The organism is Micromonospora sp. NPDC007230 (assembly GCF_042869115.1).
Lineage (GTDB): Bacteria > Actinomycetota > Actinomycetes > Mycobacteriales > Micromonosporaceae > Micromonospora.
In genome coordinates this window covers 1-57,469 of the sequence record NZ_JBIAFE010000032.1, presented here as the reverse complement: position 1 = coordinate 57,469, position 57,469 = coordinate 1, and the positions used below count along the sequence as shown (strand labels likewise).

The window sequence follows — 57,469 nt, the reverse complement described above, 5'->3', positions numbered from 1 at the left end:
CGGACGTCCTCCTCGTCGAGGTGGGCGCCGGCCGGGGCCGGCTGACCGTGCCGCTGGCCGCCCGGTGCGGGCGGCTGGTCGCGTACGAGATCGACCCGGTGGCCGCCGCGGACCTGGCGGCGGCCTGCGCCGGCCTGCCCGGGGTGACGCTGCGCCGGGCCGACTTCCTCGCCGCCGCGCCGCCCGCCGAGCCCTTCGACCTGGTCGGCAACATCCCGTGGTCGCTGACCGCCGCGGTGGTCCGCTGGTGTCTGGCCGCCGACCGGCTCCGCGCGGCCACCTTGCTCACCCAGCGGGAGTACGCCCGCCGGCGCACCGGCCACGGCGGCCGGTGGACCCGGCTGACCATCCTGACCTGGCCCGAGTACGCCTGGCGGTCGGTCGGCACGGTGCCCCGGACGGCGTTCCGCCCGGTGCCGCGGGTCGACGCCGGCATCCTGCGGATCGAGCGGCGACCGGAGCCGCTGCTGTCCCCCGCCGAACTGCCGGCCTATCGGCGGCTGGTGGAGGTCGGTTTCGGCGGGGTGGGCGGCTCGCTGGCCGCCTCGCTGCGCCGGCACCACCCCCGGGTGGACGGCGCGCTGCGTGCCCTCCGGCTGCCGCCCGAGACGCTGGTCGGGGCGGTCTGGCCGGAGCAGTGGCTCACCCTGTTCCGGCTGCTGCGGGTCTGACCCGGCTCAGGTGAGCGTTTTCAGCGCGTCGGCCAGCTCGGCGGGGGAGTCGAACTCCTCCGCCGGCAGGGCCTTGATCAGCTGCAACGTCTCGGTGCTGGCGCCGTTCTCCTGGCACCAGCGGACCAGGTCCTCCCGGGAAACCGGGTAGTCGAGCCCGGCCAGGAACTCCTGCAACTGCACCCCGGTCACGGTCATGCCCGCGGCTACCCGCTCCGCCGGCAGGCATGCCGGTTTGCCCGACCGGGTCCCCGGGTAGCCGCGGGCATGCTGGTACAGCGACTCGGCGCGCCGAGCGACTTCGACCCGCTGGTGGACAGCGTCCGGGACGCCCGGATCGTCATGATCGGGGAGGCGACGCACGGCAGCTACGACTACTACCGGCTGCGTGAGCAACTGACCCGGCGGCTCATCGCCGAGCAGGGCTTCGACTTCGTCGCGGTGGAGGGGGACTGGCCCGACTGCGACCGGGTGCACCGCTCGGTGGTGGCCGCCCCGGGCGGGCTGGCCGATCCGCAGACCGCGCTGGAGCGCTTCGAACGCTGGCCCACCTGGATGTGGGCCAATGCCGAGGTGGCCCGCTTCTGCCGGTGGCTGCGGGCCTGGAACCTGGAGCGCGCCGAGGGGGACCGGGCCGGCTTCCACGGGCTGGACGTCTACAGCCTGTGGGAGTCGATGCAGGCGATCTTCGACTACCTGGGCGAGGAGGAACCGACCTCGCTGGAGGCGGCGCAGGAGGCGTACCGCTGCTTCGAGCCGTACGGCAAGCGGGTCGAGGAGTACGGCACGGCCAGCCGGTTCGTCTCCGCCCGCTGCGAGGAGGAGGTCGTCCGGCTGCTGGCGCGTACCCGGGAACACGCCGCCTCGGACGGCGCGGACCGCTTCTCGGCCTGGCAGAACGCGGAGGTGGTGGCCGGCGCGGAGCGTTACTACCGGGCGATGGTCGGCGGCGGCCCGGAGTCGTGGAACGTCCGCGACATCCACATGGCCGACACCCTCGACCGGCTGCTCGACCACTACGGCCCGGGCTCCCGGGGCATCGTCTGGGCGCACAACACCCACATCGGCGACGCTCGGGCCACCGACATGGCGACGGACGGGATGGTCAACATCGGCCAGCTCGCCCGCGAGCGGCACGGCGGGGACGCGGTGACGCTGGTCGGCTGCGGCAGCTACCGGGGCACGGTGATCGCCGCGCCGCGCTGGGGTTCACCGGCGGAGGCGATGGTGGTGCCGCCGGCCCGGGAGGGCTCGGTGGAGCGGCGGCTGCACGAGCTGATGCCGGAGCGGGCGGTGCTGGTCTTCGGCGGCCCCGACCAGCCGGAATGGGTGACCGGGACGGCCGACCACCGGGCCATCGGGGTGGTCTACGACCCGAGCTTCGAGTCCTGGGGCAACTACGTGCCCACCCGGCTCGGCGAGCGCTACGACGCGTTCATCTGGTGCGACGAGGCCACCGCCCTGCACCCGCTGCCGGCGCTGAGCGCACCGGGCGAGATGGAGACCTACCCGGCCGGGGTCTGACCGGCCGGGTAGGTAGGAGGGGCCCCTCGTTGTCGCCGGGGCGACAACGGCCCGTTCCTCACACGCCGGCGGGCTCGCGCTCGGCGAGGTGGGCGCGCAGGCCCTCGCCCTCGACGTCCACGTTCGGCAGGATCCGGTCCAGCCAGCGGGGGATCCACCAGGCGGCGGTGTCGAGCAACGACATCACCGCCGGGACGACGGCCATCCGGACCACGAACGCGTCGATCGCGACCCCGATCGCGAGCGCGAAGCCCATCGACTTGATCACGGGGTCGTCGAGGAAGACGAAGCCGCCGAACACCGAGATCATGATCAGCGCGGCGGCGGTGACCACCCGCGCGCCGTGACCCATCCCGTTGATGGTCGCCTGCCGGGCGCTGTCTCCGTGCACGAAGTCCTCCCGCATCCGGGAGACCAGGAAGACCTCGTAGTCCATGGCCAGGCCGAACAGGATGCCGATGAGCAGGATCGGCAGGAAGCTGACCAGCGGACCGGGGGTGTCCAGCCCGAGCAGGCCGGCCAGGTGGCCCTGCTGGAACACCGCGACCGTGATGCCGAAGGTGGCCGCCACGGTGAGCAGGAAGCCGAGCGCCGCCTTCACCGGCACCAGGACCGAGCGGAACACCAGCATCAGCAGCAGCACCGACAGCCCGACGACCAGCAGCAGATAGACCGGGAGCGCGGCGGAGAGCTTCTCGGACACGTCGATGCCGATCGCGGTCGCGCCGGTCAGCAGCACGTCCGCGTTCCGGATGCCGCTGACCTGGTCGCGGATGTCGTGCACCAGGGTCTCGGTGGCCTCGTCGGTCGGGCCGGTCTTCGGGATGACGCCGAGCAACGCGGTCCGGCCGGTCGGGTCGAGCTGCGGCGGGGCCACGGCCAGGACACCGCGCGTCTTCTGGACCAGCGCGGTGACCTGCGGTACGGCGGCCTGGGTGGCCTGCGGCGAGTCGGCGGTGACGACCACCGCGAGGCGCCCGGTGAAGCCGGGGCCGAAGCCCTCCTGGATCAGGTCGTTGTTGACCCGGGCCGGGGTGCCCTCGGCCGCGGTGGCGGCGTCCGGCAGGGACAGGCGCATGTGCTGGGCGGGGAGCGCGAGCAGGCCGAGGCCGATCAGGCCGACCAGGATGACCGGGAACCGCAGCTTCGTCACCCAACGCGCCCAGCGGAACCCGAAGCCCGAGCGGTTCTCGCCGGCGCTTGAGGCGACCACCTCGCGGTTGCGCAGCTTACGCGGCAGCACCTTGCGGCCGGCGAAGCCGAGCAGCGCCGGGGCCAGGGTGATCGCGACCAGGACGGCCACCGTGACCGTGCCGGCGGCGGCCAGACCCATCACGGTGAGGAACGGGATGTTCACCACCGCCAGGCCGGCGAGCGCGATGACGACGGTGGCGCCTGCGAAGACCACGGCGGAGCCGGCGGTGCCGACGGCCCGACCGACCGCCTCCTCGGGGGAGAGCCCGTCGAGCAGGTTCTGCCGGTGTCGGGAGGTGATGAACAGTGAGTAGTCGATGCCGACCGCGAGGCCGAGCATCAGCGCCAGGATAGGCGCGGTGCTGGTCAGCTCGACCGCGCCGCTGAGCGCGTACAGGCCGGCCATGCCGACGCCGACGCCGATCAGCGCGTTCAGCATGGTCATGCCGGCCGCCACCAGCGAGCCGAAGGTGACGATCAGGACGATTGCCGCGACCAGCACACCGAGCGCCTCGGTCGAGCCGACCTCCGGCTCGGCGTTGAGCACCTCACCGCCCGGGGCGATCTGCCACCCTTGCGCCTCGGCCTGCGCGCCGACCTGCTCGTACGCGGTGCGCTGGGTGTCGGTCACCTCGTCCGCCCGGCCCTCGAACTGCACCTGGATCAGCGCGTGCCGGCCGTCCGGGCTCAGTGCCTGCACCTGGTACGGGTCGACCGCGCCGACCACGCCGGGCAGGGCGGCCGCCTCCTCGGTGACCTGCTTGACCACGGCCTGCCCGTCGGGCGTGCCGAGTTGGCCGGCCTGGGGTGCCTTGACGGCGATGGTGCCGGTGGCCCCGCTGGCCGCCGGGAACCGCTCGGCGAGCAGGTCGATCGCGCGCTGCGACTCGGTGCCCGGCATGCTGAAGTTGCTCGCCGTCGAGCCCTTGAGGGTCAGCGCGGCGGCACCGAGGCCGACGAGCACGACGAGCCAGACGACGGCGACGAGTCGCCGGCGGCGCAAGGATGCCCGGCCGAGCCGGTAGAGCAGGGTCGCCATGAGGTTTCCTTGTCCTCGGGGTCGTGAACTGGGATCAGGTGGCGGGCTCGAGGGCCCGCCGGACGACGGCCAGCAGCGCGGGCCGCAGCTCCTCGTCGGGGATGGCGATGAACTCGGCGCACGTCTCCGCGATCCCGGCGAGCACGACCAGCGCGGCGATCCGCGCGGACGGGCGGTCGGACCGGCCGGCGAACGCGTCGATCAGCCGTTCGGAGATCTGCTGGACGTGCGCGAAGGCGGGCTGCTGGAGCAGGTCGGGAAACTCGCCGCGAAGCAGCGCGATCTCCCGCCGGAAGCGGACCGCGAGGTCGACGAAGCCCTCGCCGGCGACCCGCTGGGCGTCCGCGCCGGTGTGTGCGGCGATCCGCGCGTCGAGCGCCTCCAGCACCGCGATGGCGGGTGCCATCAGCTCGCTGAGCAGGGCTTCCTTGTTGGCGAAGTGGTAGAGCACGGTGGCCTTGGAACAGCCCACCTCGCGGGCGATGTCCTGCAGCGAGGTGCCCTTGTAGCCGGTGACGGCGAAGCGTCGCGCCGCCGCGGCGAGGATCTCGTCGTGGGTCTCCGGTACCGCCCGTGCCATGTCCTCCAGGATGCCTGACCGATCGGTCAGCACCTGACCGATCGGTCAGACGGATTGCGTGGTCTTCGCCACAGCCTCAGCCGACCGGAGCGCCGTGCTCCTGGTCGTACGCCGCCCGGGCCGTCGTGATCGCGGTCCGGTGCCGCTCCGCCCACGCGGTCAACGCGACCAGTGATTCGTAGAGCTCCAGGGCCATCGGGGTGGCGCTGTACTCCACCTTCGGCGGGACGGTCGGGAAGACGTGCCGGTGCAGCAGGCCGTCCCGCTCCAGGTTGCGCAGGGTCAGCGTGAGCATCCGCCGGCTGATGCCCTCGACCTGCCGCTCCAACTCGGTGAACCGGATCGGCCCCTGTGACGCGGCGATCAGGATGCCGATGCTCCACTTGCCGCCGACCCGATCCAGCGCCTCCCGGACGGTGCAGGCCCGTGCCTGCTGGGCGGTCACGGACACACAGCTGTTCCCCTGGGACACGAAAGTGCCTCCTTCCGCTCGGTCTGATGGTCACAGACGATGGCCTCGGTAACAAACCATGCACCAAGGAGGTCGTACCCGATGACGGGGACCAACCGCTGGCCGGCGCTGCTCGTGCTCTGCGCCGGCAGCCTGATCATCATCCTGGACGGCAGCATCGTCGCCGTGGCGCTCCCGGCCATCCAGGCCGACCTGGGCTTCCACGGCGCCGGGCTGGCCTGGGTGGTGAACGCCTACCTGGTCGCGTTCGGCGGCCTGCTCCTGCTGGCCGGGCGGCTCGGCGACCTGCTCGGCCGGCGCCAGGTCTTCCTGGCGGGGGTGGCCCTGTTCACCCTCGCCTCGCTGCTCTGCGCCGTGGCCGCCGGCCCGGCGATCCTGGTCGCCGCCCGCTTCGCGCAGGGCGTCGGGGGCGCGCTCACCACCGCGGTCAGCCTCGGCATGATCGTCCGGCTCTTCCCCGAGCCGGCCGAGCGGGCCCGGGCGATCGCCGTGTTCAGCTTCACCGGCGCGGCCGGCGCCTCGATCGGCCTGCTGGTCGGGGGAGTGCTCACCGACCTGGCGGGCTGGCGGTCGATCTTCCTGATCAACCTGCCGATCGGCGCGCTGATCCTGACCGCCGCCGTACGGCTGATCGCGCCGGACCCCGGCGTCGGCCTGCGGGCCGGTCTGGACCTGCTCGGCGCGGTGCTGGCCACCGCCGGCCTGATGGGCGCCGTGCTGGCCATCGTCGGTGCCGGCGAACACGGCTGGACCTCGGCGCGCACCCTCACCACCGCCGGGCTGGCCATCGCGCTCCTGGCCGGCTTCGCGGCCCGGCAGCGGATCGCCCCGACCCCGCTGCTGCCACCCCGGGTGCTGCGGGCGCCCGGCCTGGTCGCCGCCAACGCCGTGCAGTCCCTCATGGTGGCCGCGTACTTCGGCTTCCAGTTCCTGCTCGCGCTGCACCTGCAACTCGTCCTCGGGCTGGACCCGGCGACCACCGGCTTCGCCTTCCTGCCCACCCCGCTGGTGATCGCGGCGGTCTCGCTGGGCCTGGCCGGCCGGCTGGTGGCCCGGTACGGCGCCCGGACGGTGCTGGTCGGCGGGCTGGCGCTCGCCGTGGCGGGCTTCCTGCTGCTGGCCCGCCTCCCGGTGGACGCCGGTTACGCGCGGGACCTGCTCCCGGCCATGCTGGTCTTCGGCGTCGCGGGCGGGCTGACCCTGCCGGCGGTCACCACCCTCGCCATGGCCGGTGCCGCGCCCGACGACGCCGGGCTCGCCTCCGGGCTGGCCAACACCACCCAGCAGGTGGGCGGGGCGCTCGGGCTGGCCACCCTCGCCACCCTGGCCGCGGCCCGCACCGACGCGGCGCGCGCTGCCGGCGCGGACCAGGTGGCCGCCCTTGCCGCCGGCTACCGGTACGCCTTCGCCGTGGCCGCCGCGCTGGTCGCCACCGCCCTGCTGGTCGCCCTCCGCACCGCCCGGCGGCCCCGTCGCCAGGAAGCCCTCCCGACGGCCCCGGCAGGCCGGCGCTCGGCGACCTGCCCGGTCCGCCGAGCCCGGACCCTGGTGACCGAGGTGGACGCCCCGGTCAACGTGCTGGCCCGCCCCGGCGCCCCGGCCGTGGCCGAGCTGGCCGGGTTCGGCGTGGCCCGGGTCAGCTTCGGTGAGGGGCTGTACGCGACCGCCCGCGCCCGTACCGTCGAGATGCTCGCCGCGATCCGGGCGGGCGACGAGGTGTTCCCGATCGGAGAGGAGGCACGGTGACCTACCCACCGCCGCGTTACTCAGGAGACTTGGGCGAGCCGACCGCCACCTACCGCCCGGCCGACCAGCCGCCCGAGCTCGTCTACCCCAGCGGCGGCACGGCGCACTACCTGGCCAGGGGCGCGTCGACCAACGGGCAGTTCGGGCTCTACCGCTGGGAGATGGGCCCGCAGCCGAGCGGCCCGGATCCGCACTTCCACCGGTCCATCTCGGAGTCGTTCTACATCCTGTCCGGAACGGTCCGCATCTACGACGGCCGGCGGTGGATCGACACGGTGCCCGGCGACTTCGTGCACGTCCCGGAGGGTGGCGTCCACGCGTTCCGCAACGAGTCCGGCGAGCCCGCCTCGATGCTGCTGCACTTCGCCCCCGGCGCGCCCCGGGAGGGCTACTTCGAGGGCCTGCTGGACCTGGCCGGCCGGACCGAGGAGGAGCGGACGGAGTTCTTCCTGCGACACGACACGTTCTGGGTCTGACTCCCTCGGCGGCCGTGTCGGGGTTGCCGGCACGGCTTCGGCCCGGGAAGGTGAGCGGATGGGTGCCGCTGACGAGACCCGGGACGGGGTGTCGCTGACCAATCTGGACCAGCCGCTGTTCGACGGGGCCGGGGCGACCAAGCGCGATCTGGTCGACTACCTGGACGCCGTCCACGAGCGGATCCTGCCGGAGTTGCGCGACCGGCCGCTCTCGGTCGTCCGGGTGCGGCCCGGGCAGGACCCGTTCATGCAGAAGAACCTGCCGAAGTACACCCCCGACTGGGTGCGCCGCACCTCGGTCTGGGCGGAGGCGTCCCGCCGGCGGATCTCGTACGCCCTCTGCGACGACCGGCGGACGCTGCTCTGGTTCGCCAACCAGCGGGCGGTGGAGTACCACCCGACACTGGGCCTGGCGGGTCGGCCGGAGCACCCCACCCAACTGGTGCTCGACCTCGACCCGCCCCCGGGCGACTCGTTCGGCATGGCGGTCCGGGCCGCGCTGCTGGTCCGGCAGGCGCTGACCGACGTCGGGCTGGCCGGCGCGGTGAAGACCAGCGGCGCCAAGGGCGTGCACGTGATCGTGCCGGTGGCCGCCGAGACCACGGCCGAGGAGGCGGCCGCCGCGACCCGGGCCGTCGCCGCCCGCGCCGAACGCCTCGACCCGGCGCTGGCCACCACCGCGTTCATCGTCGAGGACCGGGGCGGCCGGGTGTTCGTCGACTCGACCCGGGCGTACGGGGCGACGGTGGTGGCGGCGTACAGCCCCCGGGTGCGGCCGGGCACGCCGGTGTCGTACCCGGTCGGCTGGGACGACCTGGAGTCGGCGACGCCCGCCGACTTCACCGTGCGGACCGTGCCGGCGCTGGTCGCCGAGCGGGACCCGTGGGCGGCGGCGCTGCCGGCCCCGCAGCGGCTCCCGGCCGACCTGGTCGCCGAGGGGCGGACCATCCCGGTGGCCCGGGTGCAGGCCATGCACGAGGGCAAGCGCCGCGCGAAGGCCCGCCGCGAGGCCGGCTGACCGGTCCGGGTGCGGCTCCCGTGGTGCCCGCCGGACAGATGAAGAAGCCCGGACCAACGGCCCGGGCTTCTTGTGTCTGTGCCCCGGCAGGAACCGTCGACCATGGGAACGGCTCACATGGGACGACGGGTCTGTCGTCATCACTGCGGTCTGGCTGCTCAGTCCTTGACGCGCGCGTTGCGGGCCTGCTGTTAGGTGAACCGGTCTCCACTGCCCGGATCGGGCGCCTCTTTCCGGCCGACATCGGGGCCGGGGTGCCGCCTGCTCATAACACGTGCGCTTTGTTGTCACGTGCTTTCAGCGCCGATTCAGACCCGCGCCACCGCGTACCGCCAGGCTTCCGGCGTCAAACCATGAAGCCCGCAAGGGAAGGAGCATCGGATGAGGCCTTTGGCGTACCGCGTGGCGGTACTTGGGGCGATCGGCGGGATAGCGCTGGCTACCACGGCCGCAGCTACGCCCGTCGTAGCCGGGGAGTCGACGCCGATCAAGGGCGAATGCGTGATCGAGCACGTGGATGAGCGAGGTCAGGTCACCGAAACCGCAAGCGCCCAGGAGGGCGATGAGTACGGCCAATTCCGTTGCGCTGACGGGCAATGGAAACTTGTCCGGAACCCGTTCGACCGGGACGACGCCGTCACGAGTCTCGAGATCCAGATTGATCCGGCCGGCAACGTTTCCCCGGGCCGGTTGGCGGGTTCGGCCCTCGGCATGGGCATGACGCTGGGCGATATGGCGCGCCTCGTTCAGGCCCTCACCGGCGATCAGGAGGTGGTGGTCGATCGCGCGATCGTGGCGGTCGACGACGGCAGGCAGCGGACACCCGAAGAGGTGCAGGCACTCCTGGCGGGCAAGGACACCACCGGCGTGCGGGTGCTGGGGGAGTTCGACCGGCTTGACCCGAAAATGACCACAAGGGACATCATTGACGTAACCGAGGGCGCGGATCCGGAGACAACCGTCGTCTATTTCAGCATCTGGGGAGCGATCAAGGACGCGCTCAACTGGGTGGTGAAAAAGCTTCGCGCCGCTGGCGATTGGCTCGCGGAGCACTGCCACCTGGAGCCATCCCCGACCGGTGGTGGTGCCGACCTGGTCTGCGAGTTCTAGTCATGAATCAACTCGCTAAGCGCGTCGCAGTCGTTGCCGCCCTTACGGTTGCCAGTCTCACGGTGGCGGCCGTCCCATCGGGTGCTGTCGGTGATGGTACGAGGCTGACAATCGAAGACCAGCGCGGCGCCCCTGGGCAAGTGCTGCGGGAGATCGAGCGGCTGGCCGGGCAGCCACTGGGCGACCTGGACAAGGTCGTCGCGGTGGACACCGGTGAAAGGCTCCTCACCGTCGATCAGCTTGAGGCCCTTGTCGCAGGGGAGGAAATCGAGGGCGTACAGGTGCTGGGTAGCATGTCCGGCCGCCCGGAGATGCTTGACACCACGCTGGCCGACCTCGCCGACGGCGCGTTCGACGGCCGCGACGGTGGTGGCGCCACCTCCACCGTGCTGTTCGCGACCTCCGTCCCGGAGAGCCGCGAGTGGTGCCTGACCATGTGCATTGCCAGCGGCAAGTCCGTGCACGAGTGCATCCTGGCGAGGTTGGGCGGGGACGGATGGCTGACTCTGGAGATGGCCGGCACGACCACGTTGGGCGGCATGAAGTCGGCCATCGAGAAGGCGGGCCAGATGTCGTTGCTCACCTTGGAAAGAGTGGACACCTACGTCGGCGAGGAGGAGCCTTCGGACCAGGATCTCAAGGATCTCGCGGCGGGCCGGGAAGTCGGCTCGCTGCGCTGGGCCGCTACTGTCGAAGGGCCCAGCCCCGACTGGGAACTCGATGATGTCGCCGAGAAGTCGGGAGTCGGCTACGGGAAGACCAAGGTGACCATCACCGGCTTCGAGTGGCCCTTGCTTGGCCAAATCTGGATCGTCTGTGTCTCCAAGGACGGCGGGAAGCACTACAAGTGCGTCTCGAAGGTGTTTGGTGGGCACTGGGACTAGGCACCCAAGGAGCGCTCCCTGGCCAGGGAGCCCTCCTTGCGTTTCAGCGCCGATTCAGCGCGGGGTGCCAAGGTGTGCCTGACGAAACGGACCTCACGAAGGAGGAGTTCACGGTGAAGCTGATCAGGTTGCTGGCCGCGCTGGCGATGGTGTTCGCCGGGCTAGCGGCCCCCGCGACGGCGCATGCAACCGAACCTGCGCCTGGCGGGACACCGAACCCCGAGACCTTAAGGTACATCTGCGCCTTGTTCGTGGGCGAGTACCACGAAATCGACCCGCTCACCTATGCCTGCCAGGTCGGCGAGGAGGAGATCCTCTGCGCGGTGGTAGGCGAGGAACCTCCCAAGGACCCCGGCGAGAAAGAAGCCGAGGAACCCCCGGCCGTGCGATGCGGGTACGAGGTGAGCGCGCGTATGTGGCCGCCGCCGCTGAAAGGCCGATGCGACATGGCGGGCGGCACGTGGAACCAGGACCCGAAAGCCATCATCGGCGCCTGCGAAATCAAGGACATCCGCGTTATCGTGCTGTGCCCGGACAAACCGTGGCCCTCGGAGTCGACCGTGTGCGCTATCGGCTCCGATCAGCCGATGTCTCGAGTTTTGCGCGCACCTCAGCTGCGTCCGGATGCCTGAGCAGTTCGAGGATGTCCAAAGACTGTTTCCAGGCCACCTGGGCGGCACCGTTATCGCCGGTGGCGTGATAGGTGTCGCCCAGGTGTTTGAGCGTGTCGGCTTCGTAGTACCGGTCGTCGAGCCCCCGGAAGAGTTCCAGCGCCCGCTGGAAGTATTCGATGGCAAGGTCGAAATTGCCTAGATGATGGTAGATATAGCCGAGGCTGTCCGACGTCCCGGCTTGGAACGTGAGGTCGCCCAGTTCGCGCATCCGGGCCAGGGCCAGCTCGCACCTGGGGCGGGCGCGGGCGAAGTCGCCCCGCAGCGCATACGCCCAGCCTAAGGAGTTGAGTGCCCGCGCGGCCATCATCGGTTGCCCGGCAAGACGATACAGCCGCAGCGCCTGCCGCGCGTGGCCGACCGCCTGCTCGTACTCGCGCTGCCGGTTGGACAGCCACCCCATCTGGTACTGAACCCTCGCCTGGTCGCCGAGGTCACCGAGCGAGGCATACAGGTCGAACGCCTGCGCGAGTTGGCTTTGCGCCGCGTCATAGCGCGCCATCCGGGCATACGTGGTCGCCAGGTAGAAGTGGGCGTTGGCCTGTGCGGCCTGCGCGCCAAGGCATTTCGCGCTCTCGGTCGCCGCCTGCTGGTTGGCCACCTGGTCGCCCCAGTGGCCACACCGGTCGAGGTGGTCCAGGGCCGCCCAGGCAAGCCGCCACACGTACTCGTGGAATCCAAGCGCAGCAGCGCGTTTGACCAAACCGAGCAGTACGGCGCGTTCGGCGTTGAACCACGAAGCGGCATCTTCCCGGCCGCTCAAGCACTCCGGTGTCGCATCCGGTCTCGGCGGCGGCACGACCGGCGGCTCGCGATGCGGGTTGAGCAGCAGGGCGGCCGACATCGCGGTGTGCAGGTAGTGATCGAGCAGGCGGGGAAAGCCGTCCTCATCGCGCCCGAGATCCGCAGCGTATGTCCAAAGCAGATCATGCAGGCCGTAGCGGCCGAGTTTGGGCTGTGTCAACAGATTCGCCCGGACCAGCTCGGCCAGCTTCTGCTGGACGTCGGCCGCTGACATGGCAGTCAGGCTGGCGGCGGCCTCCGCGGTGAAGTCGGGACCTGGATGCTGCCCTAGGAGGCGGAAGACCCTTGCGGCATCGGGGCTCAGCGCGTGATAGGACCATGAAAAGATAGAACGGATGTCGGTGCCGGAGTCCAGGTTTTGCAGGGCTTTGAGGGTACCGAATGATTGCCGGAGCTCTGCTGCAACGCCGCGCACCGCCAGGTGTGGTCTGGTGACGCAGCTCGCGGCGGCCAGCGCCAGCGCCAGCGGCAGCCGGGCACAGCGCGTGATGATCTCCTGGATCGCTGCCTCCTCCGCGGCCACACGGTCCTTGCCGATCCGGCGCATCAACAAGTCACGCGCCTCGTCGTCGGTGAGCGGCTCCAGGATGATCGGCTGCGCACCCTCCACCGTGACCAGGGTGGTGAGCTGGTAGCGGCTGGTGACCACGACCGCGCAGCCGGGTGTTCCCGGCAGCAGCGGCCGCACCTGTTCGGCCTCGCGCGCGTTGTCGAGAACTACCAGAACCCTTTTGTCGGCAAGGACACTGCGATAGAGGGCGGCAAGCGCATCCATATCTGCCGGGATTTTCTCGAGGGGTACCCCGAAAGCGTCCAGGAACGCACGAAGGACCGTTGCGGGATCGGTGACCGAGCCACCCCGGTCGAAGCCGCGCAGATCCGCGTACAGCTGACCGTCCGGGAACCGTTGGCGCGCAAGATGTGCCCAGTGCACCGCGAGGGTCGTCTTGCCGACACCCGCCGTGCCCGACACGATCGCGATACACATGTTCTCCTGGCGCCGCGCCATCACCTCGTCGAGCCGTTTCAGCTCGTGGCGCCGTGCCGCGAAAGCCGCTGTGGCCAAAGGCAATTGCGCCGGTGCGCGAACCGTGGGCGCGACGGTCAGCGGCTGGCTCGGCGCGCCCAGAGTGCTGTCCTGGCGCAGGATCGAGGCCTCCAGGTCGCGCAGGCCCTGCCCCGGATCGATTCCCAGCTCTTCTGCGAGCGTGCGCCTCAACCGCTGGTATCGCGCGAGCGACTCGGCCTGCTGTCCGGCGCGGTAGAGCGCAAGCATCAGCTGGCGGTGCAGGTCTTCGTCAAACGGGCGCGCGGTCACCAACTGCTCCAGTTCCGGCACCAGTTGGGCATGCTCGCCCAGCGCCAGCCGCGCGTCGATGAGTGCGCGGATCGCCTCGAACTGGGTCTGGCCCAGCCGCTGCGCCTGCTCGCCCAGCCAGCGCAGCTCGGCTACGTCGGCGAGCGGCTGCCCGCGCCACAGCGCAAGCGCGGCACGCAGATGTGTGACCGCCTCCCGCGGGCTGGGTGCCTGCCTGCCTTGGCAGATCAGCCTTTCCGCCTCCTCGACGTCGGTGGACATGCCGGCAGTCCGCAACAGGTAGCCGGGCGACTTGGCGACGATCGCGTCCTTGGAGCCGAGCAGCTCCCGCAGGTAGGAGATGTTGCGCTGCAACGTGTTTGTCGCGGTGGTCGGTGGTTGCTCGTCCCAGACGACATCGATGAGCTGGTCGATGCTGACGGTCCGGCCGGGGTTGAGGCCGAGGACAGCGAGCACCGCGCGGCGGCGCAGCCCAGGCACCGCCGTGACCAGGCCGTCGGCGGAAGCAACCTCGATCGGACCGAGAAGCCTCACCTGCATCATGGTCACAGTTTGCCTACCTCCACCTAGCCATACAGCACGCCTGGTCGAAATCAGACAGTGAGCCTTCCGAGCAAACATGTCGTGACGCACGGTGAGCAGTGAAGCCCCTGTATGAAGTAGGTCTCCGTCAAGAGATCAACTTCACGACAGGGGCTTCGCGTGACTGTCAGTGTCACATATCGCGCCGCGTTCGACGTACGCACCGGCCGAGAGAGGTCGGCCACAAGCCTGATCGGGCCGGTTCGCGCCACCCGGTGACGCTGGTTGAAAAGAAACAGGGAACCCATTTCAGTGCCGCTTCAGCCCTGCGCCAACCGCGGCTGCCACAGTCTCCAGCGCCAACGCACTGGAACATCCCCATGGGAGGAATCATGGCGCAACGGACGATCAGCAGGGCCCTGGCCGTGGGCGTGATCGCGAGCGCGATTATGTCGGCCGCCGGTCCGGCACGCGCACAGGACGACCGGCCGGCCGAACCCAAAAAGGGCTGTGTAATCGAGTACGTCGACGACAACGGCAAAACAATCGGCAAGAAGACCGTGCCGCACGGCACCAAGCTCGGAGGAGGAGTGTTCACCTGCAACGACGGTTTGTGGGAATTCTTCTGGATCCCGTTCGAGGCCGTCGTTTCCGGGACCGCCGACACCGTCGTCGTCGACGTGAAGGAACAGGTCAAGGATGTCATCGGGGTCCAGGTGGACACCCGCGAGGGCCGGATCCAGGTGCGGGAGATGCTCAGCGTCGTCGAGCGGCTGTACGGGCAGGCAGTCCGCGAGCCCGGCGGCGCGGTCGTGATGGACACCTCCGGCCGCGAGGAGGAACTTACCGCCGACGAACTCACGGCGCTGTTCGACGGCCGTGAGGTGCCCGGAGTCCGAGTCCTCGCCACCGCGCAGCCCGGCCTCGAGACCACGCTTGGTGAACTGGGCGAACTCGGTGGGGGCAGCGACGACGGCACTGGCGTGATGGCGCGCAAGGTCGCCATCCGGCTCTGGGGCACCAAATACTGGTTCGTCGGCACCATCACCTGCAAGAAGCTGCCCAACGGCGACCAGAACTGCGAAATCAGGGGCAAAATCGTCACGCGCTGATCCGGGTGCCGCTTGTTCGCGGTGACACGGACGGGTCACCGCGAACAAGCGGACTCAGTTGGCTGCCTACGCCAGGCCGGCCGGATGCTATGGGCCGGCGCCGTCCGGCCAGGCCGATTACACGACCAGGCCACGTTCGAGACCGAAGGCATCGACAACCGGCTCGACAACTTCCCCGGTGTAGGCATTGGGCAGACCGGGGCTATCGCGGGCTGGCCCGCGACCATCTCGGTCAAGTGATCACCAAGCTCAACCTGCTGCCCGACACCGCCGACGCCGACGTTCCAGACCTCGTCGTCACGCGCTGGCACGGCGGCCGCGGCGCCCTGCCGAAACACTCATCGCTGTGGCAACACTGGTCTCCGACCTGACCGCCACACGATGATCGACCAGCGACGGCGGTGAGGCCGACCCGCCCCACCGCCAATTACGCATCAGGTCGTGACTTCGTCCGTGCCCGTGCCCGTGCCGCGGTGATCGGCTCGTTCTCGTGCCAGACGTACAGGTCAAAGCTCACCGCGACACCCTACGTCCGCCACCCCGTAGATTGCGCTTACGCCGTTCCCGCACGGTGCCAGTGAAAGCCGAACCTGCGCATCGACATCGGTCAGGATCTGCTACGCGTTGCCCTGGTTAGGGCGAGCTCGATCGAAGAGCGCGTTTCGAGCAAGCTACGACAAAATCGAACGAAAGTGCCCCCGGCAGGATTCGAACCTGCGCCCCCGCCTCCGGAGGGCGGTGCTCTATCCCCTGAGCTACGGGGGCTCAGTGACTCAAGAAGAATAGCAAACCCCCTCCCGGATCACCCAATCGGCATCCCGAGTCCGCCTGCCCCGCCGTTGCTGCTGATCATGAGATTGGCGGCGGCCGTGGAGATCAACTTTGCCGTCAATCTCATGATCAGCGGGAATGGTGGCCGGGAGCGGTGGTGAGGTCAGGCGGCGGCCAGGGGGCGGCCGCAGCTGGGGAGCGGGTGCAGGACGATGCGGCGCGGCAGGCGGCGCGGCCACTCGTTGCGGGGCCACGAGCCGTCGACGATCAGGTGCACGGTGCGCTCCTCGGCGCCGCTGAGCCGCAGCACGAAGTCGCGCGGGAGCGGCGGGTCGACCGACGGTGTGGTGATCATGAAGCGGACCCGGCCCCGGGAGGAGACCGCGGAGATCACGTCGGCCGCCGGCATGGTGCCGCGCAGGCGCACCCGGCCGATCCAGTAGACCTCTGCGGCGTGCTCCTGGGCGGCCCCGGTGATCGCCGGGTACTCGCTGCGCACCCAGCGTTCGACCGCGCCCACGCAGAGCCCGCAGGCCCGCTCCCGGGGCTCCCGCGGACCCAACCCCCAGGCCCGCAGGTACGCCCCGACCGTGCCGGGGTCCATCGCCAGGTCGAACCGGCGCTGGATGAGGGTGGTCAGGCTCTGTCGCGTCCAGAGCTCCTCGTCCAGGCCGAACCCGTCGGGGTGGACGCCCCGCAGCACGTCGATCAGTTCGAGTTCCTGTTCGCGGCTGAGCGTTCCCGACTCGCCCGGCCGCTGTCCGCGACGGACGGCTGCCACCGCCCCGTCACCGCCGATGGTGTGGCGTCGGCACCAACTGGTCACCGACCTGCCTGCGTCTCTGAGTGCAACCCCCACGTCTTGCGCAACGAGCCCGAATCGCAACTGGTCACGATATGTGGGGAGAAAAGTCTCCAAGGAGCACTATGGGTTGAACTCCATCAAAAAGTTATAAACGGGCATAACGGGCTGGTAGGGAGGCGGGTACGCGGAAGGGCCCGCGTCGCGAACGACGCGGGCCCTTCCCGAGCAGGCGTGCCGGTGGCTCAGCCACCGAGCCGCTTGAGCGCGGCCTGGATGTTGGTCAGATCCGTCTGCTGGGTGTTCTTCATGGTCTGCGCGACCGCCAGCACGTCCTCGTCGTGCCCCTGGTCGAGGATCCCCTGGATCATGTGGATCCCGCCCAGGTGGTGCTGCCGCATCATGGTGAGGAAGAGCAGGTCGAACTCGCGGCCCTTGGCGGCCCGCAGCTTCGCCATCTCCTCCGGCGTGGCCATGCCCGGCATCAGGCCGTTCTTGACCAGACCGGCGCCGTCCGGCATCCAGGCCATCGGCGGCTGGCCGCCGGTCGGGTCCAGGTGCCACGAGCGCAGCCAGGTCTGCATGGTGCCGATCTCGCCCTGCTGGCCGGTGGCGATGTCGACGCCGAGCTGCCGTACCTCCGGGTCCTGGCCCTGCTGGAAGGCCAGCAGCCCCATCGCCACCGCCTGCGCGTGGTGGGTGGTCATGTCCCGGGCGAAGCCCGCCTCGGCGGAGTTGTCACCCGGACGGGTCAAGGTCGGGGTGAGCAGGCCGCCCGCGTACCCGAGCAGGAGACCGACCACGACGGCGGCGGCCAGCGCCAGGACGCCGAAACGACGCGCGGCCCCCCGGGCACCGTCATCGGTGACCGGGGCCTCGTCGAGGTCGGCGTCCGTCGTCACGGCGGCGGTCATCGCGGCGTCCTCACTGGGTCGGCTGCTCGGGCATCTGGTTGTTCAGGTTGTCCCGGGGCGTGGTGCCGGTGGCGGTGACGCCCTGGTCGCAGAGCGCGGTCGGCCCCTCGATGGAGGCGTTGACCTTCAGCGTCTTGATGAACTCGTCGATCCGGCTGTCGTCGGCGTTGTCGACCTTGAGCTGGAAGCCCCAGGCCTGCAGCGAGATCGGCTTGTCCAGCCCCTCGAACGGGCTGAGCATCAGCTTCTCCTTGCCCTCGACCTTGGCCTTGAGCTTGGCCACCTGGTCGGCCGGCAGGTCCGGGCGGTAGGTGATCCAGACCGTGCCGTGCTCCAGGCTGTGCACCGCGTGCTCGTTGGCGATCGGGGCGTCGTAGACGTCGCCCATGCAGTTCTGCCAGGCCTGGTTGTGCGGGCCGGCGACCGGCGGAAGGATGTCGTACTTGATCGGGCCCGGCTGGTGGTTGCCGCCCTTGACCAGGTCCGGGTCCTTCTTGCGGTAGTCGACGACGCCCTTGATGGCGTCGGCCCGCTTCTGCCAGGGCTGGGAGCCCTGGAAGGCGGCGTAGGCGCCGTAGCCGATGATGCCGGCGGCGAGCACGCCGACCGCGACGAAGAGGGCGATCGGGCCCCAGGACCGACCCTGGCTGACCTTCACCGGGGCGACCGGCTTGCGGCCCTTGCCGCCCGCGGCCGGCCGCGGGTTGCCCTTGCCGGTCCCGGCCTTGCCGCCGGCGGGCTTGTCGGCAGCGGCCGGCCGGCCGGCGGCCGGCTTCTTGCCGGTGCTGACCACGGTCGGACGGCGCTCCGGGCCGCCCGGGGTGCTGATGCTCATCGTGCCTCGTCAGGTCGGTCGGTCAGGGAGCCCGGCGGGTCGGTTCACATGCTGGTCGCCGCCGCGGTGCCCGAGTCTACCCCCGATAACATGGTTCGGTGACTCCCGCAGAACTCGCCGACGTAGTCCTTGCCGCAGCCCGCGCCGTCTTCGAGGACCGGGGCCTGGACGGCTCCGCGCTGCCCGCGCAGACCACCGTCGAGCGACCCCGAAACCCCGAGCACGGCGACTACGCCTCGACGCTGGCGCTGCAGCTCAGCAAGAAGGTCGGCGTACCCCCGCGGGAGCTGGCCGCCGCCCTGGCCGAGCAGCTCGGTCGGGCGCCGGGGATCAAGTCGGTGGAGATCGCCGGCCCGGGCTTCCTGAACATCCGGCTCGACTCGGCCGCCGCCGGCCAGCTGGCCAAGGTCATCGTCGAGGCCGGCCCGGAGTACGGCCGCAGCGAGACCCTCGCCGGCCAGAAGATCAACCTGGAGTTCGTCTCGGCGAACCCGACCGGCCCGGTGCACATCGGCGGGGTCCGCTGGGCGGCCGTCGGCGACGCGCTGAGCCGGCTGCTCCGCGCCACCGGCGCCGACGTCGGCACCGAGTACTACTTCAACGACGCCGGCTCCCAGATCGACCGGTTCGCCCGCTCGCTGCTCGCCGCCGCCAAGGGCGAGCCGACGCCGGAGGACGGCTACGGCGGCGCGTACCTCGCCGAGATCGCGGACGAGGTGTGCCGGCGCCGGCCGGAGGTCCGGGAGTTGGACGACGCCGCCGCCCAGGAGGTGTTCCGGGTCGAGGGCGTCCAGCTGATGTTCGAGGAGATCAAGGCGTCGCTGCGCGACTTCGGCGTCGAGTTCGACACCTACTTCAACGAGAAGGACCTGCACGACCGGGGCGAGCTGGACAAGGCGCTGGCCCGGCTGCGCGAGCAGGGGCACGTCTACGAGGCCGAGGGCGCCACCTGGCTGCGCACCACCGACTTCGGTGACGACAAGGACCGGGTGCTGCGCAAGTCCAACGGCGAGTGGACCTACTTCGCCGCCGACTGCGCCTACTACCTGGACAAGCGGGAGCGCGGCTTCGAGCGCGTGGTGATCATGCTGGGCGCCGACCACCACGGCTACATCGGCCGGATGAAGGCCATGGCCGCCTGTTTCGGCGACGACCCGGACCGCAACCTCGAGATCCTCATCGGCCAGCTGGTCAACCTGGTCCGCGACGGGCAGCCGGTGCGGATGAGCAAGCGGGCCGGCACCGTGGTCACCCTGGAGGACCTGGTCGACGCGATCGGCGTGGACGCCGCCCGGTACGCGCTGGCCCGCTACTCGGCCGACTCGCCCATCGACATCGACGTGGAGCTGTGGACCCGGGCCAAGAACGACAACCCGGTCTACTACGTGCAGTACGTGGGTGCGCGGACCGCCGGCATCTCGCGGCAGGCCGCCGAGGCGGGGCTGACCCGGGGCGCGGCGGCGGACTTCCGCCCCGAGCTGCTCAGCCACGAGAAGGAGCACGAGCTGCTCAAGGCCCTCGCCGGGTTCCCGGCCGTGGTGGCCACCGCCGCGGAGCTGCGCCAGCCGCACCGGCTCGCGCACTACCTGGAGCGCGAGGTGGCCCCGGCGTTCCACCGGTTCTACGACCAGTGCCGGGTCACCCCGCAGGGCGACGAGGAGATCACCGACACCCACCGGGCCCGGCTCTGGCTCAACGACGCCACCCGCGTGGTCATCGCCAACGGCCTGCGGCTGCTCGGCGTCACCGCCCCGGAAAGGATGTAGTCCCATGCGCGCGCACGAGGCCGGTGCCCTGCACGGCGACATCGGCAACCGCGGGCCGGCCTGGCTGCGTACCCCGGTCGACGTCAACGCCCTGGTGCCGCAGCTGTGGCCGCGCCACGTGACGCGCGGGGCGGGCGGCGCGCTGGAGGTCGCCGGCCTGGACGTCCGCGACCTGGCCGCCGAGTTCGGCACCGCGGTGTATGTGCTGGACGAGGACGACCTGCGCTCGCGCTGCCGCGAGTTCCGGGACGCCTTCCCGGACGCCGACGTCTACTACGCCGGCAAGGCCTTCCTCTGCCGAGCGGTGGTCCGCATGATCGCCGAGGAGGGCCTCTTCCTCGACGTCTGCACCGGCGGCGAGCTGGCCACCGCGCTGTCGGCGGGGATGCCGGCGGAGCGGATCGGCTTCCACGGCAACAACAAGTCGGTGGCCGAGCTGACCCGGGCGGTGGACGCCGGGGTGGGCCGGATCATCGTGGACTCGTTCGCCGAGATCGACCGGCTCACCGCGCTCGCCCGCGAGCGTGGGGTACGCCCCAAGGTGCTGGTCCGGGTCACCGTCGGCGTGGAGGCGCACACCCACGAGTTCATCGCCACCGCGCACGAGGACCAGAAGTTCGGCTTCTCGCTAGCCGGCGGGGCGGCTGCGGCGGCCGCCTTCAAGATCCTCGACGAGGGCGTGCTGGAGCTGCGCGGGCTGCACTCGCACATCGGGTCGCAGATCTTCGACGCCAGCGGCTTCGAGGTCTCCGCCCGGCGGGTGCTCGGCCTGCAGGCGCAGATCCGCGACGCCCGCGGGGTGGAGCTGCCCGAGCTGGACCTGGGCGGCGGGTTCGGCATCGCGTACACCACGCAGGACGACCCGGCCGCGCCGAGCGACCTGGCCAAGCGGCTGCGCAAGATCGTCGACGCCGAGTGCTTCGCCGAGAAGTTGCGGGTGCCGCACCTGTCCATCGAGCCGGGCCGGGCCATCGTCGGTCCCGCCGTGTTCACCCTCTACGAGGTCGGCACGGTCAAGGACGTGGATGGCATCCGGACATACGTGAGCGTGGACGGCGGCATGAGCGACAACATCCGCACCGCGCTCTACGACGCGTCCTACTCGGCGACGGTGGCGAACCGGGCCTCGGCGGCGGAACCGCTGCTCGCCCGCGTGGTGGGAAAGCATTGTGAGTCCGGGGACATCGTGGTGAAGGATGAATTCCTGCCCGCTGACGTGCAGCCCGGAGATCTTGTCGCAGTGCCCGGCACCGGGGCGTACTGCCGGAGCATGGCCAGCAACTACAACCATGTCCCGCGGCCCCCGGTCGTCGCCGTGCGCGACGGTCGGGCCCGGCTGATCGTCCGCCGGGAGACCGAAGCGGACCTGCTCGCATTGGATGTCGGATGACCTCACCCGTTCGCTTGGCGCTGCTCGGCTGCGGCACGGTCGGCAGCGACGTGGTGCGGCTGCTGCACGAGCAGTCGGCCGACCTCGCCGCCCGGATCGGTGCCCCGCTGGAGATCGCCGGCATCGCCGTACGCCGGCTCGGCCGGGACCGGGGTGACCTGCCGGTCGACCCCGCCCTGTTCACCACCGACCCGCTCGGGCTGATCAAGCGGGACGACGTGGACGTCGTGGTGGAGGTCGTCGGCGGCATCGAGCCGGCCCGGAGCTGGCTCGTCGAGGCGCTGCGCGCGGGCAAGAGCGTGGTCACGGCCAACAAGGCGCTGCTCGCCGAGGACGGCGCGGCGCTGCACGACGCCGCCGCCGAGGGCGGCGCCGACCTCTACTACGAGGCGAGCGTCGCCGGGGCCATCCCGCTGCTGCGCCCGCTGCGCGAGTCGCTGCACGGGGACCGGATCAACCGGGTCACCGGCATCGTCAACGGCACCACCAACTTCATCCTCTCCGCCATGGACGCCACCGGCGCCGGTTTCGCCGAGGCGCTGGAGGAGGCCACCGAGCTGGGGTACGCGGAGGCGGACCCGACGGCCGACGTGGAGGGCTTCGACGCCGCCGCCAAGGCCGCCATCCTCGCCTCCCTGGCGTTCCACACCCGGGTCACCGCGGCCGACGTGCACCGGGAGGGCATCACCGAGGTGACCGCCGCCGACGTGGCCAGCGCCAAGGCGATGGGCTGCACCATCAAGCTGCTCTGCATCGCCGCCCGGGGCTCCGACGCGCAGGGCCGCGAGACGGTCAGTGTCCGGGTGCACCCGGCGATGATCCCGCTGACCCACCCCCTGGCCAGCGTCGGCGACGCGTTCAACGCGGTCTTCGTCGAGGCGGAGGCGGCCGGGCAGCTGATGTTCTACGGCCGGGGCGCCGGCGGCGCGCCGACCGCCAGCGCCGTGCTCGGCGACGTGGTGGCGGTGGCCCGCAACCGCCTCGCCGGGGTGCACGCGCCCAGCGAGTCGGCGTACGCGGACCTGTCGGTGCGGCCGATGGGGGAGGCGCTCACCCGCTACCACATCAGCCTCGACGTGACCGACCGGCCGGGTGTGCTGGCGGCGGTGGCCGGGGTGTTCGCCCGGCACGAGGTCTCCATCGCCACCGTCCGGCAGGGCCCGGCCGGTGGCGGCGCGGCCGGCGGGGGCGCGGACGCCGAGTTGGTCATCGTCACCCACGTCGCGCCGGACGCCGCGCTCGCGGCCACCGTCCGGGAGCTGCGTGGGCTGGCGATCGTCCGCTCGGTGACCAGCGTGCTCCGGGTCGAGGGTGGGGCGTAGCGTCCCGTCCCGCCTGATGGTTAACCCCAGGTGTGCCGACGGCCGGTCGGGGAGGCTGGTTCACGCTGGTAGAAGCCCCGATGCGACCGGGGCGGTCGAGGCGAGGAGAGCGACATGTGGCGGGGTCTGATCGAGACGTACCGGGACCGGCTGCCGGTCACCGACGCCACCCCGGTCGTCACCCTGCACGAGGGGAACACCCCGCTGCTGCCGGCGCCGGTGCTCTCCGCCCGGATCGGCGCCGACGTCTGGCTGAAGGTGGAGGGGGCCAACCCCACCGGCTCCTTCAAGGACCGGGGCATGACGGTCGCCGTCTCCAAGGCCGTCGAGGCCGGTGACAAGGCGATCATCTGCGCCTCCACCGGCAACACCAGCGCCTCCGCCGCGGCGTACGCGGCCCGCGCGGGGATCACCTGCGCGGTGCTGGTGCCGCAGGGCAAGATCGCGCTGGGCAAGCTGGCCCAGGCGCTGGTGCACGGCGCCAGGCTGCTCCAGGTGCAGGGCAACTTCGACGACTGCCTGGCGCTGGCCGGCAAGCTCGCCCAGGACTACCCGGTCGCCCTGGTCAACTCGGTCAACATCGACCGGCTGCACGGGCAGAAGACCGCCGCGTTCGAGATCGTCGAGGCGCTGGGCGACGCGCCGGACATCCACTGCCTGCCGGTCGGCAACGCCGGCAACATCGCCGCCTACTGGATGGGCTACTCGGAGGACGTGGCGGCCGGCAACGCCACGAAGGCGCCGAAGATGTACGGCTTCCAGGCGGCCGGTGCGGCCCCCATCGTCACCGGGCAGGTGGTGCCGGAGCCGTCGACCATCGCCACCGCCATCCGGATCGGCAACCCGGCGAGCTGGACCAAGGCGGTCGACGCCCGGGACGCCTCCGGCGGCCTGATCTCGGCGGTCACCGACCGGGAGATCCTGTCGGCGTACCGGCTGCTGGCCCGCGAGGTGGGCGTGTTCGTCGAGCTGGGCAGCGCGGCCAGCGTGGCCGGTCTGCTCCAGCAGGGTGCCGCGGGCCGGGTGCCGGCCGGGTCCACCGTGGTCTGCACGGTCACCGGCCACGGCCTCAAGGACCCGGAGTGGGCCATCTCCACCGCCCCCGCCCCGGTGACCATCGCCAACGACCCCCTGTCCGCCGCCCGCTCCCTAGACCTGGCCTGACCGCCACCCCCTCCTGCCCCACCGGCCCGCCACCCTGCCGGTCCCGCCCCGGTGATCATGAGGTTAGCGGCAGGGGAGCGCTCCCAGTCGCCGCTAACCTCATGATCAACGGCAGGTGGGCAGGGATGGGCAGGGGTGGGTGGGTGCGGAGTGGACAGAGGGGGTGGGGCAGACTTTGGGCACCCGCAGACCCCATTCCAGGAGTGAGCCACGCCGATGTCGCTGCTCGCCAGATTCAGCCTCGCCAACCGAGGGCTGATCGCCCTCATCGCGCTGGTGACCGCGGCGTTCGGGGCGTTCGCCGTACCATCGCTGAAGCAGCAGCTCCTGCCGTCGCTGGAGTTCCCCGCCGCGTTCATCGTGGCGGCGTACCCGGGGGCCGCGCCGGAGATCGTCGAGTCCCAGGTCACCGAGCCGATCGAGAACAGCCTGCAGGGCATCCCGGGGCTGGAGAAGGTCACCTCGACCTCCCGCGAGGGCTCCACCACGATCCAGGTGCAGTACGCGTTCGGCACCGATCTGGACGACGTGGTCAACAAGATGCAGACCGCGTTGAACCGCATCGACGGGCAGCTGCCCCAGGGGGTGGACCCGCAGGTCATCGCCGGCAGCACCGACGATCTGCCCGCCGTGGTGGTGGCCGCGACCGGCGGCGACGACGAGCAGGCGCTGGCGGAGCAGCTGCGCCGCACCGTCGTACCCGAGCTGGAGGGACTGGACGGGGTCCGGACGGTCGCGGTGACCGGCACCCGCGACCAGGTCGTGCTGGTCACCCCCGACCCGGTGAAGCTGGCCGCGGCGCGGCTGGCCCCCACCGCGATCAGCCAGGCGCTCAAGACCAACGGCGTCGCGGTGCCGGCCGGCGCGGTGGCCGACGGCAGCCGGTCGCTGCCGGTCCAGGTCGGCACCCCGATCCGGACCGTGGACGACCTGCGTGGCATCGTGCTCACCACCGCCCCCGCCGCCCCGGTACGCCTCGGCGACGTGGCCCGGGTGGAGCAGCAGCTCGCCCCGGCCAACGGGTTCACCCGGACCAACGGCAAGCCCAGCCTCGGCATCGCCGTCACCGCAACCCCGGACGGCAACGCGGTGCGGATCTCGCACGAGATCCGGGACCGGCTGGACGCGCTCTCGGCCGCCTCCGGCGCTGCGCTCACCGTGGTCTTCGACCAGGCCCCGTTCGTCGAGCGGTCCATCGAGAGCCTCACCACCGAGGGCCTGCTCGGCCTGCTGATGGCGGTGGTGGTGATCCTGGTCTTCCTGCTCTCGATCCGCTCCACCGTGGTCACCGCGGTCTCCATCCCGCTGTCGGTGCTGGTCGCGCTGATCGTGCTCTGGGCCGGCGACCACTCGCTCAACCTGCTCACCCTCGGCGCGCTGACCATCGCCGTCGGTCGGGTCGTCGACGACTCCATCGTGGTGCTCGAGAACATCAAGCGGCACCTGGAGTACGGCGAGCCGAAGCGGGAAGCCATCCTCGGCGCGGTCCGCGAGGTGGCCGGCGCGGTGACCGCCTCGACGCTCACCACGGTCGCCGTCTTCGCGCCGATCGCGCTGGTGGGCGGCTTCGTCGGGCAGCTCTTCGCACCGTTCGCGATCACCGTGACGGTGGCCCTGCTCGCCTCGCTGCTGGTCTCGCTGACCGTGATCCCGGTGCTGGCGTACTGGTTCCTGAAGCCGGGCCGCGGCGGGGCGGACGACGCCGCAGCCCGGCGGGCAGCCGAGGATAAGGAGCTGCGCAGCCCGCTGCAGCGGGCGTACCTGCCGGCCATCGGGTTCGCCACCCGCTCCTGGGGCACCCGCTGGGCCACCGTGGGGCTGGGCCTGCTGGTGCTGCTCGGCACGTTCGGCCTGGCCCAGAAGCTGGAGACCAACTTCCTGGACGACTCCGGCCAGGACACCCTGGCCATCCGGCAGGAGCTGCCGGCGGGCACCGGGCTGGCCGGCACCGACCAGGCCGCCGCGCGGGTCGAGGAGGTGCTCCGGGGTACGCCGGGGGTGAAGACGTACCAGGTCAGCGCGGGCGGCACGGACAGTCCGTGGGCGGGTGGCGGTGGCAACAACACCGCCTCCTACTCGGTGGCGCTCACCGAGGACACCGACGCCGCGAAGGTCCGGCGCACCCTCCGCGAGGAGTTCGACGCCCTCGGCCCGGAGGTGGGTGAGCTGAGCTTCGGCGCCGGACAGAGCGACGCCTCCGCCGGCCAGCTCGAGGTGGTCGTGCAGGCCGCCGATCAGGAGACCCTGACCCGGGCCGCCGAGGCAGTCCGGGACGCGATGGCCGGTACGCCGGGTGTCGACGACGTCGCCACCGGCCTCGCCGCCCGGGTGCCCCGGGTCGAGGTGACCGTGGACCGGGTCGCGGCGGCGCGGGCCGGGCTCACCGAGGCGGGCGTCGGGCAGCTCGTCGCGCAGGCGTACCGGGGTGCCCCGCTGGGCCAGGTCACGCTGGACGGCCGGCCGCTGAACGTGGTGCTCAGCACCGGGACCCGGCCGCCGCTGAGCGTGGCCGACCTGCGGGCGCTGCCGGTGGGCCCGGTCAAGCTGGACGACATCGCCGACGTCAACCAGGTCGAGGGACCGCAGCAGGTGACCCGGATCGACGGCGAGCGGAGCGTCTCGGTCACCGGCACGGCCACCGGCTCCGACCTCGGCGCCATCACGCAGGAGTTGCAGAAGCGGCTGGACGCGCTGGACGTGCCGGGGGCGACGTTCGCCATCGGCGGGGTGAGCGCCGACCAGAAGGACGCCTTCGCCGACCTGGGGCTGGCCGTGCTGGCCGCGATCGCGATCGTCTTCCTGATCATGGTCGGTACGTTCCGCAGCCTGACCCAGGCGCTGATCCTGCTGGTCTCCGTCCCGTTCGCGGCCACCGGGGCGATCGCGCTGCTGCTGGCCACCGGGACGCCGCTGGGCGTGCCGGCGCTGATCGGCGTGCTCATGCTGGTCGGCATCGTGGTGACCAACGCGATCGTGCTGCTCGACCTGATCAACCAGTACCGGGCCCGGGGGATGGGCGTGACCGAGGCGGTGGTCGAGGGCGGCCGCCAGCGGCTGCGCCCGATCCTGATGACCGCGGTCGCCACGGTGTTCGCGCTGCTCCCGATGGCCTTCGGCCTCACCGGCGAGGGTGGCTTCATCTCCCGGCCGCTGGCGGTCGTGGTGATCGGCGGCCTGATCAGCTCGACGCTGCTGACGCTGATCCTGGTGCCGACCCTCTACACCATGGTGGAACGCGCCAAGGAGTCGCTGCGTGCACTTCGGGCCCGCCGCCGGGGCGCACCGGAGCCGGTGCGGGAGCCGGTCCCGGTGCCGGTCCTGGCGACCGTCGGCGGTGGCGAGCCGCCGGCCGAGCCCGCCGCACCGGCGCCGGCCCGGCCGGCCCCGTCGGCCGCGCTGCTAGACGGTACGGACCAGTTCGAGGTGCTCCGGCTCCCGAAGAGCCGGCGTTCCCCCCTCCCACCCGCCGACTGACCCTCACTCGCATCCCGCCCCGGCGGGTTGCGGGCAAATTCCCGGAAAGAGTGGCCAGTCCGCCTCGGCTGGCCACTCTTTCCGCGAAAGGCGCCCCTCCAGCGCCCCCGCGGAGGGAGGAGGGACCACTCTTTTCGGGAAAGCGGGCGCTTCGTGGCGGACGGCGGCGCGAGGGCGCCGTGGACGGCGACGCCAGGCTGTACCGTGGGTGAGTTGACACCTACTGCGCGTCGTCGGCTCGCTGTCGCGGATGGCCGGCCGGAGCGGGGGCGGGGCCATGGCGGACGGCGTGGGCCGGTGGGACAGGCGGGCGGTGCTGCGTCGCACCGCGCTGCTGGCCGGGGGCGCCGCGCTGGGCGCCGCCGCGACCTCGCAGACCACCTGGATCGCCGACCGCCGGCTCCCGATCGCCGGCGGGCCGGCCAGCGCCACCGTGGGCAGCCGCCACCAGGAGGTCGGCTCGGGCACGGTCGAGGTCGCCTGGGGCGTACGCACCACGGAGCGCCTGCTCGCCCTCACCTTCGACGACGGGCCATTGCCACAGTGGACGCCGATGGTGCTGGACACCCTGGAGAAGTACGCCGTCCCGGCTACCTTCTTCCTGGTCGGTGTCCGGGCCCAGGAGCACGCCGCCCTGGTCCGGGGCCGGCTGGGGCGGCACGAGGTGGGCAATCACAGCTGGGCCCACCACGACCTGGCCCGGATGGACGCCCACGCCGCGTACGACGACCTCCGGCGCAGCCACGAGGCCATCACCGAGGCCACCGGGGTCGCGCCCCGCCTGATCCGCCCGCCCTGGGGGCACCTGGGTGGGGCGGTGCTGCACGCCGCCGCCCGGCTGGACTACCGGCTGGTGCTGTGGACGCTGCAGATGGTCGAGGGGGAGTTTCCCGACGACCCGGCCGGGCACGCCCGGCGAATCGTCGCCGACGTGCAGCCCGGCACCATCCTGCTCGGCCATGACGTCGGCACGGAGCGCCGGCTGGTCGCGCTGCGCGGCCTGCCCGACATGATCACCGGGTTGCGGGCCCGCGGCTACACCTTCGTGACCGTCTCCCAGCTGCTCCGCCACGCCGCCGTGGTCTGACCGGCCCGGTAGTGTGCCGGCGTGTCACCCACCGTCTCGGTCCTGGTCCGCAATCGCGACTTCCGCAACCTCTTCCTCGCCGAGCTGGTGGTGTTCGGCGCCGACTGGTTCGTCATGGTGCCGCTGCTGGTGCTCCTGCCGAAGCTGACGGGCAGCGGGGTGTGGGGGGCGCTGGTGCTCGCCGTGGACACCGGCACGCTGGCGCTGCTGCTGCCGTACACCGGCACCATCGCCGACCGGTTCGACCGGCGGAAGACCATGATCGCGGCCAACCTCGCCGCGCTGGCCGGCGTCCTGCTGCTGCTCGGCGTCCGCAGCTCCCGGACGGCCTGGCTGGCCCTGGTGGCGATCGCGGCCGTGGCGGTGGCGAAGGCCTTCTACTCGCCGGCCGCCCAGGCCGCCCTGCCCAACGTGCTCGACCCGGCGGACCTGGCCGCCGGCAACGCCGTGGCCGGCTCCGCCTGGGGCACCATGACGGTCGTCGGCGCCTCGCTCGGGGGCATGCTCAGCGCGGCCGCCGGCGCGTACGTCAGCTTCTGGGTGGCGGCGGGGAGCCTGGTGGTGGCGGCCGGCCTGGCCGCGCTGATCCGCCGGCCGTTGCAGGCCCCCCGCGACCCGGCGCTGGCACCCGCGCGCACCTGGGCGGCGATCCGCGAGGCGCTGCGCTACATCGCGCACCGGCCGCGCGTGCTCGGCCTGGTCACCGTCAAGTCGGCGGTCGGCCTGGGCAACGGCGTGCTGACCGTCTTCCCGCTGCTCGCCGGGGTGTACGGGGTCGGGGCGGTCGGCACCGGACTGCTCTTCGCCGCCCGGGGCGCCGGGGCGCTGGTCGGCCCGATCCTGATGCGCCGGGTGCTCGCCAACCGGGCCTGGCTGCTCACCGGCCTGGCGCTGTCCATGTCCCTCTACGGCCTGGCCTACCTCGGGGTGTCGGTGGTCGCCTGGTTCCCGCTGGTGCTGGTGCTGGTCTTCCTGGCCCACCTCGGCGGCGGCAGCAACTGGGTGCTGTCCAACTACGCCCTGCAGGGTGAGGTGCCGGACCACCTGCGGGGGCGGGTCTTCGCCACCGACATGATGCTGGCGACGCTGGCCATCTCGGTCAGCCAGCTGGCCGTCGCCCTGGTGGTCGACACGGTGAGCGAGCGCACCGTGCTGGCCGGCTGCGGTCTGGTCACCGTGCTCTACGCGGTGGGCTGGAAGCTGGCCACCCGGCGGCTCTCGCTCACCGATCCGGCGGAGGAGCCCTGTGCCAGCCGCGCGTCCTGACCCGCGCCGGCCCGCACCGTACGCGCGGCGGCGCCGCCCACCCGCCATCCGGGCTGCGAGGCGCCCACGACCGACGCCGGCTTCGCCGAGCGTGGGAACGCATCCCACGGTCCGGGCGGATCGGCGGGCTGTCGGTGTCGGGTCCTAGCATGAACCGGTGCCGATGACTCTCGCCTCCGGTCCCGTGCGGGTCCGGGTGCCCGCGACCAGCGCGAACCTGGGGCCGGGCTTCGACTCGCTCGGGCTGGCCCTGGGGCTGTACGACGACGTGGCGGCCGAGGTGGCCGCCGGTGGGGTCCGGGTGGCGGTGACCGGAGAGGGCGCCGGCGAGCTGCCGGACGGCGACCAGCACCTGGTGGTGGTGGCCATGCGGGCCACCTTCGACGTGCTGGGCACGCAGCCGCCGGGGCTGGCCCTGGAGTGCGTCAACCGGATCCCGCAGGCCCGGGGCCTCGGTTCGTCCTCGGCGGCCATCGTCGCCGGGGTGCTGCTGGCCCGGGCGCTGGCCGATGACGGCGCGGCGCTGCTGGACGACGTCGCCGCGCTCCGGCTGGCCGCCGAGATCGAGGGCCACCCCGACAACGTCGCGCCCTGCCTGCTCGGTGGCTTCACCGTCGCCTGGACCGAGCCGGCCGGTGCCCGGGCGGTGTCGCTGCCTGTGGCGGAGGGCGTCCGCCCGACCGTCTTCGTGCCCGGCGGGCGCGGCCTGACCGCCGTCGCCCGGGCCGCGCTGCCGGCCACCGTGCCGCACGCCGACGCCGCCCTGACCGCCGGACGCGCGGCCCTGCTGGTGCACGCGCTGACCACCGATCCGGCGCTGCTGCTGCCGGCCACGGTCGACCGGCTGCACCAGGATTACCGCGCCGAGGGGATGCCGGGGACGGCGGCCCTGGTCGCCGCCCTGCGTGAGGCGGATGTGGCGGCTGTGGTCAGTGGGGCCGGCCCGACCGTCCTGGCGTTGGCCGAGGTGCCGGCGGGGTTCGACGCGGGAACAGATTGGCAGCGCTGGGAGTTGCCGATAGATGTCAGCGGTGCCCGGGTCACCCGGGGTAGACTTGGACACGCCGAGCGGGACCCTGTTGCCGCAGGTCGGAAGAGTTGATTACGCTCTAGACTCAGCACAGCCGCGAAGCACGCGATCTCCTGCGGGGCGGCGCACCCCCGAAGCTCTCGGCGGTCAGCCCGTCACCCCTGCCAAAGGCCTACGCCGCACCGCAGTTTCCACAGGTCGCCGCAGACGGCGAGACCTGCTCACCGACGCTGGTGAGTCGGGAAACCGACCGGCTGCTGTGTCACAGACTCCCGCGACGCGTCCATGCGAGGCGGGTGCACCGAGGCCGCCCGGCCACCTGGTTTCGACTCCGGGCAGCCCCGGCCTATCGAGGGAAGGAATCCATTGAGCGACACCACCGACGTGACGTCGGATGTTTCCAACGTCGCTGGCGATGCCACCGCCGCCGCTCCCACTCGCCGTCGGCGCAGCGGTACCGGCCTGTCGGCGATGCTGCTGCCTGAGCTTCAGAGCCTGGCCGCGTCGCTCGGCATCTCCGGTACGGCTCGCATGCGCAAGGGCGAGCTGATCAGCGCGATCACCGAGCGGCAGGGCGGCGCCGCCGCCGGCACCCCTCGACCCCGGGCCGAGGTCGCGGCCGCGGCCGCTCCGGCCCGGGAAGAGGTGCACGCCGAGGTCCGTGAGGAGCGGGCCGAGACCGAGCGCCGCCCGGCCGAGCAGGCGCCGGCCGCCGAGGTGACCGAGGGTCGCACCCGGAGCCGGCGTGGCCGGGCCGCCGCGACCGCCGAGGCGCGTCCGGCCGAGCCGCGTGCCGAGGAGGCCCCGGCCGAGACCGGTGAGCGGGCCGAGCGCGGCGAGGGCCGCGGCCGGGAGCGCGGCGCCGAGCGTGGCGAGCGGGCCGAGCGTGGCGAGCGGGCCGAGCGTGGCGAGCGGGCCGAGCGCACCGACCGCACCGAGCGTGGCGAGCGGGCCGAGCGGGCCGAGCGGGCCGAGCGCACCGAGCGTGGCGAGCGCGCCGAGCGGGGCGAGCGTGCGGAGCGGGGCGAGCGGGCCGAGCGTGGCGAGCGGGCCGAGCGCAACGACCGTGGCCAGCGCGCTGAGCGCGCCGACCGCGACAACGACGGCGACGAGGACGGCGAGGGCGGCGGCCGGCGCGGCCGGCGCAGCCGGTTCCGTGACCGCCGGCGGGGCCGCGGTGAGCGGGCCGAGGGCGGCGAGGGCGGCGGCCGCGAGCCGCAGGTCGGCGAGGACGACGTGCTCGTCCCGGTCGCCGGCATCATCGACGTGCTCGACAACTACGCCTTCGTCCGGACCACCGGCTACCTGGCCGGCCCGAACGACGTGTACGTCTCGATGTCCCAGATCAAGAAGTACGGCCTGCGCCGCGGTGACGCCATCACCGGCGCCGTGCGGGCCGCGCGGGACGGCGAGCAGCGGCGCGACAAGTACAACCCGCTGGTCCGGCTGGACACCATCAACGGGATGGAGCCGGATGAGGCGAAGCGCCGGCCGGAGTTCTACAAGCTCACTCCGCTGTACCCGCAGGAGCGGCTGCGGCTGGAGACCGAGCCGCACATCCTGACCACCCGGGTGATCGACCTGGTGATGCCGATCGGCAAGGGTCAGCGGGCGTTGATCGTCTCGCCGCCGAAGGCCGGTAAGACGATGGTGCTGCAGGCGATCGCGAACGCGATCACCCGCAACAACCCGGAGTGCCACCTGATGGTGGTGCTGGTCGACGAGCGGCCGGAAGAGGTCACCGACATGCAGCGGTCGGTGAAGGGCGAGGTCATCGCGGCCACGTTCGACCGTCCGCCACAGGACCACACCACGGTGGCGGAGCTGGCGATCGAGCGGGCGAAGCGCCTGGTCGAACTGGGGCACGACGTGGTCGTGCTGCTCGACTCGGTGACCCGGCTCGGTCGGTCGTACAACCTGGCGGCGCCGGCCAGCGGCCGGATCATGTCGGGTGGTATCGACTCCACCGCGCTCTACCCGCCGAAGCGCTTCCTGGGTGCGGCGCGGAACATCGAGAACGGCGGCTCCCTGACCATCCTCGCCACCGCGCTGGTGGAGACCGGGTCGATGGCCGACACGGTCATCTTCGAGGAGTTCAAGGGCACCGGCAACGCCGAGCTCAAGCTGGACCGGAAGATCGCCGACAAGCGGGTCTTCCCGGCGATCGACATCAACCCGTCCGGTACGCGCAAGGAGGAGGTCCTGCTCGCGCCGGAGGAGCTGGCGATCGTCCACAAGCTCCGGAAGGTGCTGCACTCGCTGGACTCGCAGGCGGCGCTCGACCTCCTGCTGGACCGGCTCAAGCAGTCCCGGACGAACATCGAGTTCCTGATGCAGATCGCGAAGTCCACGCCGGGCGAGTGATCCCGCCAGGGGCGGAGCGAAGAGGGGTACGGCCTGCGGGTCGTGCCCCTCTTCCGTGTTCCGGGCCGGGCACCGAACAGCCGGCATGAAGTTTTTCTACGGTTAAGCCTAGGGGTATTGAAACTTCTATTCAGTTTCCGGTTGACTGTCGTCCATGCGTATCCGCAGTCGATCTGCCCGTCTCGCCGGCGTCCTGCTGCTGACGCCGCTGCTCACCCTGGCCGGTCCCGTCCCACCCGGCGTCGCGGCGCCCGCAGGCGAGCCGCACACCGCGGCCGAGGACGCCCCGGCCGCCTCCTCCCGCCCTGACTCCGTCGTCGCCCTCGCCGGCGCCGCCGCCGGCCTGGAACCGGCCGGCGGCCTGGAGACAAGACCACCCGTCCGGTCGCCCCCGGACTCGACCTGACCTCCTTCGACCGGTACGACGCGGACGGCTGGCTGCGCGCCGACGCGCTCACCGCCGACCTGTCCGGCAGCGTCACCGTGGACTACGTCAACTCAGGCGCGGTGACCCGGGACGAGCCGCTGCGCGCCGCGGTGGACCGCTCCCGGGCGGTGGCCGCGGTCAACGGCGACTTCTTCGACATCAACAACTCCGGCGCCGCGCAGGGCATCGGCATCCGCTCCGGTGAACTGGTCCAGTCGCCGGTCGCCGGGCACACCAACGCCGCCGCGATCAGCGCCGAGGGGCTGGGCCGGGTGATCCAGGTCGGCTTCGAGGGCACCGCCACCCTGCCGGCCGGGTCGGTGCCGCTGACCCAGTTCAACAACATGGTGCAGCGCGACGGCGTCGGCGTCTTCACCCCGCTCTGGGGGACGTACTCCCGCAAGCGCCCGGTGGAGGGCGCCGCCCGGGTGGTCGAGGTGACGGTGACCGGCGGCAAGGTGGCCGCCGTGGCCACCACGGCGGGCGAGGGCCCGATCCCGGCCGGCACCACCGTGCTGCTGGGCCGGGAGGCGGGCGCGGACGCGCTCGCGGCGCTGCGGCCGGGCGATCCGGTCGACCTGAGCTGGCGGCCGAAGGCCTCCGACGGGAGCAGCCTGCGGGCTGCGGTCGGCGGCGGCAACGTGCTGATCCGGGACGGCGTGGTGCAGCAGATCGCCGACCAGAGTCTGGCCCCGCGTACCTCGGTCGGCTTCTCCGCCGACGGGCGCAGGATGATCATGCTGACCGTGGACGGCCGGCAGGTGGACAGCCGGGGCGTCACGCAGACCGAGTTGGGCCGGATGATGCGCGAGCTCGGCGCGTGGACCGCGCTGAACCTCGACGGCGGCGGCTCCTCGACCCTGCTGGCCCGCGAGCCCGGCGCGGCCACCGTGCAGGTGGAGAACAGCCCCTCGGACGGCAGCGAGCGGCCGGTGCCGAACGGCCTGGCCATCTACGCCCCGCCGGGCAGCGGCCGGCTCACCGGGTACTGGCTGGAGACGGCGAGTGACCCGACCGCCGCGCCGGGGGTCGCGCCGGTCCGCGGCGGGCGGCCGGACCGGGTCTTCCCCGGGCTCACCCGCCGGCTCACCGCGGCCGGCTACGACGAGACGTACGGGCCGGCGGCCGGCGCGCCGCAGTGGCGGGCCAACCCGGCCGCCCAGGGCACGGTCGACGACGAGGGCGTGTTCCGGGCCGGTCGGCCCGGCCGCAGCACCGTCACCGCCTGGCACGAGGCCGCCCGGGGCACCCTCGACCTGACCGTGCTCGGTCCCCTGGAGCGGATCGACTCAACCGTGGACCGGCTCGGCCTCAACCGGCAGGGTGACACCGGCCTGTTCGGCGTGGTCGGCTACGACGCCGAGGGCAACACCGCGCCGATCGAGCCGGCCGACCTGCGCCTGGAGTACGACCACGACCTCCTCGCGGTCACCCCGACCGGCGACGGCAACCTCTCGGTCAAGGCGCTCAGCGACACCGGCTCCGCCCTGGTCACCGTCCACGTCGGAGCGCAGGCCACCGTGCTGCCGGTGACCGTCGGGCTGGCCGACGCGCCGGTGGCCGGCTTCGACGACGCCGCCTCCTGGAAGTTCAGCCAGGCCCGGGCCAGCGGGTCGGTCGCGCCGGCGCCGGGCCACACGGGCACCGGCCTGAAGCTGTCGTACGACTTCAGCCAGTCGACCGGCACCCGCGCCGCGTACGCCGACCCGCCGGCCTGGATCCCGGTGCCCGGCCAGCCGCAGGCCTTCGGCATGTGGATCAAGGGCAACGGCGCCGGGGAGTGGCCCAGCCTGCACCTGCACGACGCCCAGGACACCCAGTTCGTGCTCCGCGGCCCGTACGTCACCTGGACCGGGTGGCGGTACGTCGAGTTCACCGTCCCGCCGGGCGTGCAGTACCCGGTCCGGGTGCGCCGGTTCTACGTGGCGGAGACCGACCCGGCCAAGCAGTACCGGAGCGAGGTGGTCATCGACGACCTGGTGGCCAAGGTGCCGCCCACCCTGGACGCGCCGGCCGAGTCACCGCTGACCGACCGGGTGGTGCTGCGCGACGGCACGGTGGACGGCGCGCCCTGGCGCTTCGCGGTGATGTCCGACGCCCAGTTCGTCGCCGCCGACCCGGACAGCGACCTGGTCGCCCAGGCCCGCCGTACGCTCCGCGAGATCAAGGCGGCGAAGCCCGACTTCGTGATCATCGACGGCGACCTCGTGGACACCGCGTACCCGGCGGACTTCGCGCTGGCCAAGCGGATCCTCGACGAGGAACTGGGCGGCGAGCTGCCCTACTACTACGTCCCGGGCAATCACGAGATCATGGGCGCCCCGATCGACAACTTCAAGGCCGTCTTCGGCGACACCTCGCGGGTCTTCGACCACGAGGGCACCCGGTTCGTCACGCTGAACACCGCCAGCGGCTCACTGCGCGGCGGCGGCTTCGACCAGGTGAAGTTGCTGCGGGACACGCTGGACCGGGCCGCCGCCGACCCGGCCGTCGGCTCGGTCGCGGTGTTCTTCCACCACCCGCCCCGCGACCCCAGCCCGGCCAAGGCCAGCCAGCTCGGCGACCGGAAGGAGGCCGCCCTGGTGGAGCAGTGGCTGGCCGACTTCCAGCACCGCACGGGCAAGGGCGCGCTCCTGGTCAACGGGCACGTCGGCACGTTCCATGCCGAGCGGGTGGACGGCGTCCCGTACGTGATCAACGGCAACTCGGGCAAGAACCCGTCCACCCCGCCGCAGCTCGGCGGCTTCACCGGCTGGACCGAGTTCGGTGTCGACCCGGTGACCCCGCAGGAGGCGGAGCGGGCCCGGCGTGACCCGCTGGCCGAGGGGCCGCGCTGGGTCGAGGCGGAGTTCCACGCCCACGTCGACCGGCTCGCCCTGGCGGCTCCGGCCAGCGTCGCGGTGGGCGCCCCGGCGACCGTCACGGCCACGCTCACCCAGCCCGGCGGCCGTGCCGTCCCGGTCGCCGCACCGGTCAGCGCCGACTGGTCCGGCTCGCCGAACCTGCACGTCGGTGGGGCCGACGGGGTGAAGCCCTGGCACGTGGCCCGGTTCGACCCGGCGACGGGGCAGCTGACCGCGCTGCGCCCCGGCGGTCAGGTGGTGCTCGCGGTGACCGTCAACGGCGTACCCGCCCAGGCGACGGTCACCCTGACGGCGGCGGAGGCGCCCGCCGCCTGAGCCGCCCCCGGGGGCGCGGCCATGGTCCGCGTTCCCGGAGGCCGGCCGCCACCCGCCGACGGGCCCTGTGACCTGGGGGAGGAGCCCGTCGGCGGGTGCTCGGTCAGAAGTCGCCCTCGGCCACCTGGAAGACGGTCAGGCCGAGCGAGCGCCACATCCGGACCACCTGCTGCCGGTCGTCGAAGACGCCGACCACCCGGTACCGGTCCCGGATCTCCCGCTCGTAGATCTCCTGCTTGACCACGGCGTCCTTGCGGTGGTCGCCGACCGCCCGCAGGTGCAGCGCCAGGTAGGGCACCTTGACGTGCCGGTCCAGCCAGGCCTCGGTGGCCGGCCGTGCGGTCGCGTCCCGGCCGGAGCAGAAGACCACCCCGTGCCCGGCCGCGTGCATCGCCCGGACCGCCGCGATCACCGCCTCGTTCGGGGCGTCCTCGCCGACCCGGGTCATGTCGTACGGGCTGCGGGAGACGGTCAACGCCACCGTGCCGTCGATGTCCACCAGCACGATCGCGGGCGGCTCGGGGTGGGGCGGGTGGACCCGGGCCGGGGTGCCGGTGCGGGCGGTCGGCACCGGCAGCGGTAACGGTCGGTTGGCGAGGTAGCGCTCGTGCAGCCGGCGGATCGCCGCCTCGCCGACCCGGTCGGCCTCCGGCCGGGCCGCGTCCCGGCGCAGGCACTCCTCCAGCGGCACGTCGGTGAAGTCGTGCACCTCGAACGCGGCGCCGAACCGCTCGGCCAGCTCGGCCCAGTCCCGCAACGTACGCGAGCGCAGGTTGGTGTCGTCCACGCAGACGCTCACCCGGGCCGCCAGCAGCGCCTCCACCTGGGCCCGCTGGGCCCGGGTGACCTGCCCCTCGGCCCACTGGGTGAAGAGCCGCTCGCCGTGCATCATCCGGCGCAGGTCGTCCCGGTTGACCCGAACCACGCCGGGCTGGAGCCGGCGGGCGAAGGTGGTCTTGCCGGAGGCGGGCAGCCCACGGGTCGCGATCAGGCAGAACATCCCGCACCTCCAGTTCGTCCCGGTCCATCCCCGGACCGGTTCAGAATGCCCGCGAGCCGCGCGGGAATGCGTACCGGGTGGTGAGCGTTGCGCCTGCCGGACCTCCGGTGCGGCCCGCTCGCCGGGTCGGCGGAGGCCCATGGCACACTGGTCAGTCGGCCACCGGTTCCGGTTCACGCCCGAGCCTCTCGCGGACGGCGGGGAGCGACGACGGCGACCCGGCGACCACCCACGAAAGGACCGAGGCGAGATGAAGCCCAACATCCACCCGGAGTACGTGACCACCGAGGTCCGCTGCTCCTGCGGCAACACGTTCACGACCCGCAGCACCGCCAAGGGCGGTCAGATCAGCGTCGAGACCTGCAGCGCCTGCCACCCGTTCTACACCGGTAAGCAGCGCGTTCTCGACACCGCCGGTCGGGTCGCCAAGTTCCAGCAGAAGTACGCCAAGGTTCAGGCCAAGAAGGCCAAGTAGCTGCTCCGACGACGCCCGTGTCCGGCTCCGTGCCGGGCGCGGGCGTTCGTCCGTTTCCGCCCGCTTGTCCCTGTCCCCATCCGGTCGTCCAAGGAGCATCCGCAGCATGAGCAGTGAGCGCCTGGCCGCCCTCCTCGACGAATACGCCGAGTTGGAGAAGCGGCTGGCCGACCCCGCGATCCACGCCGACCAGGGCACCGCCCGGCGGGTCGGCCGGCGCTACGCGGAGCTGGTCCCGCTGCACAAGGCCGCCGGCGAGCTGGAGCAGGCCCGGGCCGACCTGGCCGCCGCCCGCGAGCTGGCCGCCGAGGAGCCGGCGTTCGCCGCCGAGGCCGAGGCGATCGCAGTGTCCCTGCCGGCGCTGGAGGAGAGGCTGGCGGAGCTGCTGATCCCTCGGGACCCGCACGACGCCAAGGACGTCATCGTCGAGATCAAGGCGGGGGAGGGCGGCGAGGAGTCGGCCCTCTTCGCCGGCGACCTGCTCCGGATGTACACCCGGTACGCCGAGCGGCACGGCTGGGTCACCGAGGTGATCGACTCGCAGGACTCCGACCTCGGCGGCGTGAAGGACGTCTCCCTGGCGATCAAGACCAAGGGCGTGCCCGAGGGGGGCAACGGCGTCTGGTCCCGGCTCAAGTGGGAGGGCGGCGTGCACCGGGTGCAGCGCGTCCCGGTCACCGAGTCGCAGGGCCGGATCCACACCAGCGCGGCCGGCGTGCTGGTGCTGCCGGAGGCCGAGGAGGTCGACCTCACCATCGACCCGAACGACCTGCGGATCGACGTGTTCCGCTCGTCCGGGCCCGGCGGCCAGTCGGTCAACACCACCGACTCGGCGGTCCGGATCACCCACGTGCCCACCGGGATCGTGGTCTCCTGCCAGAACGAGAAGTCGCAGCTGCAGAACCGGGAGCAGGCGATGCGCATCCTGCGTGCCCGGCTGCTCGCCGCCGCCCAGGAGCAGGCCGACGCGGCCGCCTCGGACGCCCGGAAGGCGCAGGTCCGCACCGTGGACCGGTCGGAGCGGATCCGCACCTACAACTTCCCGCAGAACCGGATCACCGATCACCGGATCGGCTACACGGCGTACAACCTGGATCTGGCCCTGGCCGGTGAGCTGGACGGGGTCCTGGACGCCCTCACCGAGGCCGACCGCGCCGCCCGGCTGGCCGGCGAAACCGAACTGACCCGCCGCTGACGCCCTGCTCGCCCGCCGCGCCGCTCCGCGCGCGCCCTCGGCGCGTTCCACCGCCTCGCCGGCCGAACGGGTGGCCCGGTCGGCGTCACCGCGGGCGGCGACTTGGGGCCAGTTTCACGGAAACAGTGGCCATTCCGCGCCGGATGGCCACTCTTTCCGTGAACTAGGCCCCACGGGCCCGGCGCGGGCGCACGGTGGCGGCGCGGGCGCACGGCCCGGCGCGGGCGCACGGCCCGGCGCGGGCGCACGGCCCGGCGCGGGCGCACGGTGGTCGCGCGGGCGCACGGCGCGTGGGGGCGGCATGGCGGCGCGGGGCGGCGTGCGGGGTGGGGTCAGGAGGCGCGGAGGCGGTCCTTGGCGCGCAGCATCTCCCGGTCGGCCAGCTCGAACGCGGCGCCGAGGGCGTCCCGGACGCTCGCCCCGGAGCCCCCGCTCACCTCGGCGAAGCCGATGCTCACCCCGACCGGGGTGCCGGGGACCAGGGACTCCCAGTCCTCGGTGCGGACGGCCGCCTGGATCCGGCGGGCCACCTCGGCCGCCTCGGACATGCCCGCCTCGGGCAGCACCACGACGAACTCGTCCCCGCCGTACCGGGCCACGAAGTCTCCACGGCGCATCACCCGGTTGATCACCCCGGCGATCCGTTGCAGCACCAGGTCCCCGGAGTGGTGGCCGTGCCGGGTGTTCACCGCCTTGAAGCCGTCCAGGTCGCAGACGCCGATCACCACCCGCTCGCCCCGGGACACCACGGCGCCGATGTAGCGCTCCAGCCGGCGCCGGTTGGGCAGCCCGGTGAGCGGGTCGGTGAGCGCCTCGCCCTCGTACCGGGCGGCCTCGCGGCGCACCTCTTCGTGGTCGATCCGGGCGGCGATGCCTTCGATGTAGACGTCCCGCAGCCGGTCGTTGCGCTGCGCGGCCAGCCGGAACGCGTACCGGTCGGCCCGGTGCGCGGCGGCGTGGTCGCCGGCCCGGGCCAGCGCGATGCTGCGCAGCCGGGGCGGCTCGGCCGCGCCCAGTGTCTCGACGGAGACCCGGGAGGTGTCCAGCCGGGTCACCGCCTCGATCGGGCGGCCGTCGGCGATGGCCAGGCAGACCTGGCCGAGCTGGCGCATGTCCCGCGCGCGGGCACTGTCGCCGCCGTGCCCGAGCAGCCGGTCGGGGTCGGCGTCGCCGCCGGGATCCAGCTGGTCGCCGAGGGCGGCCCGCCGGGCGACGGCGTAGCCGTACGCGGCCAGGCTGCTCGGCCGGATGTTGCCGGCCCGACCGCTGTGCAGGAAGCGGTTGAAGTCTCCGGCCACGTCGCGCAGCACCCGCAGGCAGCCGTCGCTGTCGCCGGTGTGGTCGAGGGCCACCGCGTTGCGCAGCCGGATGCCCGGGGCGGCGAAGGTCTCCTCGGGGATGCCGGCGGCGATCCCCACCTGGCGGGCGCGCTCGATCGCGCCGAGGGCGTGCCCGTGGAAGCTGAGGTAGGAGTAGGCCATCGCCAGGTCGTGCCAGCCCCAGGCGGTGTCCCGGTCCGGGTCGTCGTCGGCGGTCAGCCAGCGGGAGGCCTTGACCAGGTGGGTGACGCATCGGTCCAGCGCCCCCTGGTGGTGCGCGGCGAGCGCCGCGAGGGCGTTGAGGTGCCCGTGCAGGTACGGCTCGGCGAGGTCCCGGACGGCGGCGGAGGCCTCCTCGATGGCCCGGGTGTATTCCGCCGTCCGGCCGAGATTGATCACCGCGCAGAGGCGCTGGACCAGCGCGTCCGCGCGGGCGCAGGGATCGTTCGTGGTGCGGACGACCCGGTCGAGCAGGACGACCGCCTCCGCCGAGCGGCTCGCCTCCTGCAACGCCCGGGCGCGCCGGAGGGCGTCAACCTGGTCGTCGACCCGGTCGAGCCAGCCCACTCGAAACCTCCCTGTGGTGTGCGCCCGAACGCACCCGCTCGTGATGTGACCCGCGACGCTTCATGATTATGTCGTGACCCACCTCCCGCAACACCCGTCCGAAGGGACGGAACGCGAGCGGCCTTCGTCGGCGGTCGCCCGGGCGGCCCGAACCCTCGCGGCGGCGGGGGTCGAGGCGCCCCGGGCGGAGGCCGAGCAGCTGGCCGCGTACGTGCTGGACGTGCCGCGCGGCCGGCTGGCCCTGGCCGAGGGCCTCACCCCCGGGCAGCGTGACCGGTTCGACGCGCTGGTGGCGCGCCGGGTGGCGCGGGAACCCCTCCAGCACCTCACCGGCACCGCCGGGTTCCGGCACCTGGAGCTGGCGGTCGGCCCCGGGGTGTTCGTACCGCGGCCGGAGACCGAGCTGCTCGCCGGCTGGGGCGTGGCCCAGGGCCGGGAACGCCGCTCGCCGCTGGTGGTGGACCTGTGCAGCGGCTCCGGCGCGATCGCCCTGGCGGTGGCCCAGGAGCTGCCGCAGGCCCGGGTGGTGGCGGTGGAGCGGTCCCCGGCGGCGCTGGCCTGGCTGCGCCGGAACGCCGCCGACCGGGCCGCCGCCGGGGACACCCCGATCGAGGTGGTGGCCGCCGACGTCACCGACCCGCAGCTCCTCGCCGACCTGGTGGGCCGGGTCGACGTGCTGCTCTGCAACCCGCCGTACGTGCCGCGGTCGGTGGCCGTGTCCCCGGAGGTGGCCGGGTACGACCCGGACGAGGCGGTCTTCGGCGGCGCGGACGGGCTGGACGTGATCCGGCCGGTGGTCGTCCGGGCCACCGCGCTGCTCCGGCCCGGCGGCGCGCTCGGCGTGGAGCACGACGACACCCACGGCGCGGCGGTGCCGGCGCTGCTCGCCGCGGACGGCCGGTACGAGCGGGTCGAGGAGCACCGGGACCTGGTCGGCCGGCCCCGGTTCGCCACCGCGTCCCGCCGGGCGGACGGCCAGCACGCCGAGCCCGACGCGGCGTGGCAGACTGACTCCTCGTGATGCTCTACGACTGTCGGTCGCTCGCCGACCGGGACCGCGGCATCGCCGCTGCCATCGAGGCGGTCAAGAACGGGGAACTCGTCGTCCTGCCGACCGACACGGTCTACGGCATCGGCGCCGACGCCTTCACCCCGTACGCGGTGAAGGCGCTCGCCGACGCCAAGGGTGGCGCCCGGCAGGCGCCCCCGGTGCTGATCGGCTCCCGGCACACCCTCGACGGCCTGGTCTTCTCGCTGCCGCGCGCGGCGCGCGACCTGGTCGAGGCGTTCTGGCCGGGCGCGCTGACCATCGTGGTGGAGCACTCGCCGAGCCTGTCCTGGGACCTGGGCGACAGCAGCGGCACGGTGGCCGTACGCATGCCGCTGCACCCGGTGGCCCTCGAGGTGCTGCGGGAGACCGGCCCGATGGCGGTGGCTTCGGCCAACAAGGTCGGCCAGCCGGCCGCGCTCACCGCCGAGGAAGCCCGCGACCAGCTCGGCTACGGCGTGCGGGCCTATCTGGAGGCGGGCCCGGCCCTGGACCCGGTGCCGAGCACCGTCGTCGACCTCACCGGCGAGGTGCCCCGGGTGCTGCGCCAGGGTGCCGTGTCGCTGGAGAAGCTGCGCGACGTGGTGCCGGACATGCTCGACGAGCGGGGGTTCTGAGTGCCCCCGTTCACCGTCCTGCACGTCTGCATGGGCAACATCTGCCGGTCGCCGATGGCGGAACGGCTGCTGGTGCTCGCCGTCCGCGAGCGGCTGGGCCGGCTCGGTGCCGACCCGGAGCGCTCCGACGAGCTGCTGCACAGCCACAGCGCCGGCACCGGCGGCTGGCACGCCGGCGAGGAGATGAACCCGCCGGCGGCCCGGCAGGTGATCTCCCGCGGCGGCGACGTGGCCGGCTTCGCCGCCCGCAAGCTCCGCTCCGACCTGATCGACGCCGCCGATCTGGTCCTCACCGCCACCGCCGACCAGCAGGAGTACGTGGTGGCGCTGCGCCCGGACGCCGCCGCGCGCACCTTCGTGCTGGGGGAGTTCGGCCGGCTGCTGGGTGGGGTGGACGCGTCCGTCCTGCCTCCGGCCGCAGGCACTCCGGACGCGGTGTACGCCCGCGGGGTGGCCCTGGTGGCGGCGGCGGAGGCGGCCCGGCAGGGCGCGGCCCCGCTGCCCGGCGACGACCTCGACGACCCGTGGGGCCGGGGCGACCAGTGCTTCAGCCGGGTGGCCGACGAGATCGAGGAGACGGTCCACCCGCTGGCCGCCGCACTGCTGCCCTGAAGTCCCCCCGCCCGCTCCGTGTAGGGGTTTCTGTCCACCTTCATCCTTCCTCGCGAAATTCCTGCGTGTTTTGGGGAAGGTGGCGGCGAAACGGCCGATTCGCGTCATTCTGAATGCGTCTCGTACAGCCGGCTCCTGCGGGGAGAGCTGATGAACCGGGTCCATCTCGACAAGCTGTTCACCATCCTGCTCGCCGGCGTGCTCGCCGGGTTGGCCCTGGCGGCGGCCGCGTTGCCGGCCGCGCTGGTCTTCGGGTTCGGCTTCAAGGGGCTGGTGCCCTACGCCGAGCTGCCGCAGTCGCTGCGGACGCCGGAACCGGCCCAGCGCTCCAACCTCTACGCCAACGACGGCCGTACCCTGATCACCTCGTTCTACGTCGAGGACCGGATGGACGTGCCGGCCGCCGAGGTGGCGCCGGTGATGCGGCAGGCCATCGTGGCCGCCGAGGACGTCCGGTTCTACCAGCACCACGGCGTCGACGTGCGCGGCGTGGTGCGGGCCTTCACCGTCAACCAGCGGGAGGGCGGGACCCGGCAGGGCGCCTCGACGCTGACCATGCAGTACGTCCGCAACGCGCTGGCCAGCGATCCCCGACTGACCGAGGCGCAGCGGGCCCGGGCCACCGAGGTCACCGCGGGCCGCAAGATCCGCGAGATGCGGTACGCGCTGGCCCTGGAGCGGGAGCTGAGCAAGGACGAGATCCTCAGCCGCTACCTGAACATCGCGTACTTCGGCGCGGGGGCGTACGGCGTCGGCGCGGCCAGCAAGCGCTACTTCTCCACCACCCCGGCCAAGCTGACGCTGGCCCAGGCGGCACTGCTCGCCGGGCTGGTCCGTTCGCCGGACACCGACGACCCGATCAACGGGGACGCCGACGCGGCCCTGGACCGCCGGGCGTACGTGCTGGACCGGATGGTGGAGACCGGCCAGGTTTCGGCCGAGGACGCCGCCCGGGCGAAGGCCGAGCAGCTCGCCCTGAAGCCCAGCGCCACCCCGAACGACTGCGCGGCGATCTCGAAGGACCACAACGACTGGGGCTTCTTCTGCGACTGGTTCACCCAGTGGTGGAACAGCCAGCCGTCCTTCGGGGCGTCCGCGGAGGAGCGGCAGCGCACCCTCCGGCGGGGCGGCTTCTCGATCGTCTCCTCGCTCGACCCGAACGTGCAGCGCAAGACCACCGAGCAGGTGCTGGAGATCTACCCGGTCACCAACAAACGGGCCGCGCCGACCGCCGTGGTCCAGCCGGGCACCGGTCGGGTGCTGGCCATGGCGGTGAACCGGAACTACAGCGTGGCCGCCAACCCGGAGGGGCAGGAGAACTATCCGAACACGGTCAACCAGCTCATCGCCGGTGGCGGCGGCATCGTCGGCTACCAGGCCGGGTCGACGTTCAAGCTCTTCACGATGCTCGCCGCGCTGGAGTCCGGGCTGCCGCTGGACACCGAGTTCGACGCCCCGTCGGTCTACGTCACCCGCTACGCCACCGGGCCGGGACCGGCGGCGTGCGGCGGCCACTGGTGCCCGGCGAACGCCAACCCGGACTGGATGGACGGCCGGCGCACCATGTGGAGCGCGTTCGGCCGGTCGGTGAACACGTACTTCGCCTGGCTGACCGAGCAGGTGGGCGCGGACCGGGTGGTGGAGATGGCCGAGCGGCTCGGCATCGTGCTGCGCGCGGCCGACGACGCCCGGCTGGCTCGCGAGGGGGCGAAGAGCTGGGGCCCGTTCACCCTGGGCGTCGTCGCCACCACCCCGCTGGACCTGGCCAACGCGTACGCGACGGTGGCGGCCGAGGGCGTCTGGTGCCGGCCCACCCCGGTCGCCTCGATCACCGACAGCTCCGGACGGAAGCTGGCCGCCGGGAACCCGGACTGCCGGCAGGCGCTCGACACGGAGGTGGCCCGGGCGGCGGCGGACGCGGCCCGCTGCCCGGTCGGCGACCAGTCGATGTACCGCCGTTGCGACGGCGGCACCGCCGAGGAACTGGCGCCCGGGCTGAGCCGGCCGGTGGCCGGCAAGACCGGCAGCGCGGAGCGGAACGAGACCGAGACGGTGGTCGCCTTCACCCCGCAGCTCGCCGTCGCCACCATCGCGGCGAACCCGGACAATCCCCGGGACGCCGTCGGCGGTGGGGTGCAGACCCGCCAGATCGCCGCGGTGGGCCGGGTGCTGGCGTACGCGCTGCGCGACCAGCCGGTACGCGACTTCGTCCCGCCCAGCCAGACCGCCGCCTTCGAGCGCACCAGCCCCCGCTCGGGGAACTGACCGGGTGGCCCGTGGCGCCGGTGCCGAGGCACGGCACAGCTCCCGGTGCGGGGCTCCGTAGACTCCTACGCTGTGGAGAACACCAGAGACACGTTCTGGGGGCCGGACTTCCAGCAGCTCAGCACCGAGGACCCGGAGATCGCCGGGGTGGTGCTGGGGGAGTTGGCGCGGCTGCGCGGCGGCCTGCAGCTCATCGCCAGCGAGAACCTCACCTCCCCGGCGGTGCTGGCGGCCCTCGGCTCCACGCTGACCAACAAGTACGCCGAGGGTTACCCGGGCCGGCGCTACTACGGCGGCTGCGCCGAGGTGGACCGGGCCGAGGAGATCGGCATCGCCCGGGCCCGGGAACTCTTCGGGGCCGAGCACGCCAACCTCCAGCCGCACTCCGGGGCCGGCGCCAACCTGGCCGCCTACGCCGCCCTGGTGCAGCCGGGCGACACCGTACTGGCGATGGACCTGCCGCACGGCGGCCACCTCACCCACGGCAGCCGGGTGAACTTCTCCGGCAAGTGGTTCCACCCGGTCAGCTACACGGTCCGGCGGGACACCGAGCTGATCGACTACGACGAGGTACGCGACCTGGCCCGGGCGCACCGGCCAAAGATGATCATTTGCGGCGCGACGGCGTACCCGCGGCTGATCGACTTCGCCCGGTTCCGGGAGATCGCCGACGAGGTCGACGCCTACCTGATGGTGGACGCGGCGCACTTCATCGGGCTTGTCGCCGGCCGGGCGGTCCCGTCCCCGGTGCCGTACGCCGACGTCGTCTGCGCCACCACCCACAAGACGCTGCGCGGCCCGCGCGGCGGCATGATCCTCTGCCGGGAGTCGCTGGCCGCCCGGATCGACAAGGCGGTCTTCCCGTTCACCCAGGGCGGCCCGCTGATGCACGCCGTCGCCGCCAAGGCGGTCGCGCTGCGCGAGGCCGCCCAACCCGAGTTCCGGGCGTACGCCACCCAGGTGGTGAGCAACGCCCAGGCGCTCGCCGACGGGCTGGCCGCCGACGGGATGCGGCCGGTCTCCGGCGGCACCGACACCCACCTCGCGCTGATCGACCTGCGCGAGGTCGGGGTGACCGGGGCGGACGCCGAGGCGCGCTGCGACGCCGCCAACATCACCTTGAACAAGAACGCCGTCCCGTACGATCCGCAGAAGCCGATGGTGGCCTCCGGCATCCGGGTGGGCACCCCGAGCGTCACCACCCAGGGCATGCGGGAGGGCGAGATGCGGCGGATCGCCACGCTGATCGCCCGGGCGGTCCGCACCGATCCGGCGGCCCCGGGCGGCGCGGACGAGCTGGCCCGGATCGCCACCGACGTGACCGAGCTGGTCACCGCGTTCCCGGCGTACCCCCGTGGCTGAGCCGGGGACCCGCGCGGCGGAGGCGCTCGAGGACCGCGGCTGGCGACTGCGCCACCTCCCGGTCCTGCTGATCTCGACGGCGGTGCTGGCGGCGGCGGCCGGGGTGGTCGGCGGGGTGACCCGGGGCGCGGACGGGGCGCTCGGCGCGGCGGCCGGGGTGGCCGTCACCGCGCTCAGCTACACGCTCACCACGGTCGCGCTGGCCTGGGCCGACGCCCGCGACCCGCAGCTCGTGCTGCCCTTCGGGCTCGGCGCGTACGTCGCCAAGATGACCCTGCTCGGAGCGGTGATGATCGGGGTGGCGTCGACCGGCTGGCCGGGACTGATCCCGTTCTGCCTGGGCATCGCCGCCGGCGTGCTGGTCTGGACCGGGGCGCACATCTGGTGGCTGACCACTGTGCACGCCCGGCGGTCCCGGCGCTGACCTGCGGAGATCCGGCGCGCCGTCCCACGTTTCGGACGGCGCGCCGAGGTGTCCGCGATCGGTCATTCTCTCAGTGGCGGAAGGGGAGTAGCGTGCCTCCAGACGACTTCGCCCACCCGTGTCCCACACAACCAGGTTGTGCGGGGGGTGAGGCACAGCCTCGTCTTCTCGACTGATATCGTTCGCCCCGTCATGGCCGGTGACCAGAAACCCCCCAGCGCTGGCGGCCCGGACGACTATCCGTCCGGTGCCGGTCAGGGTTGGACGGCGCTCTCATACCTCATCGGGGGCATGCTCGTCTGGGGTTTCATCGGCTGGCTGGTCGACCAGTGGCTCGACACCGGGGGCATCGCCACCGGGATCGGCGTCGTGCTCGGCATGGCCGGGGGGATCATCCTGGTCGTCCGTCGACTCGGCACGCCTACTTAGGAAGGGACGCGGTGTTCGGACAGGCGAACGTCCTGGCTCAGGGCCAGGCGGAATTCCCACCCAGTGTGGAGGACTTCTACCTGCCCAGCATCCTGCCCTGGGGTGCGCACGACAATTTCTGGTTCACGAAGATCACCGCGATGGTCTGGGTCGCCGTCGGCATCCTGATCATCTTCTTCCTGGTGAGCTACCGGAACCCGCAGCTCGTCCCGACGAAGAAGCAGTGGTTCGCCGAGTCGATCTACGGCTTCGTGCGGAACAACATAGCGGTGGACATGATCGGGCACGCGGGGGTGCGGTTCGCGCCGTACTTCACCACGCTGTTCTGCTTCATCCTGCTGACGAACTTCTTCGCGATCGTCCCGTTCTTCCAGATCTCGCCGAACTCGCACATCGCCTTCCCGGCGTTCCTCGCCGCGATCACCTACGTGATGTTCAACTACGTCGGCATCCGGCACCACGGCTTCGTGAAGTACTTCAAGAACTCGCTCATCCCGCCGGCGCCCTGGTACATCCTGCCGCTGCTGATCCCGATCGAGTTCTTCTCGACCTTCCTGGTCCGGCCGTTCTCGCTGGCCGTCCGTCTCTTCGCGAACATGTTCGCCGGCCACATGCTCCTGCTGGTCTTCACGCTGGGCGGTTTCGCGATGATCAGCGCCAACACCTGGCTGGCACCGGTCTCGGTGCTGTCCTGGGTGATGACCATCGCGCTCACCTTCCTCGAATTCCTGGTGATCGTCCTGCAGGCCTACGTCTTCACCGTGCTGACCGCCAGCTACGTGCAGGGCGCGCTCGCCGAAGAGCACTGATCCACCGCACCAACCGTTGTCGTCCCGCGTGATCGTCACGCGTGATATCCAGGAGGAACCAAACCCATGGACGTTCTCGCCGCGGTTTCCGGCAGCACCGCCGCCATCGGCTACGGCCTCGCCGCCATCGGTCCCGGTATCGGCGTCGGCCTGGTCTTCAGCGCCTACATCCAGTCGACCGCCCGGCAGCCGGAGTCGTCCCGGATGACCCTGCCGTACGTCTGGATCGGCTTCGCCGTCATCGAGGCGCTCGCGCTGCTGGGCATCGCCTTCGGCTTCATCTGGGCCGGCACCGTCTCCTGATCCCGCCCTTAGACCGGGAGGTTTACCATGTTCTACCTCGCCGCTGAGGGTGGTGGTGCGGCATCCCACAACCCGATTCTCCCGCTCTGGCAGGAGCTGGTGGTCGGCAGCATCGCCTTCATCGTGCTCTGCTTCGTGCTGATGAAGTTCGTCTTCCCGCGCATGGAGCAGACCTTCCAGGCCCGGGTCGACGCGATCGAGGGTGGCATCAAGCGGGCCGAGGCCGCCCAGGCCGAGGCCAACAAGCTGCTCGAGCAGTACCGCGCGCAGCTGGCCGAGGCCCGGACCGACGCCGCCAAGATCCGTGACGACGCCCGGGCCGACGCCGAGGGGATCCGCCAGGACATTCTCGCCAAGGCGCGGGAGGAGTCCGACCGGATCATCGCGGCCGGCAAGGAGCAGCTCGCCGCCGAGCGGGCCACCATCGTGCGCGAGCTCCGCGCCGAGGTCGGCACGATCGCGGTGGACCTGGCCAGCAAGATCGTCGGTGAGTCGCTCGCCGACGAGGCGCGTCGCAAGGGCACCGTCGACCGGTTCCTGAGCGGTCTCGAGAGCGCGGGGGCCCGCTGATGCAGGCCGCCAGCCGGGAGTCGTACAAGGTCGCGGCCGAGCGCCTCGACGCGTACGCCCGCGGCACGGAGCCGTCGGCGGTGGCCTCCACCGCCGACGACATCCTCTCCGTCGCCGCCCTGCTGCGGCGCGAGCCGCGGCTGCGCCGGGCGCTGTCCGACCCGGCGCGTCCGGGTGAGGACCGCACCGGCCTGCTCACGGGCATCCTGAGCGGCAAGGTCGGCGCCGATGCGCTCGACCTGCTCACCGCGCTGGTCTCCGGCCGCTGGTCGGCGCCGTCGGAACTGCTCGACGGCACCGAGCGGCTGGGCGTCGAGGCGCTCCTGGCGGGCGCCGACAAGGCCGGCGAGCTGGGCGAGGTCGAGGACGAGCTGTTCCGTTTCGGCCAGGTCGTCTCCGCTTCCGCCGAGCTGTCCAACGCGCTCTCCGATCCGATGGCCTCGGCCGAGCGGCGGGCCACCCTGGCCCGCGAGCTGCTCGCCGGCAAGGCCCGGCCGGTCACCGTCCGTCTCGTCGAGGCCGCGCTGGCCGGCTTCGGGGGGCGCTCCTTCATCGGGGCGCTCACCCGGCTGGTCGAGCTGGCCGCCGACCGGCGGGACCGTCAGGTCGCGTACGTGACCGTGGCGGCCCCGCTGAGTGACGAGGAGGAGCGACGCCTGGGTGCCCGCCTCTCCGCGATGTACGGTCGAGAGGTTTCCGTCAAGCAGACGGTGAACCCGGAGGTGCTCGGTGGGGTGAGCGTGCGGGTCGGCTCCGACCTGTACGACGGCACCGTCCTGCGCCGCCTCAACGAGACCCGTAACGCGCTCGCGAAGCGCTGACCAGCGTCTCCGCAGCCCTGATTCGACGCCATCGGACCGGTCGGTACTAGGTATCCCGGGCCCCTGATACTTGAAGGAAGCAGAGGATGGCCGAGCTGACCATCTCGACGGAGGAGATCCGCGGCGCCCTGGAGCGCTACGTCTCCTCCTACACGGCCGACGTCTCCCGCGAGGAGGTCGGCACCGTCGCCGACGCCGGCGACGGCATCGCCCACGTCGAGGGTCTGCCCTCGACCATGACCAACGAGCTCCTGGAGTTCGAGGACGGCACGCTCGGCGTGGCGCTGAACCTCGACGTCCGGGAGATCGGTGTCGTCGTCCTCGGTGACTTCGGCGGTATCGAGGAGGGGCAGCGCGTCAAGCGCACCGGCCGGGTGCTCTCCGTCCCGGTCGGCGACGCCTTCCTCGGCCGCGTGGTCAACGCGCTCGGCCAGCCGATCGACGGCCTCGGTGACATCCCGAACGAGGGCTACCGCGAGCTGGAGCTCCAGGCCCCGAACGTGATGGCCCGTAAGTCGGTCGACGAGCCGCTGCAGACCGGTCTCAAGGCCGTCGACGCGATGACCCCGATCGGCCGTGGCCAGCGCCAGCTGATCATCGGTGACCGGAAGACCGGCAAGACCACGGTCGCCCTCGACACCATCCTCAACCAGCGGGACAACTGGCGCTCCGGCGACCCGAAGAAGCAGGTTCGCTGCATCTACGTCGCCGTCGGCCAGAAGGCCTCCACCATCGCCTCCATCAAGGGGACGCTGGAGGCGGCGGGCGCGATGGAATACACCACCATCGTCGCCTCCCCGGCCTCGGACCCGGCCGGCTTCAAGTACCTCGCCCCGTACACCGGCTCGTCCATCGGCCAGCACTGGATGTACGGCGGCAAGCACGTCCTGATCGTCTTCGACGACCTGAGCAAGCAGGCCGAGGCGTACCGGGCCGTGTCGCTGCTGCTGCGCCGCCCGCCGGGCCGCGAGGCGTACCCGGGTGACGTCTTCTACCTGCACTCCCGGCTGCTGGAGCGCTGCGCCAAGCTCTCCGACGAGCTGGGCGGCGGCTCGATGACCGGCCTGCCGATCATCGAGACCAAGGCGAACGACATCTCGGCGTTCATCCCGACCAACGTCATCTCGATCACCGACGGCCAGATCTTCCTCGAGACCGACCTGTTCAACCAGGGCGTCCGGCCGGCCATCAACGTCGGCACCTCGGTCTCCCGGGTCGGTGGCGCCGCCCAGGTGAAGCCGATGAAGAAGGTCGCCGGTTCGCTCCGGCTCAACCTGGCCCAGTTCCGCGAGCTGGAGGCGTTCGCCGCCTTCGCCTCCGACCTGGACAAGGCCTCCCGCGCCCAGCTGGAGCGCGGCTCCCGCCTGGTCGAGCTGCTCAAGCAGGCGAACTACTCGCCGTACCCGGTGCAGGAGCAGGTCGTCTCGGTCTGGGCCGGCACCGAGGGCAAGCTGGACGACATCCCGGTCGGCGAGATCAAGCGCTTCGAGTCGGAGTTTCTGCAGTACCTCCGGCACAAGCACGAGGGTGTCCTGGCCGCGATCGCCGACAACAAGTGGGACGACGAGATCATCGGCTCGCTGGACTCGGCCATCACCGAGTTCAAGCAGCTCTTCCTCGGCAAGGAGGACGAGGTCCGGATCAACGAGGCCCCGGCCAAGCCGCTGGAGGGCGAGGAGACCCGCGAGACGGTGACCCGCTTCCGCGAGGGCTCGACCGACCGCCCGGCTGAGAGCTGACGATGGCCGCCCAGGTTCGCGTTCTTCGTCAACGGATCCGCTCGGCGAAGTCGATGAAGAAGATCACCAAGGCGATGGAGCTCGTCGCGACGAGCCGCATCGCCAAGGCCCAGGCGCGGGTGGAGGCGTCCCTCCCGTACGCCAAGGCGATCACGGACGTGCTCACGGCGCTGGCGTCCAACGCGCGGATCGACCACCCGCTGCTCACCCCGCGCGAGCGGGTGCGGCGGGCGGGCGTCCTGCTGGTCACCAGCGACCGCGGTCTGGCCGGCGGGTACAGCTCCAACGCGATCAGGACCGCGGAGTCGCTGATCGCCCGGCTCGCGGCCGACGGCAAGGAGCCCGTGCTCTACGTCATCGGTCGCAAGGGCGTGACCTTCTACCGGTTCCGCAACCGGGACATCGCGGCGAGCTGGACCGGCTTCTCGGAGCAGCCGGCGTTCTCCGACGCCCGCGAGGTGGGCGAGACGCTGATCAAGGCGTTCACGGCCGGCGCGGACGACGTGGACGGCGGGGCCGGGCCGGACGGGGTTGTCGGCATCGACGAGCTGCACATCGTCTACACCGAGTTCAAGTCCCTGATGACCCAGACGCCGGTCACGCGGATCATCGGCCCGATGCAGGTCGAGGACCGGCCGCGGTCCGAGGGTCTGCTCCCGGCGTACGAGTTCGAGCCGGAGGCGGAGGCGCTGCTCGACGCGCTGCTGCCGAAGTACATCAACACGCGGATCTACGCGGCGTTGCTGGAGTCGGCGGCCAGCGAGTCGGCGGCCCGTCGGCGGGCGATGAAGAGCGCCACCGACAACGCCGAAGAGATGATCGAGAAGTACACGCGTGAGATGAACACGGCCCGCCAGGCCGGGATCACCCAGGAGATCAGTGAGATCGTCGGCGGCGCGAACGCGCTCGCCGCGTCGGGAAGTGAAGTGTGATGACTGCCCCAGTAGAGACCAAGACGGCCACGGGTCGCGTGGTCCGGGTCATCGGCCCGGTCGTCGACGCCGAGTTCCCGCGCGACGCCATGCCGGACCTGTTCAACGCCCTGCACGTCGACGTGACCCTGTCCGGCGGCGAGAAGACGCTGACCCTGGAGGTCGCCCAGCACCTGGGTGACAACCTGGTCCGCGCCATCTCGATGCAGCCGACCGACGGCCTGGTCCGCGGCACCGAGGTGCGGGACACCGGCTCGCCGATCAGCGTGCCGGTCGGCGACGCGGTCAAGGGCCACGTGTTCAACGCGATCGGCGAGTGCCTCAACCTCACCGAGGGCGAGACGCTCAACCCGGACGACCACTGGCAGATCCACCGCAAGGCCCCGGCCTTCGCGGACCTGGAGCCGAAGACCGAGATGCTGGAGACCGGCATCAAGGTCATCGACCTGCTCGCCCCGTACGTGAAGGGCGGCAAGATCGGCCTGTTCGGCGGCGCCGGCGTGGGCAAGACGGTGCTCATCCAGGAGATGATCACCCGCGTCGCCCGGAACTTCGGTGGTACCTCGGTCTTCGCCGGCGTGGGTGAGCGCACCCGTGAGGGCAACGACCTCATCGCCGAGATGACCGAGTCCGGCGTCATCGACAAGACCGCGCTGGTCTACGGCCAGATGGACGAGCCGCCGGGCACCCGGCTGCGGGTCGCCCTCTCCGCGCTCACCATGGCGGAGTACTTCCGCGACGTGCAGAAGCAGGAGGTGCTGCTCTTCATCGACAACATCTTCCGCTTCACGCAGGCCGGTTCCGAGGTCTCCACGCTGCTCGGCCGCATGCCGAGCGCCGTCGGTTACCAGCCGACCCTGGCCGACGAGATGGGCGAGCTCCAGGAGCGGATCACCTCCGTCCGGGGCCAGGCCATCACCTCGATGCAGGCGATCTACGTGCCCGCCGACGACTACACCGACCCGGCGCCGGCCACCACGTTCGCCCACCTGGACGCGACCACCAACCTGGAGCGGTCGATCTCCGACAAGGGCATCTACCCGGCCGTGGACCCGCTGGCGTCCTCGTCCCGGATCCTCGCCCCGGAGTTCGTCGGCCAGGAGCACTTCCAGGTGGCCACCGAGGTGAAGCGGATCCTGCAGCGCTACAAGGACCTGCAGGACATCATCGCCATCCTCGGTATCGAGGAGCTCTCCGAGGAAGACAAGATCACCGTGCAGCGGGCCCGGCGGATCGAGCGCTTCCTGTCGCAGAACACCTACGCCGCCGAGCAGTTCACCGGCGTGCCGGGCTCGACGGTCCCGATCAAGGAGACCATCGAGGCGTTCAAGAAGATCAGCGAGGGCGAGTACGACCACTTCCCCGAGCAGGCCTTCTTCATGTGCGGCGGTCTTGAGGACCTGGAGCACAAGGCCAAGGAGCTGATGGAGGGCTGAGACCCTTGCCACAGTCCACGGAGGCCGTCCCGACAGATGTCGGGGCGGCCTCCGCCTGTTCAGGCCCGGCCCATACCAGCTGTCCGGTTGCCCGGCACGCGGTTCGCTCGACCGCGCGGTACCGTTCGTGACACGACTTCACGTCATCACCGTTGATCTCTCGCAACGAAACGGATCCGCCCGCCCGTCTACCAGTCGTGGGCGCGACGATTGGAGAAGTTCGTGGCTAAGGCCGGCACGCGCGGCGGCAAGCGGTCCATGTGGCGGGGCGTGCCCCGCTGGGCCCGGGTGTGCACGATCTTCGGCGTGGTCCTCATGGTGCTCAGCGGCAGCGTGCTGGTCGGCTACCACGCGCTGGTGGCCCGCTACGAGGGCGCGGTCGGCAAGGGGGACCTCTTCGGCGACCAGGCGGCCGGCGCCACCGAGAAGAAGAGCGACATCAAGGGCCCGCTCAACATCCTGCTGGTCGGCGTCGACACCCGGAAGCCGGAGGACCGGCCGCTGTCCGACTCGATCATGGTCCTGCACGTGCCGGCCGGCCTGGACCGGGGCTATCTCTTCTCGCTGCCACGCGACCTGCGGGTCGACATCCCGGCCTTCGCCAAGGCGGACTACTCGGGCGGCACCGACCGGCTGAACGCGGCGATGTCGCGGGGCAGCGTGGTTCCGGGGCGGAACCCGGACCCCGTGCAGGGCTTCGAGCTGCTCGCGCTGACCGTTCAGCAGGTCACCGGGATCAAGCGCTTCGACGCCGGCGCGATCATCGACTTCACCGGTTTCCGGAAGATCGTCGACGCCATGGGCGGCGTCGACATGTACATCGAGCGGGACGTGAAGTCGGAGCACCGCCAGCCCGACGGCAGCATGCGTCAGCTCAAGCCGGGCGGCGGGGGCTACCTCGGCCCACAGGCCGAGTACAAGAAGGGCAACGCCCACCTCAAAGGCTGGCAGGCGCTGGACTACGTGCGGCAGCGCTACCCGCGCAACGGTGTGCCGGACGCCGACTACGGCCGGCAGCGGCACCAGCAGCAGTTCATCAAGGCGATGGTGAGCCAGGCGTTCAGCGCCGACGTGGTGACCAACCCGGTGAAGCTGGACCGGGTGCTCCGGGCCGCCGGCGAGTCCCTCATCTTCAACGGCCGCGGCAACAGCGTGGTCGACTTCGCGCTCGCCCTGAAGGGCATCCGCGCCGACTCGATCGAGATGATCAAGCTGCCCGGCGCGAACATCGGTACCGGCTCGGCGTACAAGGGGGAGCGGCTGCTCCCGGCGGCCGACGACTTCTTCGCGGCGATCGGCAACGAACAGATCGACGCGTTCATGCTGGAGCACCCCGAGTTCAAGCAGAAGACCAGCTAACCTGAGCGCCAACGGACCCGGCGGGTGCCGGAGTCCGTTGCCGTGACGTGGCGCAGCTCTCGCCACCCGCGTTGGGTGGCGCTCCGGGCCGCGACTAGACTTTCGGCAATCCGCCGCCGCAGCAAGGAGACAGCGTGGCACAGCAGCTTCACGTCGAGCTCGTAGCCGTCGAGGAGAAGGTCTGGTCCGGCGAGGCCGAGATGGTCGTCGCCCGGACGACCGAAGGTGAGCTGGGTGTGCTGGCGGGGCACGCGCCCCTGCTCGGCCAGCTCGCGGAGCCCAGCCAGGTACGCATCAAGCAGGCCGGCGGCCAGCAGGTCGCGTACGACGTCGCCGGCGGCTTCCTGTCGGTGACCGGGGCGGGCGTCACCGTCCTCGCCGAGAGCGCCACCCCCGCCACCCCGGCGCGCTGAGCCGACCCGCCGATGGAGATCGTGGAAGGGATCGGAATCGGCGTCGCGGTCGTGCTCGCCGCGCTTCTGATCCTCTTCGTTCGGCGGGCCCTGTTCACCCGCAGCGGAGGCATCATCCGGCTAAGTGTCCGGGTCTCCACGATCCTTGACGGCCGAGGCTGGTCACCCGGCTTCGGCCGTTTCGTCGGTGACGAACTTCGTTGGTACCGCATGTTCAGCTTCGCCCTGCGGCCCAAGCGGGTGCTCTTCCGTAAGCGGCTCGCCGTGGAGCGCCGCCGGCTGCCCGAGGGGCAGGAACGGTTCTCCATGCCGGCCGACTGGGTGATCCTGCGCTGTACCAGCAACCACGCACCGGTGGAGATCGCCATGGCGCGATCCACGGTCACCGGCTTCCTCTCCTGGCTCGAGGCCGCCCCGCCCGGGGCGGCCTCGCCGCGTCTGGCCTCCCAGGACTGGCCCGCCGCCTGAGCCGCCGCCTCGGGTGGTCGTGGCGGGTCCGGTTCTGGTCGCTCTCGGGGTGCGGCCCGCCGTGCACCGCTCGTGAGTGGCTGCTGACTTTGGTTGCGGTGTCGGGTATGGCCCGCCGTGCCCTGTCATGGGTCGCTGCCGGCTTTGGTCGCGGTTGAGGGTGTGGCTCGCCGTGCACCTGTCGCGAGTGGCTGCCGGCTGTGGGTTGTGCTTGCCGTAGCCCGCATGGTCGCTGCCGATCGTGGTCGCTGCCTGGGGGCGCACGGGTGGACCTGGGAGCCGGCGCGCTACGCCCTCGCCGTGGGGGGGGGGCGGGGGGGGGGGGCCCGCCCCGCCGGGGGGGGGGGGGGGGCCGGCGGCGCCGGGCGCACCCC

Annotated in this window: 50 protein-coding genes and 1 tRNA gene (1 of these 51 cut by a window edge); 40 read left to right on the top strand and 11 right to left on the bottom strand. The window is 72.0% G+C overall.

Features of this window, described 5'->3' with window-relative positions; translation table 11 throughout:
• A protein-coding gene (gene erm / locus ACFYML_RS32220) for an ErmE/ErmH/ErmO/ErmR family 23S rRNA (adenine(2058)-N(6))-methyltransferase (protein ID WP_387424214.1) crosses the window boundary here: on the top strand, window positions 1-671 show its 3' portion. It extends 109 nt beyond the left edge of the window; the window shows 671 of its 780 coding nt (coding positions 110-780); its start codon lies off the left edge, out of view; the stop codon is at window positions 669-671.
• A 6-nt stretch (window positions 672-677) separates the two neighbouring features.
• Here erm and ACFYML_RS32215 read toward each other — a convergent pair whose 3' ends face one another.
• Complete coding sequence (locus ACFYML_RS32215; protein ID WP_357440199.1) at window positions 678-869, bottom strand: DUF2795 domain-containing protein; 192 nt, start codon at window positions 867-869, stop codon at window positions 678-680.
• A 69-nt stretch (window positions 870-938) separates the two neighbouring features.
• Between ACFYML_RS32215 and ACFYML_RS32210 the strand changes: the two genes are divergently transcribed.
• Window positions 939-2,195: an erythromycin esterase family protein gene (locus tag ACFYML_RS32210; RefSeq protein ID WP_387424213.1), complete on the top strand. Its 1,257-nt coding sequence runs from the start codon at window positions 939-941 to the stop codon at window positions 2,193-2,195.
• Window positions 2,196-2,253: 58 nt separating this feature from the next.
• On the opposite strand, the gene ACFYML_RS32205 is transcribed toward ACFYML_RS32210, so the two are convergent.
• From ACFYML_RS32205 to ACFYML_RS32195, 3 genes are all read right to left on the bottom strand, one after another.
• On the bottom strand, window positions 2,254-4,428 hold the full coding sequence (locus tag ACFYML_RS32205; RefSeq protein ID WP_387424212.1) for an MMPL family transporter: 2,175 nt from the start codon (window positions 4,426-4,428) through the stop codon (window positions 2,254-2,256).
• A gap of 34 nt (window positions 4,429-4,462) precedes the next feature.
• Entirely contained in the window at window positions 4,463-5,008 is a 546-nt protein-coding gene (locus ACFYML_RS32200) for a TetR/AcrR family transcriptional regulator (RefSeq protein WP_387278715.1), read from the bottom strand.
• A gap of 76 nt (window positions 5,009-5,084) precedes the next feature.
• Window positions 5,085-5,480 carry a winged helix-turn-helix transcriptional regulator gene (locus ACFYML_RS32195; protein ID WP_387424211.1) on the bottom strand — a complete coding sequence of 132 codons (396 nt, stop codon included), beginning with the start codon at window positions 5,478-5,480 and terminating at the stop codon, window positions 5,085-5,087.
• A gap of 81 nt (window positions 5,481-5,561) precedes the next feature.
• Here ACFYML_RS32195 and ACFYML_RS32190 point away from each other — a divergent pair, with 81 nt between their 5' ends.
• The 6 genes from ACFYML_RS32190 (at window position 5,562) to ACFYML_RS32165 (ending at window position 11,346) form a co-directional block, all read left to right on the top strand.
• Window positions 5,562-7,226, top strand: coding sequence for an MFS transporter (locus ACFYML_RS32190; RefSeq protein ID WP_387424210.1), 1,665 nt, complete (start codon window positions 5,562-5,564; stop codon window positions 7,224-7,226).
• Entirely contained in the window at window positions 7,223-7,702 is a 480-nt protein-coding gene (locus ACFYML_RS32185) for a cupin domain-containing protein (RefSeq protein ID WP_387424209.1), read from the top strand. The genes ACFYML_RS32190 and ACFYML_RS32185 overlap by 4 nt, the downstream gene beginning before the upstream one ends.
• Before the next feature lie 58 nt (window positions 7,703-7,760).
• A complete protein-coding gene (ligD, locus tag ACFYML_RS32180) occupies window positions 7,761-8,720 on the top strand; it encodes a non-homologous end-joining DNA ligase (RefSeq protein ID WP_073834662.1) in 960 nt (319 codons plus the stop codon).
• Window positions 8,721-9,101: 381 nt separating this feature from the next.
• The gene (locus ACFYML_RS32175; RefSeq protein WP_387424208.1) at window positions 9,102-9,830 is read left to right on the top strand and encodes a hypothetical protein; all 729 of its coding nucleotides are present in this window, start codon (window positions 9,102-9,104) and stop codon (window positions 9,828-9,830) included.
• Window positions 9,831-9,970: 140 nt separating this feature from the next.
• Window positions 9,971-10,714, top strand: a complete 744-nt coding sequence (locus ACFYML_RS32170; protein ID WP_387424207.1) for a hypothetical protein — start codon at window positions 9,971-9,973, stop codon at window positions 10,712-10,714.
• A gap of 113 nt (window positions 10,715-10,827) precedes the next feature.
• The gene (locus ACFYML_RS32165) at window positions 10,828-11,346 is read left to right on the top strand and encodes a hypothetical protein (protein ID WP_387424206.1); all 519 of its coding nucleotides are present in this window, start codon (window positions 10,828-10,830) and stop codon (window positions 11,344-11,346) included.
• On the opposite strand, the gene ACFYML_RS32160 is transcribed toward ACFYML_RS32165, so the two are convergent.
• Entirely contained in the window at window positions 11,282-14,050 is a 2,769-nt protein-coding gene (locus ACFYML_RS32160; protein WP_387424227.1) for a BTAD domain-containing putative transcriptional regulator, read from the bottom strand. The two genes, ACFYML_RS32165 and ACFYML_RS32160, sit on opposite strands and share 65 nt — an antisense overlap.
• 371 nt (window positions 14,051-14,421) lie before the next feature.
• On the opposite strand from ACFYML_RS32160, the gene ACFYML_RS32155 reads away from it, so the two are divergent.
• Both ACFYML_RS32155 and ACFYML_RS32150 read left to right on the top strand, forming a co-directional pair.
• Window positions 14,422-15,141: a hypothetical protein gene (locus ACFYML_RS32155; RefSeq protein ID WP_387424205.1), complete on the top strand. Its 720-nt coding sequence runs from the start codon at window positions 14,422-14,424 to the stop codon at window positions 15,139-15,141.
• A 236-nt stretch (window positions 15,142-15,377) separates the two neighbouring features.
• The gene (locus ACFYML_RS32150) at window positions 15,378-15,512 is read left to right on the top strand and encodes a hypothetical protein (protein WP_387424204.1); all 135 of its coding nucleotides are present in this window, start codon (window positions 15,378-15,380) and stop codon (window positions 15,510-15,512) included.
• A 322-nt stretch (window positions 15,513-15,834) separates the two neighbouring features.
• Here ACFYML_RS32150 and ACFYML_RS32145 read toward each other — a convergent pair.
• From ACFYML_RS32145 to ACFYML_RS32130, 4 genes are all read right to left on the bottom strand, one after another.
• Window positions 15,835-15,906 (bottom strand) — tRNA-Arg (locus ACFYML_RS32145).
• A gap of 169 nt (window positions 15,907-16,075) precedes the next feature.
• Window positions 16,076-16,771 (bottom strand): winged helix-turn-helix domain-containing protein, encoded by a 696-nt coding sequence (locus ACFYML_RS32140; RefSeq protein ID WP_387424226.1) that lies wholly within the window; start codon window positions 16,769-16,771, stop codon window positions 16,076-16,078.
• A 188-nt stretch (window positions 16,772-16,959) separates the two neighbouring features.
• Window positions 16,960-17,628 carry a DUF305 domain-containing protein gene (locus ACFYML_RS32135; RefSeq protein ID WP_387424203.1) on the bottom strand — a complete coding sequence of 223 codons (669 nt, stop codon included), beginning with the start codon at window positions 17,626-17,628 and terminating at the stop codon, window positions 16,960-16,962.
• A 10-nt stretch (window positions 17,629-17,638) separates the two neighbouring features.
• Window positions 17,639-18,463, bottom strand: a complete 825-nt coding sequence (locus tag ACFYML_RS32130; RefSeq protein ID WP_387424202.1) for a DUF3105 domain-containing protein — start codon at window positions 18,461-18,463, stop codon at window positions 17,639-17,641.
• 98 nt (window positions 18,464-18,561) lie between these two features.
• Between ACFYML_RS32130 and argS the strand changes: the two genes are divergently transcribed.
• The 11 genes from argS (at window position 18,562) to ACFYML_RS32075 (ending at window position 36,932) form a co-directional block, all read left to right on the top strand.
• Window positions 18,562-20,229: an arginine--tRNA ligase gene (gene argS, locus ACFYML_RS32125; protein ID WP_387424201.1), complete on the top strand. Its 1,668-nt coding sequence runs from the start codon at window positions 18,562-18,564 to the stop codon at window positions 20,227-20,229.
• 4 nt (window positions 20,230-20,233) lie between these two features.
• Entirely contained in the window at window positions 20,234-21,619 is a 1,386-nt protein-coding gene (gene lysA, locus ACFYML_RS32120; protein ID WP_387424200.1) for a diaminopimelate decarboxylase, read from the top strand.
• Window positions 21,616-22,941, top strand: a complete 1,326-nt coding sequence (locus ACFYML_RS32115; protein ID WP_387424199.1) for a homoserine dehydrogenase — start codon at window positions 21,616-21,618, stop codon at window positions 22,939-22,941. Before lysA ends, ACFYML_RS32115 begins: the two co-directional genes overlap by 4 nt.
• A gap of 114 nt (window positions 22,942-23,055) precedes the next feature.
• Window positions 23,056-24,105, top strand: coding sequence for a threonine synthase (gene thrC, locus ACFYML_RS32110; protein ID WP_387424198.1), 1,050 nt, complete (start codon window positions 23,056-23,058; stop codon window positions 24,103-24,105).
• A gap of 216 nt (window positions 24,106-24,321) precedes the next feature.
• On the top strand, window positions 24,322-27,579 hold the full coding sequence (locus ACFYML_RS32105; protein ID WP_387424197.1) for an efflux RND transporter permease subunit: 3,258 nt from the start codon (window positions 24,322-24,324) through the stop codon (window positions 27,577-27,579).
• A 277-nt stretch (window positions 27,580-27,856) separates the two neighbouring features.
• Window positions 27,857-28,666 carry a polysaccharide deacetylase family protein gene (locus ACFYML_RS32100; protein WP_387424196.1) on the top strand — a complete coding sequence of 270 codons (810 nt, stop codon included), beginning with the start codon at window positions 27,857-27,859 and terminating at the stop codon, window positions 28,664-28,666.
• A gap of 21 nt (window positions 28,667-28,687) precedes the next feature.
• Window positions 28,688-29,932, top strand: a complete 1,245-nt coding sequence (locus ACFYML_RS32095; protein WP_387424195.1) for an MFS transporter — start codon at window positions 28,688-28,690, stop codon at window positions 29,930-29,932.
• A 163-nt stretch (window positions 29,933-30,095) separates the two neighbouring features.
• Window positions 30,096-31,034, top strand: a complete 939-nt coding sequence (thrB, locus tag ACFYML_RS32090) for a homoserine kinase (RefSeq protein ID WP_387424225.1) — start codon at window positions 30,096-30,098, stop codon at window positions 31,032-31,034.
• Between the two features lie 294 nt (window positions 31,035-31,328).
• Window positions 31,329-33,326, top strand: coding sequence for a transcription termination factor Rho (gene rho, locus ACFYML_RS32085; RefSeq protein WP_387424194.1), 1,998 nt, complete (start codon window positions 31,329-31,331; stop codon window positions 33,324-33,326).
• 154 nt (window positions 33,327-33,480) lie between these two features.
• Window positions 33,481-33,732 carry a hypothetical protein gene (locus ACFYML_RS32080; RefSeq protein ID WP_387424193.1) on the top strand — a complete coding sequence of 84 codons (252 nt, stop codon included), beginning with the start codon at window positions 33,481-33,483 and terminating at the stop codon, window positions 33,730-33,732.
• 77 nt (window positions 33,733-33,809) lie between these two features.
• Window positions 33,810-36,932 (top strand): phosphodiester glycosidase family protein, encoded by a 3,123-nt coding sequence (locus ACFYML_RS32075; protein WP_387424192.1) that lies wholly within the window; start codon window positions 33,810-33,812, stop codon window positions 36,930-36,932.
• 103 nt (window positions 36,933-37,035) lie between these two features.
• Here ACFYML_RS32075 and ACFYML_RS32070 read toward each other — a convergent pair whose 3' ends face one another.
• Window positions 37,036-37,932 carry an AAA family ATPase gene (locus ACFYML_RS32070; RefSeq protein ID WP_357440122.1) on the bottom strand — a complete coding sequence of 299 codons (897 nt, stop codon included), beginning with the start codon at window positions 37,930-37,932 and terminating at the stop codon, window positions 37,036-37,038.
• Window positions 37,933-38,182: 250 nt separating this feature from the next.
• Here ACFYML_RS32070 and rpmE point away from each other — a divergent pair, with 250 nt between their 5' ends.
• Window positions 38,183-38,407, top strand: coding sequence for a 50S ribosomal protein L31 (gene rpmE / locus ACFYML_RS32065; protein ID WP_073834647.1), 225 nt, complete (start codon window positions 38,183-38,185; stop codon window positions 38,405-38,407).
• A gap of 106 nt (window positions 38,408-38,513) precedes the next feature.
• Window positions 38,514-39,602, top strand: coding sequence for a peptide chain release factor 1 (prfA, locus tag ACFYML_RS32060; protein ID WP_387424191.1), 1,089 nt, complete (start codon window positions 38,514-38,516; stop codon window positions 39,600-39,602).
• A gap of 332 nt (window positions 39,603-39,934) precedes the next feature.
• Here the strand turns inward: prfA and ACFYML_RS32055 are convergent, their stop codons facing one another.
• Window positions 39,935-41,488 (bottom strand): diguanylate cyclase domain-containing protein, encoded by a 1,554-nt coding sequence (locus ACFYML_RS32055; protein WP_387424190.1) that lies wholly within the window; start codon window positions 41,486-41,488, stop codon window positions 39,935-39,937.
• A 73-nt stretch (window positions 41,489-41,561) separates the two neighbouring features.
• Here ACFYML_RS32055 and prmC point away from each other — a divergent pair, with 73 nt between their 5' ends.
• The 17 genes from prmC to ACFYML_RS31970 all read left to right on the top strand — a co-directional run bounded on the left by prmC (window position 41,562) and on the right by ACFYML_RS31970 (window position 57,095).
• On the top strand, window positions 41,562-42,509 hold the full coding sequence (gene prmC / locus ACFYML_RS32050) for a peptide chain release factor N(5)-glutamine methyltransferase (RefSeq protein ID WP_387424189.1): 948 nt from the start codon (window positions 41,562-41,564) through the stop codon (window positions 42,507-42,509).
• The gene (locus tag ACFYML_RS32045; protein ID WP_073834939.1) at window positions 42,509-43,153 is read left to right on the top strand and encodes an L-threonylcarbamoyladenylate synthase; all 645 of its coding nucleotides are present in this window, start codon (window positions 42,509-42,511) and stop codon (window positions 43,151-43,153) included. Before prmC ends, ACFYML_RS32045 begins: the two co-directional genes overlap by 1 nt.
• Window positions 43,154-43,765: a phosphotyrosine protein phosphatase gene (locus ACFYML_RS32040; RefSeq protein WP_387424188.1), complete on the top strand. Its 612-nt coding sequence runs from the start codon at window positions 43,154-43,156 to the stop codon at window positions 43,763-43,765.
• Between the two features lie 150 nt (window positions 43,766-43,915).
• On the top strand, window positions 43,916-46,030 hold the full coding sequence (locus ACFYML_RS32035) for a transglycosylase domain-containing protein (protein WP_387424187.1): 2,115 nt from the start codon (window positions 43,916-43,918) through the stop codon (window positions 46,028-46,030).
• Between the two features lie 72 nt (window positions 46,031-46,102).
• Window positions 46,103-47,392 (top strand): serine hydroxymethyltransferase, encoded by a 1,290-nt coding sequence (gene glyA, locus ACFYML_RS32030; RefSeq protein WP_387424186.1) that lies wholly within the window; start codon window positions 46,103-46,105, stop codon window positions 47,390-47,392.
• Window positions 47,385-47,816, top strand: coding sequence for a hypothetical protein (locus tag ACFYML_RS32025; protein ID WP_387424185.1), 432 nt, complete (start codon window positions 47,385-47,387; stop codon window positions 47,814-47,816). The genes glyA and ACFYML_RS32025 overlap by 8 nt, the downstream gene beginning before the upstream one ends.
• 192 nt (window positions 47,817-48,008) lie before the next feature.
• On the top strand, window positions 48,009-48,245 hold the full coding sequence (locus ACFYML_RS32020) for a hypothetical protein (RefSeq protein WP_387424184.1): 237 nt from the start codon (window positions 48,009-48,011) through the stop codon (window positions 48,243-48,245).
• Between the two features lie 11 nt (window positions 48,246-48,256).
• Complete coding sequence (atpB, locus tag ACFYML_RS32015; protein ID WP_387424182.1) at window positions 48,257-49,054, top strand: F0F1 ATP synthase subunit A; 798 nt, start codon at window positions 48,257-48,259, stop codon at window positions 49,052-49,054.
• Between the two features lie 66 nt (window positions 49,055-49,120).
• Window positions 49,121-49,357: a F0F1 ATP synthase subunit C gene (locus tag ACFYML_RS32010; RefSeq protein ID WP_387424181.1), complete on the top strand. Its 237-nt coding sequence runs from the start codon at window positions 49,121-49,123 to the stop codon at window positions 49,355-49,357.
• A gap of 27 nt (window positions 49,358-49,384) precedes the next feature.
• Entirely contained in the window at window positions 49,385-49,927 is a 543-nt protein-coding gene (locus tag ACFYML_RS32005) for a F0F1 ATP synthase subunit B (protein WP_387281203.1), read from the top strand.
• Window positions 49,927-50,748 (top strand): F0F1 ATP synthase subunit delta, encoded by an 822-nt coding sequence (locus tag ACFYML_RS32000; protein ID WP_387424180.1) that lies wholly within the window; start codon window positions 49,927-49,929, stop codon window positions 50,746-50,748. Before ACFYML_RS32005 ends, ACFYML_RS32000 begins: the two co-directional genes overlap by 1 nt.
• Window positions 50,749-50,834: 86 nt before the next feature.
• Entirely contained in the window at window positions 50,835-52,487 is a 1,653-nt protein-coding gene (atpA, locus tag ACFYML_RS31995) for a F0F1 ATP synthase subunit alpha (RefSeq protein WP_387424179.1), read from the top strand.
• A gap of 2 nt (window positions 52,488-52,489) precedes the next feature.
• Window positions 52,490-53,419, top strand: coding sequence for a F0F1 ATP synthase subunit gamma (locus ACFYML_RS31990; protein ID WP_357440154.1), 930 nt, complete (start codon window positions 52,490-52,492; stop codon window positions 53,417-53,419).
• Window positions 53,419-54,855, top strand: coding sequence for a F0F1 ATP synthase subunit beta (gene atpD / locus ACFYML_RS31985; RefSeq protein ID WP_357440157.1), 1,437 nt, complete (start codon window positions 53,419-53,421; stop codon window positions 54,853-54,855). The genes ACFYML_RS31990 and atpD overlap by 1 nt, the downstream gene beginning before the upstream one ends.
• A 258-nt stretch (window positions 54,856-55,113) precedes the next feature.
• On the top strand, window positions 55,114-56,214 hold the full coding sequence (locus ACFYML_RS31980) for an LCP family protein (protein WP_387424224.1): 1,101 nt from the start codon (window positions 55,114-55,116) through the stop codon (window positions 56,212-56,214).
• 134 nt (window positions 56,215-56,348) lie between these two features.
• On the top strand, window positions 56,349-56,627 hold the full coding sequence (locus ACFYML_RS31975; protein ID WP_387424178.1) for a F0F1 ATP synthase subunit epsilon: 279 nt from the start codon (window positions 56,349-56,351) through the stop codon (window positions 56,625-56,627).
• A 12-nt stretch (window positions 56,628-56,639) separates the two neighbouring features.
• Window positions 56,640-57,095, top strand: a complete 456-nt coding sequence (locus tag ACFYML_RS31970) for a DUF2550 domain-containing protein (protein ID WP_387424177.1) — start codon at window positions 56,640-56,642, stop codon at window positions 57,093-57,095.
• Window positions 57,096-57,469 lie beyond the last annotated feature (374 nt).

Excerpts from the sequence above, each read along its gene's own strand:
- ACFYML_RS32215 (WP_357440199.1), bottom strand. The coding sequence starts at position 869 with ATGACCGTGACCGGGGTGCAGTTGCAGGAGTTCCTGGCCGGGCTCGAC.
- ACFYML_RS32210 (WP_387424213.1), top strand. The coding sequence starts at position 939 with ATGCTGGTACAGCGACTCGGCGCGCCGAGCGACTTCGACCCGCTGGTG.
- ACFYML_RS32205 (WP_387424212.1), bottom strand. The coding sequence starts at position 4,428 with ATGGCGACCCTGCTCTACCGGCTCGGCCGGGCATCCTTGCGCCGCCGG.
- ACFYML_RS32200 (WP_387278715.1), bottom strand. The coding sequence starts at position 5,008 with ATGGCACGGGCGGTACCGGAGACCCACGACGAGATCCTCGCCGCGGCG.
- ACFYML_RS32190 (WP_387424210.1), top strand. The coding sequence starts at position 5,562 with ATGACGGGGACCAACCGCTGGCCGGCGCTGCTCGTGCTCTGCGCCGGC.
- ligD (WP_073834662.1), top strand. The coding sequence starts at position 7,761 with ATGGGTGCCGCTGACGAGACCCGGGACGGGGTGTCGCTGACCAATCTG.
- ACFYML_RS32175 (WP_387424208.1), top strand. The coding sequence starts at position 9,102 with ATGAGGCCTTTGGCGTACCGCGTGGCGGTACTTGGGGCGATCGGCGGG.
- ACFYML_RS32160 (WP_387424227.1), bottom strand. The coding sequence starts at position 14,050 with ATGATGCAGGTGAGGCTTCTCGGTCCGATCGAGGTTGCTTCCGCCGAC.
- ACFYML_RS32155 (WP_387424205.1), top strand. The coding sequence starts at position 14,422 with ATGGCGCAACGGACGATCAGCAGGGCCCTGGCCGTGGGCGTGATCGCG.
- ACFYML_RS32135 (WP_387424203.1), bottom strand. The coding sequence starts at position 17,628 with ATGACCGCCGCCGTGACGACGGACGCCGACCTCGACGAGGCCCCGGTC.
- ACFYML_RS32130 (WP_387424202.1), bottom strand. The coding sequence starts at position 18,463 with ATGAGCATCAGCACCCCGGGCGGCCCGGAGCGCCGTCCGACCGTGGTC.
- lysA (WP_387424200.1), top strand. The coding sequence starts at position 20,234 with ATGCGCGCGCACGAGGCCGGTGCCCTGCACGGCGACATCGGCAACCGC.
- ACFYML_RS32115 (WP_387424199.1), top strand. The coding sequence starts at position 21,616 with ATGACCTCACCCGTTCGCTTGGCGCTGCTCGGCTGCGGCACGGTCGGC.
- thrC (WP_387424198.1), top strand. The coding sequence starts at position 23,056 with ATGTGGCGGGGTCTGATCGAGACGTACCGGGACCGGCTGCCGGTCACC.
- ACFYML_RS32105 (WP_387424197.1), top strand. The coding sequence starts at position 24,322 with ATGTCGCTGCTCGCCAGATTCAGCCTCGCCAACCGAGGGCTGATCGCC.
- ACFYML_RS32100 (WP_387424196.1), top strand. The coding sequence starts at position 27,857 with ATGGCGGACGGCGTGGGCCGGTGGGACAGGCGGGCGGTGCTGCGTCGC.
- thrB (WP_387424225.1), top strand. The coding sequence starts at position 30,096 with ATGACTCTCGCCTCCGGTCCCGTGCGGGTCCGGGTGCCCGCGACCAGC.
- ACFYML_RS32080 (WP_387424193.1), top strand. The coding sequence starts at position 33,481 with ATGCGTATCCGCAGTCGATCTGCCCGTCTCGCCGGCGTCCTGCTGCTG.
- ACFYML_RS32070 (WP_357440122.1), bottom strand. The coding sequence starts at position 37,932 with ATGTTCTGCCTGATCGCGACCCGTGGGCTGCCCGCCTCCGGCAAGACC.
- rpmE (WP_073834647.1), top strand. The coding sequence starts at position 38,183 with ATGAAGCCCAACATCCACCCGGAGTACGTGACCACCGAGGTCCGCTGC.
- prfA (WP_387424191.1), top strand. The coding sequence starts at position 38,514 with ATGAGCAGTGAGCGCCTGGCCGCCCTCCTCGACGAATACGCCGAGTTG.
- ACFYML_RS32045 (WP_073834939.1), top strand. The coding sequence starts at position 42,509 with ATGCTCTACGACTGTCGGTCGCTCGCCGACCGGGACCGCGGCATCGCC.
- ACFYML_RS32035 (WP_387424187.1), top strand. The coding sequence starts at position 43,916 with ATGAACCGGGTCCATCTCGACAAGCTGTTCACCATCCTGCTCGCCGGC.
- ACFYML_RS32020 (WP_387424184.1), top strand. The coding sequence starts at position 48,009 with ATGGCCGGTGACCAGAAACCCCCCAGCGCTGGCGGCCCGGACGACTAT.
- ACFYML_RS32010 (WP_387424181.1), top strand. The coding sequence starts at position 49,121 with ATGGACGTTCTCGCCGCGGTTTCCGGCAGCACCGCCGCCATCGGCTAC.
- ACFYML_RS32005 (WP_387281203.1), top strand. The coding sequence starts at position 49,385 with ATGTTCTACCTCGCCGCTGAGGGTGGTGGTGCGGCATCCCACAACCCG.
- ACFYML_RS32000 (WP_387424180.1), top strand. The coding sequence starts at position 49,927 with ATGCAGGCCGCCAGCCGGGAGTCGTACAAGGTCGCGGCCGAGCGCCTC.
- atpA (WP_387424179.1), top strand. The coding sequence starts at position 50,835 with ATGGCCGAGCTGACCATCTCGACGGAGGAGATCCGCGGCGCCCTGGAG.
- ACFYML_RS31990 (WP_357440154.1), top strand. The coding sequence starts at position 52,490 with ATGGCCGCCCAGGTTCGCGTTCTTCGTCAACGGATCCGCTCGGCGAAG.
- atpD (WP_357440157.1), top strand. The coding sequence starts at position 53,419 with ATGACTGCCCCAGTAGAGACCAAGACGGCCACGGGTCGCGTGGTCCGG.
- ACFYML_RS31980 (WP_387424224.1), top strand. The coding sequence starts at position 55,114 with ATGTGGCGGGGCGTGCCCCGCTGGGCCCGGGTGTGCACGATCTTCGGC.
- ACFYML_RS31970 (WP_387424177.1), top strand. The coding sequence starts at position 56,640 with ATGGAGATCGTGGAAGGGATCGGAATCGGCGTCGCGGTCGTGCTCGCC.